This window comes from Rhodococcus ruber (assembly GCF_016804345.1).
GTDB lineage: Bacteria > Actinomycetota > Actinomycetes > Mycobacteriales > Mycobacteriaceae > Rhodococcus > Rhodococcus ruber.
This window is the reverse complement of record NZ_CP044211.1, coordinates 2,290,218-2,347,888: the sequence shown is the minus strand read 5'-3', so window position 1 is coordinate 2,347,888 and position 57,671 is coordinate 2,290,218. Positions and strand designations below refer to the sequence as shown.

Sequence of the window (57,671 nt, the reverse complement as noted above, 5' to 3'; positions counted from 1 at the left end):
AGATGGTGTCCGAACCTGCGGCCGAGGAGGTCCTCGGCGTTCAGTCCGTTCTCGATCATCGACGGCGTGGCCCACTCGGAGGTGATCACCGTGTCGTGCTTCAGGTGCCACCACACGTCGTACGCCAGGGACTGCTCGCCGTGCTCGGCCTCCCAGGCTCCGATGACGTCGAACGTGTCGTGGTCGAGCAGCGCGACACCACCCGGACCCTCGGCGCCGTCGGCGCCTCCCAGGGCGGACATGAAGATGCCACCCGGTCCACAATGCACCGTGTGCGGCCGCGAGTATCCCGCCTTCGTGGCGAGCTCGGCGGCCTCGATCGTGCGTGTCACCACCGGGTGCCGCGCATCGGGTTTGGTGTCGAGGACATACGTTCTCGACGAGCGGATGCCCGGCACCACCAGGTACCGCCGCTCGAGCGGCTGGCCGTGGTGATCGCCGTGCCCCTCGTGACCGTGCCCCTCGTGACCGTGCCCCTCGTGACACAGCGCGCTCGAGCAGGCGTTCCATCCGAAGTGGTGCAACTCGTTGCCCGCCGTCGGCAGCTCGGTCCAGCCGATCACACCACCGTATGTCGGCGAACCCGGCTCGCAATCGACCACTGCGATCGCGTCCTTCGCCCGGCCGGCCGGATCGAAGGCAGCCACATAGGCAAGCCGCTCGGGCGCGGCTGCCACGGCGTCACTCGGGCTGCGGTAGAACGTGGGATCTGTCGTCGCAGACATGAATCCTCCTCGACTCGGACCTGTCCGCCGGGCCACGCTCGGTGGTCCACGGTCGGTCGACGTCACAGGTAGGCATGCCTTCTCCCTGATTCTCCGCCGCGCAGGACCGCATGTCGACCCTCCACGGTCGGGCTGCCCGGCGGTCGGCACCCGACACGGGAAGACCCCCGGGATCGTCGATCCCGGGGGTCTCGTGCCAACCGCTACCGCAGGAGGCGGACCCGGCCTGCCTCACGCCGGGGCGCCGGATCAGGCGCGCGCGTTTCCGGCCTTCCACGTCGACCACGGAATGTTCCAGTCCCCGAGTCCCTCGGTGCCCGAGAGGATGCCGCCGACGGTGTTCTGCACGACGACGATGTCACCGCGCTTGGTGTTGTCGAAGATCCACTTGGCGTTGGCCGGGCTCAGGTTGAGGCAGCCGTGGCTGACGTTGCGCACGCCCTGGTCGCCGAGGGACCACGGCGCCGAATGGAAGAAGATCCCGCTGTAGGACATCCGCGTCGCCCAGTCCACCGGGGTCCGGTACCCCTCCGCGGAGTCGACGGCGACGCCGTAGGTCGACGAGTCCATCACCAGATGCTCGAACCGGTCGCCGATCGTGTACACGCCGTTGGGGGTGGGCGTGCCGTCCTTGCCCATGGACGTGGGCATCGTCATCACGTCGACCCCGTTGCGGTTGACGGTGACCTGCTTGGTGTTGTCGTCGGCGGTGATGACCACCGCATCGCCGATCGTGAAGCTCGAGTGCACGTCCGACTGGCCGAACAGACCGTCGCCCAGATCGCGACCGTAGACCTTCACGTCCACCGTCACCCTCGTGCCCGGCGCCCAGTAGTTCTCGGGCCGCCACCGCACCTCACGGTTGCTCAGCCAGTAGAACGCGCCGTCGACCGGCGGCTCGGTGACGACGGTGATGGCCTGCTCGGCAGCGAGACGATCGGGGATGTTCTCGTCGAACTGGATCGCGACGGGCTGGCCGATGCCGACGACCGCGCCCTCACCCGGCATCACGTACGGCTGGGTGAGATTTCCCGGGGCGCTGGTGGTGAACGAGACGACGGTCGTCGTCGCTCCACCGAGCCCGTACGCGACGGCCTCGAGCCGGTACTGCCGGCTGTAGCCGAGCGGCTCGGTGTTGGCCCACGTGGCTCCGTCCGGACCGAGTGCCCCGGCTACGGGTTCCCCGTCCGGGTTGAGCAGCGTGACGGACTCGAGCTTGCCGTTGACCACCGAGACGGTCACCGGCTCGATGGGCGAGAAGCCGACTCCCCCGTCGACCACGCTCGCCGAGACCGTGGGCTTGATGAGCGCGGCGAGGGGATTCGAATCGATCGGCACCTCCTCGGCCCCGCCGGCGCCGGACGCGCCGGAGCAGGCCGTGACGAAGGTCATGACGCCGACCAACACCGCCCCGAGCACCGCCGCGACGGCATGCCGATTCCGCCGGCGGCGCGGCGCCGCACTGTTCCCAACCACTCTCACCCTCCGATTCCGGGCCTCCCCCGGGCCGCAAAACTGCACGTCGATGCGCGTGCGTTCGATGATGCCAGCCCCGCTCGAGGCACAGCCGCCGCGACGTCGACGACGCGAATAACGTTCGAATACCAATCGCCGCCGGCCCCCTCGGCGTTACGTCCCGCTTCCACCGAAATGCGGCATGACCAGCCGATTTGGTGCGCTCCTGGAAGGTGTGTAGTCTTTCCTTCGTCGCCGGGACAACGCCCGGAGACGCACCGCCAAGCGCCATTAGCTCAATTGGCAGAGCAGCTGACTCTTAATCAGCGGGTTCGGGGTTCGAGTCCCTGATGGCGCACAGCACGAAGGAAGGCCGGCGATCTGCGAGATCGCCAGCCTTCCTTCTTCTTTCCGTCGTGTCCGCTGTCATCCCCGTCCAGCCCGACACGAACTCGTGCATCCCGCGAAGCAGGTCCCGCCGATCCGGCACTTCGCCGGCGGTGTCGTACACAGATTTCCCCTGTGCGGGATGACGGACTGCACAATTCGCCCGATGCGAGCGCTCGGCCGTCGCGAACAAACTGGGGCCATGTTCACGAAGAGCATTGTGCGAGACGCTGGGACGTCGGCGGACGACGGCCACGCGGGCCTGCGAGCATGGTACGAACGAGTGCTTCCGGACGGCTCGGGATACAGCCGCAGGGTGGAATCGGACTTGCCCACCCGAGTGCACGTCCTGGAGAAGGGCGCCGGACCGCCGATGATCCTGCTCCACGGCACCGGGGTCGCTGCCGGATTCTTTCTGCCGCTACTCGCCGAACTCGACGGCGTCCGCGCGATTGCCCCGGACCTGCCCGGCCGGGGCCTCAGCGACCCGATCGACCACCCCCGACGGCACTTCCGCACAGCGGCGGTCGGGTGGCTGGATCGCCTGCTCGACGTCCTCGGCCTCGGCCTCGAAGAGACCGTGCTGCTCGGGCACTCCGCGGGCGGTGTGTGGGCCACCTGGTACGCACTCGCGCACCCGGAGCGGGTCGGCCGGCTCGTACTAGTCGGGCCGCCCGCCTTTCCGGGGACGCGGTGCCCGCTGCCGCACCGGGTACTCGCCACTCCGGGGCTCGGCAGGCTGGCGGCCGGTCTCGTTCCGCCCGGCCGGGAGTCCGTGCTCCGGTTTGCCGCCGTCATGGGGGAACGCGCGACGCTGGTCCGGCATCCCGACCTGATCGATCTGCTCGTTGCCATGCGCAGAGACCCCGTCGCCGAGTCGGCCGCGCGCGACGAGATACACGCACTCGTGTCTCCCCTGGCATTGCTGACGCCGTCCGGGTTCCGCCGGCGGACGCGCGTACGTCCCGATGAACTCGGCCGCCTGACCATGCCCACGCTTCTCGTCTGGGGCCGCGACGAGCCGCTCGGCGACGTCACCGTCGCGCGGGGGGGTGACCGACCTGATCCCCTCGGCGAAGCTGGCAGTCCTCCCGGGCGGACACGCGCCCTGGCTGGGGCAGCCCGCGCAGACAGCTGTCGTGATCCTCGATTTCCTCCGTTGACGCCTCTCCTTCCAGAAGGAGATTCCCGGCTCAGACCGCAACCGCACCACCACCGGGAGGGAGGTGATCCGCTTGACTCACGTCGTCGACACCGGTGTGGCCACGCTCCGCCACAGCCAGAATCACTCTGGCAGCGTTCCGGTCCCGGCACGCGGTATGCCCGCACGCCCGGCACCGGAAGATACGTTCCTCGAGTCCGAGGCGTTGCTTGGCTCTCGCGAAACACCTCGAACACGTCATGGTCGTGTACGCGGGCCGCACCAGCACCACCTTCCGGCCGGCCCGCCTGCCCCGCTCGAGCAACTCCCGTTTCACCGTCGCGACCGCGGCATCGGCGGCCGTGCGCGCCATCGTCGACCTCGACAGGAACCGGGGTCGGAAATCCTCCACCGCGACCAGACGATGCGCCTCGACCACGGCCCGGGCCCAGATCCGGCCGTCGTGCCGGCTGCGCCGGGCCGCTTTCTTCTGCACCTTCGCGGCCCGGGTGCGGGCCCGGCGATAGCCCCTCGAGGGTGGGTGCCCCGTCCCCCGGCGGCGCCGCGCCATCGTCCGCTGCGCTCTCGCCACCTGCGCCGCACACCGTCTCCGGTGCCCGTGCTGCGGCAGGTCGAACCGCTCCTCGGTGGCCGTCGCGGTGCGGGCCACGCCCCAGTCGATCCCGACCGCGCTGTTCGGGTCGGCGGCCGGGATCGGCTCGGCCTCGCGGGTCACCACGAACGAGGCGTACCAGTGCCCCAGGCAATCGCGGGTGATGCGCACACTCGACGGCGCCGACGGCAGTGCCCGCGACCACACCACCGGCACACGCACGCCTTTGGGCAGCACCAACCGGCCGTGGCGGATCCGGAACCCGCGGCGGGTGTACTCGAGCGAGGGCAGGGTCTTCCTCCGCGCCTTGAACCGCGGCCGGCCCCGGCCCTCGACCGTGCACGACGCGTCCAACGCCTGCGCGTAGGTACGCAGCATCTGCTGCTGGGCGACCTGGGAGCCGTCCCGCAACCACGACGAGCGGGCCCGGGCGTCGGTCAACTGCTTGGCCAGCTTCCCGAACGTCGGCCGGCGACCGGCCTTGTGTTGGTGCACCGCCTCGTTCCACAGGAACCGGCAGCGATGCCACTCCTGCATCAGTGCATGTTCGGCGATGGTGCCCGGCCGCAACCGGTAGTTGTAGCGCACCACCTCGACCCCCATGCCCGGCACGCTAACCGACCCCACCGACAGGTTCGCCCGACACCACCACTCCCCCCGAAAGGAGGACGGCGCTTCCTCTCCCTCGTGAACGAGGCAGTATCCGCGCCGCACATCAGATGACGACGAGGCGTGCGTGTCCGGCTCGCACCGGCATGCCGCGACGACTGAGTGTGCCGAGCCGCCTTGCGATTTCGGTCCGATGCCCGTCGAACCCACCTACTGTGGGACGAACATCACACCGAATGCCGGAGGAGTACCACCATGGGTCAGCTCGAGGGCAAGGTCGCATTCATCACCGGTGCTGCACGCGGGCAGGGCCGCAGTCACGCGGTCCGGCTGGCCGAGGAGGGCGCCGACATCATCGCGGTCGACCTCTGTGCGCAGGTCGACTCCGTGGGCTATCCCCTCGCCACGCCGGACGACCTGGCCGAGACGGTTCGGCAGGTCGAGGCGCTGGACCGGCGGATCGTCGCCACCCAGGCCGACGTCCGCGACAGTGCCGCCCTGAAGTCGGCGGTCGACGAGGGCGTCGCCCAGCTCGGCCGGCTCGACATCGTCCTCGCGAACGCCGGCATCGCCACCTTCGCGCCCGTCGAGGACCTGACGGACGAGATGTGGGACGACATGATCGACATCAATCTCACGGGGGTGTTCAAGACGGTGCGGGCAGCCGTGCCGCACCTGAAGGCCAACGACGGCGGCGGCGCGATCGTGCTCACCAGTTCCACCGCCGGCATCAAGGGACTGGCGAACCTGGCGCACTACGTCGCGGCCAAGCACGGCGTGGTGGGATTGACGAAGACCCTCGCCAACGAGCTCGCCCCGCACATGATCCGGGTCAACTCGGTGCATCCCACGTCGGTGGACACCGACATGATCCACAACGAGCAGACCTACGCGGTCTTCAACCCGGACAAGAAGCCGTCGGAGATCACCCGGGAGGAAGCGGGCGAGTCGTTCAAGACCATGAACGCCCTGCCGATCGAATGGGTCGAACCGGTCGACATCAGCAACGCGATCCTGTTCCTGGTCAGCGACGCGGGTCGCTACGTCACCGGGGTGCAGCTGCCGATCGACGCGGGCGCAGTGATCAAGTAGCCGTCCCGGGTCCGGTGCGCCGGCGGGCGAAGCCCGCCGGTCAGCCCTCCACGATCACGGGATCGCCGATCTTCACCCGGTCGAAGTACCACTGCGCGTTCTCGGTGCTCAGGTTGATGCACCCGTGGCTGACGTTCGCATACCCCTGCGAGTCCACCGACCACGGCGCGGCATGCACGAAGATGCCGCCCCACGTGAGCCGCACGGCGTACTCGGTGTCGATGCGGTAGCCCTCCGGGGAGTCGATCGGGACGCCGTAGGTGGACGAGTCCATGACGAGGTCGCGGAACTTCTCGAGCACCGAGAACGTGCCGACCGGGGTCTCGTAGCCGGGCTTGCCCATCGACGCCGGCATCGTCCGTACCACCTCGCCGTTGAGGAGGACCGTGAACTGGTGCGTCGAGCGGTTCGCGACGGCGACGAACTCGTCGCCCACCTGGAACTGGGTGCGCGCTCCGGCGACGGCGACGGTCACGGTGGTGTGCCCCGGCCAGAGGTCGTCGGGAACCCACTGCACCCGGCGGTCGTCGAGCCACGCGAAGTGGCCGCTCACCGGCTTCGACGTGGTGATCTCGACGGCACGCTCGGCGACGGCGCGGTCGGCGACGGGGGCGCCGAACCGGATGGTCACCGGGTGCCCCACCCCCACCACCGCGCCGTTCGCCGGCTCGAGCGCCGACGTGGGCAGCCGTGTCGGCGAAGCACCGCCGAGCGTCCCAGCAGTGGCCGCAGCCCCGGAGCCGAGCAGGGCCACGGCGGTCAGGATCGAGACGAGAAGAAGTCGTGCAATCCGCTGTGCGTTCGGCATGGCCGTCAGCCCCCTCCGAGATGGCGCGGTGTGGCTCACTCTCAGTCAATCACGCCATGATCGAACTCGGAACGGTCCAAGGTCACCGATCGGCCCGCGCGCCGACGCCGCCCGGAGACGACGAAGGGCACCGCGGTCCGGTACGCCGGACGACGGTGCCCTTCGGGGCCGGAACTCGGCGCGACAGAACTCGGCGCGACAGAACTCGGCGCGACAGAACTCGGCGCGACAGAACTCGGCGCGACAGAACTCGGCGCGACAGAATTCAGCGCAACAGCTTGCGCAGCACCAGCGCACCGACGACGGCGCCCACCGCGACGAGCGCGTACTTGACGTTGGGCTGGTTCACCTTCTCCATCACGGTCTGCTTGGTGTGCGCCATCACGTTCTTCGGGCTGGCGCGCACACTCAATTCGTCGAGGGTGCTCGCAAGCTGGTTGCGGGCGTTCTCGATGTCCCGTTCGATGGCCTCGGTGTCCCTACCCACGTGATCCTCCAGTTGGTCGCTGCACTGTGCTGCGACCACGGTAGTGGACGCACAGGTCCGTTACCCTCTCGGAGGTGACGGAAAACAGCAGCAGGCTCGCTCCCGGCGACACGGCTCCCGAATTCACCCTCCCCGACGCGGACGGCAACGAGGTATCCCTGTCGGACTACCGCGGACGCAAGGTGATCGTGTACTTCTACCCCGCGGCAAGCACTCCCGGGTGCACCAAGCAAGCCTGCGATTTCCGCGACAGCCTCGCCGACCTGAACGGCGCCGGGCTCGCCGTCGTGGGCATCTCCCCCGACAAGCCGGCCAAGCTCGCGAAGTTCCGGGACGCCGAGCAGCTGACGTTCCCGCTGCTGTCGGATCCGGACAGGACCACGCTGACGGCATGGGGTGCGTTCGGTGAGAAGAAGATGTACGGCAAGACCGTCACGGGCGTGATCCGTTCGACGTTCGTCGTCGACGAGGACGGCCGGATCGAGGTCGCGCAGTACAACGTCCGCGCCACGGGGCACGTCGCGAAACTGCGCCGCGACCTGTCGGTCTGACCTCCGGTCACCGGCCGAGTGAGGCGAGGACCAGCGCCTCCGCGACGGCCATGTGCTCGAGTTCGGACGGGTCGACGCTCTCGTCGGGCGCGTGGATGCGGGCGCCGGGCTCCTCCACGCCGAGCAGCGCGATCTCCGCGTCCGGCAGCACCTGCTGCAGCACGGTGCACAGCGGGATCGAGCCGCCCTGCCCGACCGTGCCGACCTCGCGTCCGTAGACGGCGCCGAGCGCCCGTTGCAGCGCGGCGTATCCCGGCCCGCCGGTCGCCGCCCGGAACGGTTCGCTCACACCCTCCCGGTCGACCCGCACCCGCACGTTCCAGGGCGCGTGCGCATGCAGGTGCGCGACGAGGGCATCCTGCGCGGCGAGCGGGTCCGTCCCCGGTGGGACCCGCAGGTTCAGCCGCGCGGACGCGCGCGGCACGACCGCGGCCGCCGAGCCGACGACGGGTGGCGCGTCGATCCCGAGGATCGTCACCGCGGGCCGCGCCCACACGGCGTCGGCGACCGTCCCGGACGACAGCAACGAGACTCCCTCGAGCACACCGGCATCCGCGCGGAACGTGGTGTCCGGATAGGGTTCGCCCTCCCACGTGCCGTGGCTGTCGAGGCCGTCGATCACGGTGTCGCCGGCCTCGTCGCGCAGGCTCGACAGCAGGCGCACCAGCGCAGCGAGAGCATCGGGGGCCGCGCCGCCGAACTGCCCCGAGTGGATCTCCCCGGCCAGGGCGTCGACGTGCACGACGACGTTCGCCAGGCCGCGCAGCGACGTCGTGAGGGTCGGCCGTCCCGCCTCCGCGTTGCCGCAGTCCGCGACGAGCACCAGGTCGGCGGCGAACAGCTCGGGACGCGCCCGGGCGAGGTCCTCGAGACCACCGCCGCCGGTCTCCTCCGAGCCGTCGCCGACGATCCGGACCCCGACCGGCAGCGGCCCGAGTTCACGCAGCGCCCGCAGCGCGAGCAGATGCATCACCAGGTTGCCCTTGCAGTCCGCGGCACCGCGGCCGTACCACCGGCCGTCGCGTTCGGTGAGCTCGAACGGCGGGCTGTGCCACAGCGACTCGTCGCCCGGGGGCTGCACGTCGTAGTGGCTGTAGAGCAGCACGGTCGGCGCCCCCGGCGGTGCGGGGGTGTGCCCGAACACCGCGAGGGAGCCGTCGGAGGTCTCGATCAGCCCCGTGCCCTCGATGCCCACGGCGGTGAACGCGTCGCGCACCCATTCCGCGGCCGCGACACACTGTTCGGGCGGGAACAGACGCGGATCCGCCACCGACCGGAAGGCCACGAGTTCCGCGAGGTCCGCGCGCGCTGCCGGCAGGAGCCGGCGCACCCGCTCGCACATCTCCGCGACGTCCACGGCACCTCCCGATCGTTGTGTCTCGTTTTCGGTACGGGTACAGCCCGTCCCGATCGAAGCATGCCCGGCGCGCCGATATCCGGCGTACATTTCGCGATGTCGGGGTCGCCAACGGGCGGAACGGTCCACGGGAGGCGGGGGGCCGGCCGACCCTCGAACGGAAGGCACTGCGATGCCACCCAGTCCGCAGACCGCACTCACGCCCTTCTACCGGCAGGTCCAGTCCCACTACGACCTCTCGGACGAGTTCTTCACCCTGTTCCTCGACCCGTCCATGACCTACAGCTGCGCGTACTTCGAGCGGGACGACATGACGCTCGAGCAGGCCCAGGCCGCCAAGGTCGACCTGTCGCTCGGCAAGTGCGACCTGCACCCGGGCATGACACTGCTCGACGTCGGATGCGGCTGGGGCTCGACGATGCTGCGTGCGGCCACGCACTACGACGTGGACACCATCGGGCTCACCCTCAGCCGAAACCAGTACGAGCACGTCCGCGATCTCGCCGCGCGACTGCCCGGCCCCCGCACCGTGGACGTGCGTCTGCAGGGCTGGGAGGAGTTCGACGGGCGGGTGGACCGCATCGTGAGCATCGGCGCGTTCGAGCACTTCCGGAGCGAACGCTACGACCAGTTCTTCACCAAGTGCCACGACATGCTGCCGCCGGACGGCCGGATGCTGCTGCACACCATCGTGGGGCACCGGCTCACCACCCTGCGCGAGCGGGGAATCCCGGTGACCCGCGAGAACGCGCTGTTCCACATCTTCATCAAACGGGAGATCTTCCCCGGCGGGCAGTTGCCGCAGCCGGAGACGGTGGTCGACGGCGCGGAGCGGTCGGGGTTCCGGGTCGACCGCATCCAGGCCCTGGCTCCGCACTACGTCCGCACCCTCGAACACTGGGCCGCGGCCCTGTCGGCCCGCCGCGACGAGGCGGTCGCCCTGTCGTCGGAGGAGATGTACGAGCGGTTCATGAAGTACCTGAACGGTTCCGCCGAGCACTTCCGGACGGGACACATCGACGTCATGCAGTTCACCCTCGTCAAGTGAGCCGACGGCGGCTCCGCGGTGTTAGCTGGGACTCGCCCTCACAGCTAGAAGTTCGGAATTCGGACAACCTCCGGCTAGCCTGGGCGCGTGGAGTCTGCAACGAAGCGCGGCCGTACCCCACGCCGAATCGACCCGGCGCTGGAGGTCCAGGCGGCCCCCCAGGAGCTCGTGCCGCGCCGCCGCCCGACGCAGGAGCGCAGCCGGCGCAAGTTCGACGCGCTGCTCGCCGCGTCCCGCGAACTGCTCACCGAGGTCGGCTTCGAGTCGTTCACCTGCGAAGAGGTGGCCGCCCGGGCCGACGTCCCCATCGGCACCCTCTACCAGTTCTTCGCCAACAAGTACGTCATCGTCTGTGAACTGAACCGGCAGGACCTGGTGGGCGTGCAGGACGAACTCGCCAAGTTCGACGGCGTCGTCCCGTCCGTGGACTGGCTGCGGTTCCTCAACTCCTTCGTCGACCATCTCGCCGGGCTGTGGATGTCGGACCCGTCGCGGCGGGAGGTGTGGCTGGCGATGCAGTCCACCCCGTCGACGCGGGCGACCGGCGCGATCCACGAGAAGGAGTTCGCCGAGCAGATCGCGCGGATGCTGGCTCCGCTGATGCCCGACACCCCCCGCGAGCGCCGCACCCTGATGGCCGAGGTGCTCGTGCACGTCGTGTACTCGATGCTGAACTTCTCCGTGCAGGACGACCAGAGCCACGCCGACGCGGTCGTCGAACTCAAGCGGCTGATGGGCGCATACCTGATGGTGGCCGAGAAGGAGTCCCGGACGAGCGCCAAGCGACGCAAGCGCCGTGAGGAGGCCTCCCGGGCGGAGGAGTCCCGCCGGGCCGACGACCCCGAAACGCGGCAGGCGGAGGAAGTCCGCACTTCCTCCGCCTGAAACCCGGGCCGCTACCCCTGCGGGTCCTCCTCGAGCACGACGAACGCCCCCGCCATGTCTCCGTCGTGCGTGAGCGAGACGTGGATCCGCACCCCGGTCAGGTGCGCGGCGACGTCGCCGTGCAGCCGGATCCCGGGCCGCCCCCACGCGTCGGAGACCACCTCGATCTGCCGGTGCACGGTCTCCGGCAGCACCGGCGGGCTGCCGAACAGCGACGCCGACCACGCCTTGATCAGCGCCTCCTTCGCAGCCCACCGGGCGGCGAAGTGCCGGCCGGGACGGGAGCTGCGGGTGTTCGCGTCCCGACGCTCGCCCGGCGTGAAGTTCGAGAGCATCGCCGTACCTGCGCGGCCCAGCTGCTCCTCGAACTCCGACACCGTGACCAGGTCGAACCCGATCCCCGCAACTCCCATCCGTCCCGTGACCCGCTCTCTGTGACCGTGCGGCCGGCGGCTACTTGCAGCCGGGCAGACCCGAACGGTACACGTCGCCGTCGCCCAGTCGTGCCTGCGGCGAGAGCAGCACGTCGGCCTCGAGCTGGCGTGCCGCGTCCGCCGGCACCGAGTCCCCGCCGAAGCGGCGGTCGGCGGGCCGCTGGTACAGGGCCGCACCCCCGGTCATCGCCTCCGCGAGGCGGCGCTTACCGGCGACGGCGCGGGCCTGAGCCTGCTCGACGTAGGCCTGCCGGCGCTCCGCCGGGATCGCCTCGACGAACGCCTGCGGGTGGACCACCGCGATCAGCCCCGACACGTGGCCGAACCCGAGGCTGGTCAGCAGACCGGCCTTGAGCGCGTACCGCTCGCCGAAGCGGAGCGGGGTGCGCGGCCACACCAGGTGCTCGAACCCGGCCATCTTGTCGTCGACGCAGTCCAGGCTGCGGTTCGGCGGGACGACGCCCTGGCTGAGGACCTGGCACAGGCCGATCAGCTGGAACGCCGCCGCGCCACCCTTGGCGTGACCGGTCAGCGACTTCTGCGACACCACGAACATCGGCGCACCGTCGCTGCGGCCCAGCGACCCCGCCAGGCGCTCGTGCAGCTCCGCCTCGTTCGGGTCGTTGGCCGCTGTGGAGGTGTCGTGCTTGGAGATCACCGCGATGTCGTCGGCGGTGACGCCGAGCTTGCGCAGCTCCCGCGCCAGGCCCGACTCGAGCCCGCCGCGACCCGCGCCGAGGGCACCGATGCCCGGGGCCGGGATCGAGGTGTGCACGCCGTCGGCGAAGGAACCGGCCCAGGCGACCACACCGAGGACGGGCAGGCCCATCTCCAGCGCCAGGTCGCCGCGGGCGAGCAGGACCGTGCCGCCACCGGCGGACTCGACGAACCCGCCGCGCCGGCGATCGTTGGCCCGGGAGAACCGGCGATCGCTGATGCCCTTGGCCGTCATGTCGTCCGACTTCGCGGTGGCCGACATGTCACCGAACCCGACGATGCCCTCGATGCCGAGGTCGTCGAAACCGCCGGCGACGACGAGCTGCGCCTTGCCCAGCTTGATCTTGTCGACACCCTCCTCGACCGAGACCGCGGCCGTCGCGCACGCCGCCACCGGATGCACCATCGCGCCGTAGCCGCCGACGTACGACTGCACGACGTGCGCGGCGATGACGTTCGGCAGGGCCTCCTGCAGGATGTCGTTCGCGCGGGACTCACCGAGCAGCGTGTCGATGTACAGCGACCGCATCGAGGTCATGCCGCCCATGCCGGTGCCCTGGGTGTTCGCCACATACGAGGGGTGCACCCAGCGCATCAGCTCCGACGGGGTGAAACCGCTCGAGAGGAACGCGTCGACCGTGGTCACGATGTTCCACAGGCCCACCCGGTCCACGGACTCGGCCATGTCGGCGGGGATGCCCCACTTGGTGACGTCGAACCCGGTCGGGATCTGGCCACCGACCGTGCGGGTCAGGTTCATCTTGCGGGGCACCCGGATCTCGGTGCCGGCCTTGCGGGTGACGGTCCAGTCACCGCTGTCCGGAACCGAGTTTGCGACGGTGTTCTCCGGGTCGGCGTCGACGAACGCCCGGGCCTCGGCCTCGGACCCGACCACGAACGACAGGTCCTTGTCCAGGAACACCGAGGTCAGCAGCGGCGCCGCATTGTCGATCATCGCGCCGTCGTCGCCGTAGCGGCGGATGCCGCAGCGCTCGACCACCGCGTCGTGGTACCGGTCGGCGATCTCCGCCTCGGGCACCAGCTCGCCGGTCTCCGCGTCGTACCAGCCCGGGGTGGGATCGTTCTCCCATGCCACCAGGCCCGTGACCCAGGCCAGCTCGAGCACACCGGCGGCCGACAGTTCCTCGTCGACCTCCATCTCGAAGCGGGTGCGGGCCGAGCCGTACGGGCCGAGCTCGCCGGCGCCGACGATGACCACCAGATCGGCGGGATCGACGTCGAGCGCCTTCCATTCCGGCGCGGGCGTCGTCGCGTCCAGGCGCGGCGGCGCGGGCAGCGCCGCGATGGTGACCTCGTCGGACTCGGGCTCCGCGGCGGCGTTGGCCTCGGCCTCCTCCTGGGCCCGCTTGGCCAGAGCCGGCAGGTCGATGTCGGCCTCGGACAGGCCCCCGGTCAGATCCGCCACCAGCGGCGCGGCCGCGGCGGACTCCTTGGAGCCGGCGGTGACGAGCTTGAGCAGCTCGACGGCCATCTCGTCGGTCGACCAGGTGCGCACCCCGGCGGCCTCGGCGGCCTCGACCAGCGGATCGTTGCCGCCCATCAGGCCCGTGCCCCGGACCCAGCCGATGAGGGCGTGGGCGAGGGTGACCCGCTCGGCCCACGTGCGCTCGGCGTGCCAGCGGTTGACGATCGCGTCCAGCGCGGCCTTCGCCTCGCCGTACGCACCGTCGCCGCCGAACTTGCCGCGGTTCGGCGAACCCGGCAGCACGACGTGCAGGTGGGTGTCGACGTCGCGGTCGTAGCCGATGTCGGCCAGCCCCGCGATGAGCCGCTCCACCGACCACAGCAGGACCCGCATCTCCATCTCGGCGCGGGCACCGGCGTCGGCCATCGACCCGACCACGCGCGGCGCGGCGAACGGGAACAGCAGCGTCGGGGTCAGGGCCTCCTTGATCAGCTTCTTGGCGCCGCCCGCGGTCTCCACGGTCTCGGTGCCGAGCCACTGCACCAACGCGTCGACGTCGGAGTAGGACGCCATGTTGGCGGGGACCACCCACAGGGCCGCACCGGACCGCGCGTTGCCTGCGTACAGCTCCTTGTAGAAGCCCAGGCGGCTGTCGCTCAGGCTCGAGGTGGTGACCACGACCGTCGCGCCGCCGGCGAGCAGCTTCGCCGCGACCGCGGCCGCGATCCCGCCCTTGCTGGCGCCGGTGACGACGGCGACCTCGCCCGCGTACTCGGCGTCGCCGGTCTGCCGGGCAGCCGTCGCGATCGCCTCGAAGGTCGGCGCGAGCTCCGCGCGGCCGGCCTCGGTGGCCTTACCCGCCCAGAACGTGGCGTGCGCGGCCACCGTGGCGCCCGCACCGGCGAAGCGCTCCGCGGCGATCTCGGCACCGAGCCACACGCGGGCCAGGTCCTCACGGGCCGTCGCCCACCGGTCGTCGATCAGCACGGCCTTGCGGGCGTCGAACGCCGGGGCGACCAGCCGCGGCCAGTCGGAACCGAGCTCCGCCGAGACCAGGTCGACCAGCTCGGTGTCCGCCTTGTCCGCGAGGTCCGAGACCGCGTCGGCCAGGCCCAGCTCGGACAGGATCAGACGCGCGGTCTTGGCGAGCACACCGTTCGAGCCGGTGATGCCCTCGGCGAACTCGCCGAGCGCGGCGGCGTCGACGGTGGCGCCGCCACCGCCACCGGCGGACGGCATCGACACCGCGACGCCCCGGCGACCGGCGACCGACTGCACCGCCGCATCGATCAGCTTGTCGACGGCACCGCCGTCGGACAGCGCGCCGTCGGACAGGCCGCCGAGCGCACCGCCGCGGACGGACGAACCGTCCCGGCTGCCGAGCGCGACCTCCGCGGTCACATGCGACGCCCAGCCCTCGCCCAGACCCCACACCTTCGTGACGCGGTCGGCGACGTACGCGGGACGCTTGCCCGACGGGCCGAACACCTTGCGCAGGTGGTCGTTGATCGAATCCGACAGCACCGGGCCGAAGGGCCGGTAGGTGCGGGCCAGGCGATCGACCGTGCCGGCGAGCGCGCCCATGTCGGCGTCGGCCGCACCGTCGATGGCACCGAGCGACAGCTCCGAACCGAGGTCGACGAGCAGCTGGTTACGCCGCGAGGACACCCCGTCGCACAGCGCCTCGATCGTGTCGGCGGGACCGACCTGATCCGGGCGCAGCTTCGTCCACAGGGCGATGAGCACCTTCGTGGCGTCGGCGGCCTTGAACGCGATGTCGTCCGGGCGCGGTCCACCCGCCGGAGCGGCAGGTGCGGCGGCCGGAGCGGCAGCCGCGGCCGGGGCGGCAGCGGACGTCTCGGCCGAGGCCGGCTCGTCGTCCTCCACCGGCGCCGGATCGACGTCCGTGGAGTACACGACCGAGGCCTCACGCTCGATGTTGAGCACCTCGACCGGCTGCCCGAAGCGGCCCGGCAGCTTCAGCGTCTGCGACGCCAGGTTCGCGACCGTCGGGGCGGCACCGAGGCCGACCTCGACGAACCGCTCCACGCCCAGGCCACCGTCGGCCTCGTCGGCGAACAGCAGGTCCTGCGTCTCGATCCAGCGGACCGGGGACGCGAACTGCCACGCGAGCAGCTCGGCGAGCACCACGCGGCACAGCTTCGAGCGATCGGCCGCCCAGGTGTCGAAGTCCGCGAGGACCTCGGCCAGCGGCTCGGACGGCACCAGGTCGGCGATCTCCTGGACGAACTCCCGGCCCAGGTCGAACGGCTTGGGCACCAGGTTCGGGATGTAGCGGCCGATGAGGATGTCGGGATCGATCTGCTCCGGCAGCAGGTTCAGCAGACGCTCCCGGAAGTCGTCCACGCCGCCGCGCAGGACGGTCGAGTGGAACGGCACGTCGATACCCGGAACCAGGATGAACGCCCGCTTGCCACCGAACTCGGCGACCTTGCGCTCGATCACGGACTCGAGGACCTCGAGACCGGCGACCGTGCCGGCGATCGCGTACTGCGAGCCGCGCAGGTTCAGGTTGACGATCTGCAGGAACTCCCCGGTCTCCTCCGCGACCCCGGCGACGAACGCCTCGAGATCGGCATCGGCGACACCGAACTGCGACGGACGGATCGCGGCCATGCGGTAGTTCGAGCGGCCGTGCTCGTCGCGCGGCACGAGGGCGTGCATCGCCGAGCCACGGCTGAACACCACCTCGAGCACCGCCTCGAGCGGCAGCACCCCGGCCACCGCGGCGAGGGCGTTGTACTCGCCCACCGAGTGACCGGCCAGGAACGCGCCCTCGACGAAGGCGCCGGCCTCACGCAGTTCCGCGATCTGGGCGACACCCAGGGTCGCCATCGCGACCTGCGTGAACTGGGTCAGGTGCAGCACGCCGTCCGGGTGCTTGTGGGTGACACCGCGGGCCTTGAGCACGGTCGGGTTGTCGCGCACCACGGCCAGGATGGAGAAGCCCAGGGCCTTGCGGGTGTGCTTGTCGGCGCGATCCCAGATCTCCCGGGCGGCCTTGCTGCGGGCACGCGCGTCCAGGCCCATGCCGGGCCGCTGGATGCCCTGGCCGGGGAACGCGTACACCGTGCGCGGGGCAGCGGTGCGGCCGGTGGCGACCATCACCAGGTCGCCGTCCACGCGGCAGCCCACCTCGACGATCTCGGCGCCGCGGTCGGTCGCGATGCGGTCGACTCGCACGTCGATCTGCGCGCCGGGGCGCACCATGCCGAGGAACCGCGCGGTCCACGCCGTCAGGCGGCGGGCCGGCAGCTTGGCGTCGGCCTCGAGGGCGGTGACGACCTGCTGGGCGGCGGCCGAGAGCCACATGCCGTGCACGATCGGGGTGCCCAGGCCGGCCAGCAGGGCGGCATTGTCCGAGGTATGGATCGGGTTGTGGTCGCCCGAGACACGCGCGAAGGCGCTCATGTCGATCGGGGCGACGATCACGGCGTCGCGGCGACGACGACGCGGGGTCTCCACCGCGTCCTCGCTCACGGCACCGCCGGCGCGGACCGGATCGGCCAGCTCCGCCTTGCCGATGCGGCCACGGATCGCGAAGCGCTCGATCAGCGTCGCGACCGTGGCGTCGCCGGAACCGTTGCCGTTGTCGGCGGTGATCTCCACGTGCACCTCGACCACCCGGCCGAGGTCGGTGTCGACCACGTCCTGCACCTCGGCCTTGACACCCAGGATGGACGGATCGGTCGGCAGACCGTCCTTCACGTCCACGGCGTGGTCGAGGTGGACCAGGTCCAGCATGCCCTCGATCACCGACAGGCTGTCGTCGGTCTGCGCGGCGCCGAGCGCGGCGAACACCGCCGGCCAGCACGCGCCGACGAGGACGTCGGGGACACCGTGGGCACTGGGGGTCAGGGTCGACGGCAGTCCCGAACCCGTGACACCGGCATGGTCGGCGATCTTCTCCGGCAGCCAGCCGAGGGTGATGCGGGCCGCGCCCTTCTTCACGGCGGGCAGCTCCTGGCCCGCGGCGACACCGAGCAGCGCCGACATGGACGCCGACGCGTCCTCCGCGGTGACGACGGGAGCGCCACCGGTGTGCACGGCGGCCGGCACGGTCAGGCGGATCTCGACGGTCTTGTCCCCCGCGAGCGGCACCGTCAGGCCCACGTGCTCGGCGTCGAGGACGCTCAGGGTGGCGCCCGTCGCGGCGTGCACGGCGGCGGTGTCGGACTCGACGGACCACTCGTCCAGGTCGCCGAGGCGGTGCACCGGGTTCACGGTCTGCCGGCCGGCCCAGTTCACATCCGGAGCCGACAGCACGGCGTCGAGCAGACCGGACGCAAGGTCCTGGTGACGGCGAGCGGCGATCTGCACCGGCTCGACACCGGCCGCGACCAACTCGTCGACGGTGGCCTTCTCGAACCGGTCGAGCAGCTCACCGACGGGCTCGTCGGCGCGGGTGATGCCCGCGACGGCGACGGTGCCCGGGATGATGCAGACCTGATCGGCGCTGTAGCGCGGATCGTGGGCCTGCCACAGGGAATCGGACCGCCACCAGCGACGCACGTCCTGGTCGACCACCGGCACGAAGTTCACCGGCTTGCCCGGGGTGCGGCACAGCGCGACGAAGAACGGAACGTCGGCCGGGTGCAGGACCACCGACTCGGCATCCGGGAACTGCCCGGTCAGCGCCGCCAGCGCCGCGTACGGCCGGTCGAGGGCCGCATCGTCGGCGAACAGCGTCGGGATCGGGCCACGATCGGCCGGGTGCAGCCGGGACTCGGCGCGCTGCAGCATCTCGCGGAAACGCTCACGCCAGGTGACGTCGATCCACGGGTTCTCGGCCGCGTCGGCCACCTCCTGCGAGCCGACGGCGAGCTCGAGGTAGCGGGTGAGCCACTGCCCGTAGGTCATCTCCGCGACGTCGCCGAAGTACGGCTTCGCGGTGACGTCCAGCGCGGCGATGATCTCGTCGCGGCGTGCGGCCACGGCCTCGGCATCGCCCGCGACCTCGTCGAGCAGGCGGCCCGTGCGGGACGCCGCGTTGTCGATCTCGTGGATGTCCGCGCCCAGCTGGCTCCGGCCGGAGGCCATGCCGCCGGAGGCGGTGCCGGCGCCGACCCAGTCCGGAGTGCCGGGGGTCTCGACGAGCATCCGCTTGACCTCGGGCGACGTGGTCGCCTCGAGGGTCGCCATCGCCGCGGTGCCGACCAGGATGCCGTCGAGCGGCATCGCCGGGAAGCCGTGGGCGGTGGACCAGCGGCCGGTCAGGTAGTCGGCAGCCCGCTCGGGGGTACCGATGCCACCGCCGACGCACAGCACCAGGTTGGACCGGGTGCGCAGCTCGGCGTAGGTGGCGAGCAGCAGGTCGTCGAGGTCCTCCCACGAGTGGTGGCCACCGGCGCGGCCGCCCTCGATGTGGACGATGACCGGGTAGTTCGGCACCTCGTTCGCGATGCGGATCACCGAGCGGATCTGCGCGACGGTGCCCGGCTTGAACGCGACGTAGCTGATGCCGGCCTCGGTCAGCTCCTCGATGATCGAGACGGCTTCCTCGAGCTCGGGGATGCCGGCGGTGACGACCACACCGTCGAACGGTGCGCCCGCGGCGCGGGCCCGCGGCACGAGCCGCTTGCCGCCCACGTGCAGCTTCCACAGGTACGGGTCGAGGAACATCGAGTTGAACTGCACGGCGCGGCCCGGCTCGAGCAGCCCCTTCAGCTCCTCGACGTGGTCGGCGAAGATCTGCTCGGTGACCTGACCGCCACCGGCGAGCTCGGCCCAGTGGCCGGCGTTGGCCGCGGCGGCGACGATCTTCGGATCGACGGTGGTCGGCGTCATGCCGGCCAGCAGGATCGGCGAACGGCCGGTCAGGCGCGTGAACGCCGTCTCGACACCCTGACGGCCGTCGGGCAGGGTGACCGGCTTCGGCGCGAATGCGGACCACGGCTGCGGCACCTCGGGCTCCGCGCCCGGGGTCAGCAGGTTGCGCTGACCGCCGCGGGTCGCGGCGGCGATGATGCCCACACCCTGGCCCCGCAGGCCCGAGCTGGTCATCCGCGTCAGCAGCTCACCGGGACCCAGATCCAGGATCCACGAGGCACCGGCCGCGACGGCGTCGTCGACGAGGGCGACCCAGTCGACAGGGTCGACGAGCACTTCCTGCGCCAGCGAACGGGCGAGGTCGGCGTCCAGGCCGCAGCGCGACGCCCAGTCGGCGACCTGCTCGACAGCGTCGGCCAGCGCGGGGTGGTGGAAACCGATCTCGGCCGAGACCGGCTCGAAGGTCGGGGCGAACACGGCACCGCCGCGCTTCTTCGCCTCCCGCTCGCGGGTCTCCGCGGCGGCGATCTCCTCGCAGCGCTGCTGCACGCGCGCCAGTGCGGCCGGCGGACCGGACAGCACGACGCGGCGACGGGCGTTGCGGATGGCGACGACGGCGGACCGCTGCGGATCCTGGTCGGCGAAGACCTCGGCGACGACGGCGCGCAGGCGCTCGGGGTCGACGTTGGCGACGGCGAGCATCGGGAAGCGCTCGGCGCCGGAGATGATGCCGCGGCGACGGCCGACGAGGGTGGCAGCGGCACCGATGAGCTGGGCGATCGCGAGGATCTGCCCGTCCTTGGCGCCGGCGGCCTCGGTGGCCGCGACGGCGAGCACGCCCTGGGAGTGGCCGATCACGGCGGCCGGGGCCTGCGCGGTCACGTCGAGGCCCTGGTTCGCCAGCGCGCGCAGCGCGGCCACCTGGGTCAGGAACACGCCGGGCAGCGACACCGCGGCAGAGGTCAGTGTGGTCTCGGAGGGACCGGCGACGGGCGTCTCGTCCTCGTCGGCGACTTCCTGCTCGAGCATCCAAGCGATGGGGTCGAAGCCGCTCGGGCGCACCACGACGAGGTCGTGTGCGACGGGCGCGAGCAGCGCGTCGGCCTCGTTGACCAGTTCGGTCAGGACCGGCTCGAGTCCGTTGTCGCGGCTGAGTTCCTCGAGGGAGCTGAGCCACGGGGCACCCTGGCCGCCGAAGGCGAGGGCGTACGACTCCCCGGCGAGGAGCTTGTCGACCAGCGCGCCCTTTCGGGAGGCGGGGCCGATCCCCCGGTCGCCGGTGCGTCGTGATGCCTTCGAGTTCCGTCCGTTGTCGGCTGGTGTGGTCTCGTCGATCGTCACGCGTGTAGTTCCTCTCCTGAACACCTCGAGGGCGTGGTTCTCTCGTTGGCCGCCCGCGCCGCCGTTAGCGTTCTGATGGCTCTGATCTGCTCGTTCGGGCTACCCAAGAGTGACACAAAATCATGAGGGGTTCCTCATGTTTTGTTCCGTGCGGGTTACCGGGTACGGAAGGGCGCGTGAGATCACTCACAGCAGGTCGGAGAAGTGACTCACCGGTAGGGAGAGTCGGCGCAGGCTGCGCGGCTACGAGGACGTCCATCAACCTGAGGAATCCCTCACGTTTATCGTTACACAATCGTTACCATCTTGACGGGCCGCGAAACGCGTGCATGAGGGCGTTTTCCGCGGTTTGTCAGAACCGTCGGATACAGTCTTCGTATCGAACACACATTCGATCCAGGGGGGGCGATGGGGCGGTCGACGAAGTACACATTGGAAATCCTCGAGGAGGCGGTCCGAAACTCGACGAGCGTGGCGGGGGTCATGCGCTACCTCGGTCTCGTTCCGAGCGGGGGTTCGCACCACCACCTGAGCCGGCGGATCAAGAAGCTGGGCATCGACACGTCCCACTTCACTGGATCGGCGCACACCAGGGGTGGGCGTGCACTGAACCGTCTCGAATGGAAAGAAGTCCTGGTCCGCAAACCGATTGACGCTCCCCGACAGAAACCGCCTCTACTCCGCCGCGCCCTCGTCGAGTCCGGCCGCGCGTACAAGTGCGAGAGATGCGGCCTCGGGGATCAGTGGTGCGATTATCCGATCACGCTCCATGTCGATCACATCGATGGGAATCCGAACGACTCCCGTCCGGAGAACATCCGATTCCTGTGCCCCAACTGCCATAGTCAAACCCCGACGTGGGCCGCGAGAAAGCGCTTCGGAGCCCCCTAGGTCGAGCGAAGAAGCACCGATGTGATCGCGTAAAGTGACGCTGGTACGCGCGAGTGGCGGAACAGGCAGACGCGCGGCGCTTAGGACGCCGTGTCTTCGGACGTGGGGGTTCAAGTCCCCCCTCGCGCACCACGTGACCTCTCCCACGGCCCTCGACCGCTCTTGGCAGGTCGAGGGGCCGCTCGGGTACTTTTGATGACGTGTCCGAGAACCGTCCGCCGCGTCGCCTTGCCCTCGTCGTACTGGTGACGGTGGCCGCGGCCGGTTGTCTCGGTCTGGGCTTCTGGCAGTGGACCCGGTTCGAGGCCGTGGGCGGCACGTTCCAGAACCTCGGCTACGCACTCCAGTGGCCCGCGTTCGCCTTCTTCTGTGTCTACGCCTACCGCCGGTTCGTGAAGCTCGAGTCCGAGGACGCCGAGAGTCAGGCCACGGGGGCGCCGCGCGCGTCGGAACCGAAGGAACCCACCGAGATTCCCGAGGATCTCCTCCCCCAGCGGCCCCGCGTGCAGTTCGATCCGAACGCGGACGTCGATCCGGACGACCCGGAGGCCCGGCAGATGCTGGAGTACAACGATTACCTCGCGCAGCTGGCGCGCAGGTCCGATAGGAGCGCTCAGTGAGCACGACCCCCGAGCAGGCACCCGACCAGACGAGCGGTTCGACCACGCCGCAGTCCCGCCCGGAAGCCGACCAGAAGAAGATCGCCTCGGCCCTGACCCGGTATCGCGCGCTCGCGTGGATCACCGGCGTGTGGCTGCTCGTGCTCACCGGCGAGATGGTCGCGAAGTACATCCTGAAGGTCGAGAACGTTCCCGGCTGGATCGCCGTGGTCCACGGCTGGGTCTACGCGGTGTATCTCGTGCTCACGCTCGACCTGGCGATCAAGGTGCGCTGGCCCGCGGGCCGCACGATCGGCACCCTCCTCGCCGGGACGATCCCGTTCCTGTCGTTCTTCGTCGAGCACCAGCGCACGAAACAGGTCAAGGCCGATTTCGGCGTCTGACGCCGGCCCACATCCACGCGATCGACCGGAATCCGCCCACGCCACGGCGTGGGCGGATTCCGTTTATCCGCTCGAATCCCCAGCCCTCGAATCCCAGCCTTCGAATCCTCAGCGCTCGAATCCTCGGCTCGGTGCGGCGGTCTAGCGCGCGAGCGCGGCGAGGTCCGGCACGAGCTGTGCCAGCGCCCGCCCGCGGTGCGACGACGCGTCCTTCTCCTCGGCGCTGAGTTCGGCTGCGGTGCGGTCCTCGCCTTCCGGCCGGAACACCGGGTCGTAGCCGAACCCGTTGGCGCCTCGGGGGCTGTGGACGATGGCGCCGCGCCACTCCCCGCGCACGACGTGCACCGCGATCTCGCCGTCGTCACCGGGGACGGCGAGGGCGCAGGCGGAGACGAACGCCGCCCCGCGTCGCTCGTCGGGGACGTCCTGCAGCTGCCCGAGCAGCAGTTCGGTGTTGGCGTGGTCGTCGCCGTGCCGTCCCGACCAGCGCGCGGACAGCACCCCGGGCATCGCGTTGAGGGCATCGACTTCGAGACCGGAATCGTCTGCGACGCAAGCCATTCCGGTCGCGGCTGCGCCGTCGCGCGCCTTGGCGGCCGCGTTCTCCTCGAACGTCGCGCCGGTCTCGGGCGCCTCGTCGTAGGGCGGCACCGCGTCGAGGCCGACGAGGTCGATCCCGGCGATCCCGGCGGAGTCGAGGACGCGCTGCAGCTCGCGCAGCTTCTTCGCGTTGCGACTCGCCACGAGCACCCGCACCATCTCAGACACCGAACTTCTTCCGGGTGCGCTCGGGTGTCACGGGCTGCGGGAGCGTGCCCGGGTAGGGCGCTTCGAGCGCCTGCTTCTGGATCTCGCACAGTTCGGCGATGCCGGCGAGCGCGGAGTCGAGCATCTTGTCGAGGGTGGAGCGGGCGAACGTCGCACCTTCGCCGGTGCCCTGGACCTCGACGAGGGTGCCGGTGTCGGTGGCGATGACGTTCATGTCGACCTCGGCGCGCACGTCCTCCTCGTAGGGCAGGTCGAGACGGACGCGGCCGTCGACGACGCCGACGCTCACGGCGGCGATGGCGCACGAGATGGGCTGCGGGTCGGTGAGGCGGCCCGCAGCGCTGAGCCACGTGACGGCGTCGGCGAGCGCGACGTAGGCGCCGGTGATGGCGGCGGTGCGGGTGCCGCCGTCGGCCTGCAGGACGTCGCAGTCGATGGCGATGGTGTTCTCGCCGAGCGCGGCGAGGTCGATGCAGGCGCGCAGGGCGCGGCCGACGAGGCGGCTGATCTCCTGGGTGCGCCCGCCGAGCTTGCCTTTGACGGATTCGCGGCCGCTGCGGGTGTGTGTGGCGGCGGGGAGCATCGCGTATTCGGCGGTGAGCCAGCCGAGACCGGAACCCTTGCGCCAGCGTGGTACGCCTTCTTCGACGCTGGCCGTGCACATGACGCGGGTCTGGCCGAATTCCACGAGCACCGAGCCCGCGGGGTGGTTGGTGAATCCTCGGGTGATCCGGATGGGGCGGAGTTCGTCGTCCGCTCTGCCGTCTTCTCGTGTGGTCACCCGGACGAGCCTATTAGATGCGGTAGACGTCCCCGGCGGACACCGCGTGGACGGGCCCGGAATACTGCTCCTTGGCTTCGGCGATGACGTCCTCGCGCGAGGTCCACGGCGGGATGTGGGTGAGCAGCAACTCCCCCACCCCGGCACGCGCGGCGACCAGGCCGGCTTCGGTGCCGGAGAGGTGGATGCCGCCGGGCCGGTCGTCGGGCGCATGGGTCCAGGAGGCTTCGGACAGCAGGACGTCGGCACCGCGCGCGAGGTCGACGACCTCGTCGCACATGCCGGTGTCGCCGGTGTAGACGACGGTGCGTCCGGAGTCGCTGGTGATGCGGAATCCGTATGCCTCGGGCGGGTGGTCGACCCGGCCGGGGCGGATGGTGAGTGCGCCGAAGCGGAAGGCTTCTCCGTCGGCGAGGGGACGCACGTCCAGGGTGTCGCTGACGTCGTCCATCTCGCCGGCGATCTCGGCGGAGGCGGCTCCGATGCGGACGCTGGTGTCCGAGGGGCCGTAGACGAGGGTGCGTCCGGTGGGGCGGTTCGGGGAGTAGCGCCGCCAGACGAGCAGGCCCGGGATGTCGAGGCAGTGGTCGGCGTGCAGGTGCGAGAGCAACAGCGAGACCTCGCCGGGATCGGCGTACCGCTGCAATGCCCCGAGGACCCCGGGGCCGAAGTCGATCACCAGGGGCGGGGTGCCCGGGGCGGTGATCAGGTAGCCCGACGCGGCGGAATCCGGACCGGCCACGCTGCCGGAACACCCCAGGACGGTCATGCGCATGGGGCTCATGCTGCCACGTCCCTGTGGTTGCGACGAAGCCAACACGGGTATTGATCGAGAGATGTCACAGTCGCGCCGACGCTGTGATCCTACCGATCGGTCAGTTGCCGGGAGGGGGTGCGTCTCACCGGTACGGCGAGGTCGGCACGGCCGGCGAACGCCGCCGGCGACGCTCGTCGGCGGAGAGCAGCCACGCGGCCAGAACGCCGCCCACGGCGCCGAAGAGGTGCCCCTGCCAGGAGACACGCGGGTCGCTGGGCAGCACGCCCCACAGGATGCTGCCGTAGACGAACAGCACGATCACGCCGATGACGATCTGGTTCGCCTGCCGGGTGAAGATGCCGCGCGTGATCAGGTAGGTGAGCCAGCCGAAGACGAGGATCGACGCACCGATGTGCACGAAGCCGGCACCGGCGGTGAGCCAGGTACCGAGTCCCCCGACGATCCAGATGATCGCGGTGGCGGCCAGACCGCGGCCGATCCCGGAGACGAGCACGAGGAATCCGAGCACGAGCAGAGGAATGGTGTTGGCGCTCAAGTGCGCCCAGTCGGCGTGGAGCACGGGGGCGAACACCACTCCCCACAGTCCGTCGGCGCTTCTCGGTTCGATGCCCGCGGAGTCGAGTTCGGCGGGCGCGGCGGCGTCGACGGCCTCGATTGCGTAGAGCAGGGCGACGAATCCGGCGATCAGGAGCGCGGCGCGCTGCCAGACGGGCCGGAGCCCGGGACGGGAACCGTCGGGTACGGTCATGCGCTCGCCCTTCGCGTGTGTCCTGCGTGGTGTTCCTGGCCTTCGAGCCTACCGACGTGCGCCCCGCTCGGCACCGGGCGCGAGCCCCGGGAAAGCGCAGTATTCCGGCGGTGCGGTGGCTACCGTGGAACTCACCGTCCACCCGGGGAGGCAGTCGTGCCCAGAAGCGTCGGAGATCGCTACGCCTGCGAGAAGTGCGGTGCGCAGCTCGTCTACGAGAAGTCGTGCCCGTGCAACGAGGAGATGGCGCATTCGGAGATCTGTTGCGGTGACCAGATGAAGCGTGTGCCGGAGGGTGCGCCGGGCTGAGCCCGTCAGCGCGACGTGGCGCCCCCGGTCGTGAAGGCGGACGGGAACAGGTCGCGGTAGGCGGGGATGCCCGCGACCGCGGTCGCGTGCAGCACCGCGTCGACGACGGCATGCTGGACGACCTCGGCGGCCACCTCGCACACGGCGGCCAGCACGGGTAGTTCGGGGGCGAAGGCGTCGGGGATCGGGCGCGCCGGCGCGGGCACCGTCGCGGTCCCGGTGGCCAGGGCGAAGAGGGTGTCGCCGTCGAGCGGCGAGTGCGCGGGGCGGACGGCCCGCGCGAGTCCGTCGTGCCCGGCGACGGCGACGCGGCGGCAGGCGGCGGCGGTCAGGTCGGCATCGGTGGCGACGACGCCGATGGTGGTGTTGAGGGCGGTGCCCTTCGGTGTGAGGGCGTTGGCGGCGGCGATCTCGGTGGCGGCCGGGGCGACGAGTCCGAGCCGGGCGGCCCGGGTGGGCCCGAGGCCCCACGGCAGGCCCGTCTCGGGATCGAACACGGCCCCGACGGGGTTGGCGACGACGAGGGCGGCGACGGTGACGCCGGCGGCGGGGCCGTCGGTCAGGGTCAGGCTCGCGGTGCCGATGCCGCCCTTGAGGGTGCCGGCGCGTGCGCCGACCCCGGCGCCGACGGTGCCGCGCGCGACGGTCGCGGTGGCCGCCGCGGCGGCCCGGTATCCGCTGTCGGCGGTGGGGCGGGCGGTCCATGCCCCCACGGGCAGGTCGAAGACGACTGCGCCGGGCACGATGGGCACGACGGCGCCCGGCGGCCCCATCGCGATGCCGCGTCCCTGTTCCTCGAGCCACCGCATCACGCCGTCGGCGGCGGCGAGACCGTAGGCGCTGCCGCCGGTGAGGAGCACGGCGTCGACGCGCTGCACGGAGTGGCTGGGGTCGAGCAGGTCGGTTTCCCGGGTGCCGGGACCGCCGCCGCGGACGTCGACGGCGGCCGTGACGGCGCGGTCGGGGACGACGACGGTGCATCCGGTGGCCCGTCCCGTGCCGTAGGTGTCGTCGGAGCCGAGGGTGACCTCGGCGTCGAGGGCGTGCCAGTGCCCCACGCGGATGCCGGCGACGTCGGTGAGCGAGTCGGTGGGTCCGGGCGCGGCCGTCACGGCATCAGCGCCTGGACGAGGGAGTCCTGCATCCAGGTCAGCCAGTGGTAGACGTCGAGGTGGGGGGCACGCGGGTCGTCTTCGTCGAGCGCCTCGGGGGTGTCGTCGTCGATGCCGAGGGTGGTGCCGAGCGCGAGCCGCAGGTCGTTGAGCCCGTACAGCCAGGCATCGGCCTGTTCGGGGGTGAGCACCACCTTCCCGCCCGATTCGGGGACGGTGCGCAGGATGACGGCTCCGGCGGCGAGCTTGGCGTCGATGATGTCGGGTTCGTGCAGGCTGCGCAGGGCGCCGTTGAGGTCGGCCGATTCGTCGTCGGGATGCACGGTGGCGTCGGCGTCGGGCCGGTGGAAGTCGGGCAGCAACCGCCGCAGGGCGGGGACGTCCGGCGGGGCGGAGTTGCCGGTGCGCAGGCCGGTGAGCGCGGCGAGGTCGTCCTGGGGTGCGCCGTCGGCGCGTTCTTCGAGCATGCCGAGTACGGATGCGACGAGCGAACGCAGCACCGACGCCTCGTGTGCGTCCATCTCGGATCGCAGCTTCACGCCTCCGAGCGAGTTCTTCCTGCTCCACTGCCGCACGTCGGTCGGCTCCTCCTGGCTCCGCGGTCGGAATTGTCGGCGAACGGGCGGCCGGTCACTCGGCCCGCTGCATCGTCGCCCACAGCCCCGCGGCGTGCAGGCGTTGCACGTCGTGTTCCATCTTGTCACGCGAACCGCTCGAGACGACCGCCTTGCCTTCGTTGTGCACCTTGAGCATCAGTTCGGTGGCTTTGGCCTTGCTGTACCCGAACAGCTTCTGGAAGATGTACGCCACGTAGTGCATCAGGTTGACCGGGTCGTCCCACACGACGGTGACCCAGGGCCGGTCGACGGCTTCGATCTCCTCGACGGCTTCGGCTTCCGCCGGCATTGCCTGCCCTGCCGCCAGGGTGACCGTGGGGAACGAAGCCACGATGACTGCGTCGGACGGCTCCGTGGGGGCGGTGTCGAACGGGCTTGTCGAGGAACACATCGCCATGGCTCCAGGGTACGGCGTCCGCGCCTGCCGATACAGCGGCATCCCACCGTGCCCCTCTACAGTGATCGGGTGCCCGATTCCCTTCTCCGACCGACCGCGACGGCGAGCACCGCCCTGTTCACGGACGTCTACGAGCTGACGATGCTCGAGGCTGCCCTTGCGGACGGCACCGGTTCCCGCCCTTGCACGTTCGAGGTGTTCGCGAGGCGTCTGCCGCCCGGGCGCCGGTACGGCGTGGTCGGTGGGACCGGCCGGCTGATCGATGCGCTCGGGACGTTCCGCTTCGGCGAGGCGGAACTCGCGGTCGCGGGACGATTCCTCGACGCGTCGACCGTGGAGTGGCTGCGGGACTACCGGTTCTCCGGCGACATCGAGGGCTACCGCGAGGGCGACTTCTACTTTCCCGGTTCGCCGGTGCTCGCGGTGCGCGGCACGTTCGCCGAGTGCGTGCTGCTCGAGACGTTGATCCTGTCGATCCTCAACCACGACAGCGCGGTGGCCTCGGCGGCGGCCCGGATGGTCAGCGCCGCGGACGGCCGCACACTGATCGAGATGGGGTCGCGCCGCACCCACGAGGAGGCGGCGGTCGCGTGTGCGCGGGCCGCGTATCTGGCGGGCTTCGATGCGACGTCGAATCTCGAGGCGGTACGCCGGTACGGGGTGCCGGGCACGGGTACTGCGGCGCACGCGTTCACGTTGGTGCACACGACGGGTGCGGGTCGCGACGAGGCGGCGGCGTTCCGCAGTCAGGTCGAGACGCTCGGGGTGGGAACCACGCTGCTGGTGGACACGTACGACATCACCAACGGGGTGCGCACGGCCGTCGAGGTGGCCGGCACCGACCTCGGGGCCGTCCGGATCGATTCGGGTGATCTCGGCGTGCTGGCCCGGCAGGTGCGCGATCAGCTCGACGAGCTGGGCGCGACGAACACGAAGATCGTGTTGTCGGGTGACCTGGACGAGTACGCGATCGCGGGTCTGCGCGCCGAGCCGGTCGACGTGTACGGCGTGGGTACGTCGCTGGTGACCGGGTCGGGCGCGCCGACGGCCGGGATGGTCTACAAGCTGGTCGAGGTCGACGGCATTCCGGTGGAGAAGCGCAGTGCCCACAAGGAGTCCCGGGGCGGCGCCAAGCGGGCAGTGCGGTTCGCGCGCCCGACCGGCACGTTGGTGGAAGAGGTGATCTACCCGGCGGACGCCCCGGTCCCGGAGGGCGACGGCGAGGTGGTGCACGAGCTGATGGTTCCTCTGATCTGTGACGGCGAGCGCGTCGACGACGTGGCTACGCTGGAGGAGAGCCGGGCGTTGCTCGCCCACGGGCTGATCAGTCTTCCCTGGGAGGGTCTGACCCTGTCGGCGGGTGACGCGGCGGTGCCGACCCGATTCGTGAGGTGAGGACGATGTCGCGGGCGTTGATCGTCGTCGACGTACAGAACGACTTCTGCGAGGGCGGGTCGCTGGCCGTGGCCGGCGGTGCCGCGGTCGCCGCCGATATCAGCCGGTATCTGACGGCGCACGCGCGGGACTACGCGCACGTGGTCGCCACCCGGGATCACCACGTCGATCCGGGTGCGCACTTCTCCGACGAGCCGGACTTCGTCGACTCGTGGCCACCGCACTGCCGCGTGGGAACGCCGGGTGCGGAGTTCCATCCGGCGCTCGACACCGCCCGCGTGGAGGCGGTCTTCTCCAAGGGGAGGTTCGAGGCCGCGTACTCGGGCTTCGAGGGCAGTCACGACACGGGCGAGTCGCTCGACGAGTGGTTGCGCCGGCACGGCGTCACCGAGGTCGACATCGTGGGCATCGCGACCGATCACTGCGTGCGGGCGACCGCGCTCGATGCGGCGGCCGCGGGGTTCGAGACCCGGGTGCTGCTGCCGTACACCGCGGGGGTGAGCGCGACGACCGTCGAGTCGGCCCTCTCGTCGCTCCAGGCGGCGGGTGTGGACCTGGTCGGACAGGTCGGCCCGCGAAGCTGACGGTGGTGCCCAGTACCCTGGCGCGGTGCCCGAACTCCCGAATGTGCCCGACCTGCTGCGCACCGCGGTGCACGCGCTGGGCGGCAAGGAACGGCGCAACCAGCTGACGATGGCGTCGGCCGTGGCGCATTCGCTGGACACCGGTGAGCACCTGGCCGTCCAGGCCGGCACCGGCACCGGTAAGTCGCTGGCCTATCTCGTGCCGGCGGTGCGGTATGCGGTGCAGACGGGCCGGACCGTGGTGGTCTCCACCGCGACGATCGCGCTGCAGCGTCAGCTGGTGGACCGGGACCTGCCGCGATTGGCCGACGCGCTGGCGACGGCGCTGGGTCGGCGTCCCCGGTTCGCGATTCTCAAGGGCCGCGGTAACTACCTGTGCCTGAACAAGATTCACACCGGTCTGGCGGAGGAGCCCCCGGCCGACGACCAGTTGTTCGATGCGTTCGCGCTGTCGCGGATCGGCCGGGAGGTGCGGCGGGTCACGGAGTGGTCGTCGACGACCGACACCGGCGACCGCGACGACCTCGTGCCGGGCGTGTCGGACCAGGCGTGGCGTCAGGTGAGTGTGAGCGCACGCGAGTGCCTGGGCAAGTCGCGGTGCCCGGTCGGTGAGGACTGCTTCGCGGAGATCGCCCGGGCCGAGGCCGGGCAGGTCGACGTTGTCGTCACCAACCACGCCCTGCTGGCGATCGACGCGATCAGCGGGCTGTCGATCCTCCCCGAGCACGACGTGGTGGTGGTCGACGAGGCGCACGAACTCGTGGACCGCGTCACCGGCGTCGCGACGGCCGAATTGTCCGGCGGCACCGTCTCGGCAGCTGCGCGGCGCTGCGTGAAATTGGTCGAGGACGCGGACGTGGACCGTCTCGAGGGGGCCGCGGAGAACTGGGAGGCGCTGCTCGAGGAGCTGCCGCCGGGACGGTGGGACGAGTTGCCCGACGGTGCGGGCGCGGCGCTGGCCGCGATCCGGGACGCGGCGTGGGCCGTGCGCACCGCACTGGGTCCGCCCAAGCCGGGGCTCGACGCCGAGGCCGCCGCCGCCCGCAACCAGGCGCTCGCGGACGTCGACGAGGTGCACGACTGCGCGGTGCGGGTGCTGACCGCCTTCGAGGAGACCGATCCCGCCGCGCGTCGGGACGTCGTCTGGCATGCCGCCGACGAGTTCCGCGGCAACACTCGGCACACGGTGCGGATGGCGCCGCTGTCCGTCGGCGGACTGCTGCGCTCCCGGCTGTTCGCCGAGGCGACGGTCGTGCTGACCTCGGCGACGTTGACGGTCGGCGGTTCGTTCGACGCGCTCGCCGTCAACTGGGGGCTGCCCCCGGAGTCTCCGGCCCGCAGCGACACGGGCGCAGCGTCGGGGACCGAACCGCCGTCCGACGACGGGGACCTGCGGTGGAACTCCCTGGATGTGGGATCACCGTTCGACCACGCCAAGTCCGGCATCCTGTACGTCGCCAGGCACCTGCCGCCGCCGGGCCGCGACGGGCTCTCCCCCGCGTACCTGGACGAGATCGCGGAGCTGGTCGCCGCGGCCGGCGGGCGCACGCTCGGACTCTTCTCGTCGATGCGCGCCGCGAAGGCGGCCGCGGAGGCGATGCGGGAGCGTCTGGACACACCCGTCCTGTGCCAGGGCGAGGACGCAACCGGCGCCTTGGTGGACAAGTTCGCGGCCGACGAACCGACGTCCCTGTTCGGGACTCTGTCGCTGTGGCAGGGCGTAGACGTCCCGGGGCCGTCGCTCTCGCTCGTGATCCTGGACCGGATTCCGTTCCCTCGGCCGGACGACCCGCTGCTGGTGGCGCGGCAACGGGCCGTGGAGGCGCGCGGGGGCAACGGCTTCCTGTCGGTGGCGGCCACCCATGCGGCGTTGCTGCTCGCGCAGGGCGTCGGGCGGCTGCTGCGCAGCACGGATGACCGGGGGGTCGTGGCGGTGCTCGATCCCCGCCTGGCGACCGCCCGGTACGGCGGATACCTGCGCGCGTCGCTGCCACCGTTCTGGGAGACCGCCGACCCCGAGGTGGTGCGCAAGGCGCTCACCCGGCTGCGCGGCTGACCGAGCCGCGACGCGTCGGTTCCCCGATTCGTTCCCGGGATTCCCGGAATTTCCGGCTGTTTCGCGGCAGCATCGAAGCAGGCGCAGCGGCCGGATTCGAAGGCCGCAGGGACAGGGAGCTTTCGGATATGCCACAGGGCGTCGTCAAGTGGTTCGACGAGGAGAAGGGGTTCGGGTTCATCGCCCAGGACGGAGGTGGTCCCGACATCTTCGTCCACTACTCGGAGATCGCCGGCACGGGCTTCCGCTCGCTGACGGAGGGCCAGCGCGTGGAGTTCGAGGTCGGGCTGGGCGTGAAGGGACCTCAGGCGGAGAACGTCCGCCCGGTGTGAGAACCGGCGCCGCCGCCGCGGCGCGGCATTCAGACCCGCAGACCTACGTCGACGATGGCTTTGGCGACCGACCGCACGGGCGCCTGATTCCTGCGGGCGTGGCCGCGGATCAGCCGGAACGCCTCGTCCGGGGTGATTTTCCGGGCCTGCGCGATGACGCCCTTCGCCTGTTCGATGACGATGCGCGAATCGAGAGCGGTCTGCAGTTGCGCGTTCAACTGCTCGTGCTGCCGAAGCTTGTTGGCGTTGACGATGTAACCGGTGGCCATGTCGGCACACACCTGCGCCGCCGCGATCTCACGATCCGCCCAGTCGCGTGGTTCGCACGCGTACATGTCGAGGGCGCCGATCTTCTCGTCCGCGAGCTGCATCGGGATCCCGGCCACCGCCGCGATCCCGTACTCGCGCGCCTTCTCTGCGAACTCCGGCCACAGGTCCTGGCGTTGCCGCACGTCGGCGACCGCGATGGGTTCGCCACGATCGAACGCGTACCGGCACGGTCCCACGCCGGTGTCCTCCTGGCAGCGTTCCATCTTCCCTACCACCTCCGCGGCCGCGGTGACGAACTGCAGCCGGCCCTCGCACTGCAGGCTCACCCCGCAACCGAGGAGGCCCAGAACGCCGGTCACTCCGTCGACGAGTTCGTCGAGCGCTGCCCCGACGTCGTAGGAGGTGGGCAGCCGGCGCGCGAATCGAGACAGTACCGCCATGAATTCGTCCTGGTCGAACACGCTGCGGTCCCTTCATCAGTACCCACAAATAGTGACATACATCACAGTGATCGGCTGGCGCCGTTCGGGTCACATGACATATCCTGATACACAGAGCGTCCGCCCCAGATCCCGGCGACGCTCTAATCGGAGCCGCCCCGACCCCCGGTGCTCCCCCTCTCGCTCTCCACGAATCGTGTGGACAAGTTCTCGGGAGAACACCGCGACACGTCGGCTGCTCGTCGTTCCACGTCGGTGTACCTCCTGGACACGATCCGCGAAGAAGGAACACCCATGGTTCACGTCGCCCCTTCCGCCACCCCCGCCGATGGCTCGCCGCTGCTCTCGGTGCCGGCGATCGTCGCCGGCGCGGGCACCCTCTCGTGCGGGCTCGTCGTCGCAATCAGTCATTCTCTCGCCCTCGGCGCCCTGGCGGCACTCCTCACGGTCGCGACGGTCGCGGGCGCGGCCCTGATGATCCGCCCCTGACCACCCGATCCGACCGGCTCTGCCGAGCCCACCCGAGCAAGGAACCGATGAACCACCCCGATCACCTCGCCCACCGGAGCACCGTCCCGGGTTCGGCGATGAGCACGGCCGAGATCAAGGCTCGTATCGACGCGATGTTCGCGGACGACCACACACGCGTCGACCGCACACCCGCCGCGACCCGGCGGCGCCCGGGATGGGCGTCGAGCCGGCGCGGCCCCAGAAGCTGACCACCGACGTTCTCCCGGCGTCGGTGGTCTCCGACCGGATCACCGGCTTCCGGACAGCGCCGCAGGGGGGCGCTTCCGGAAGCCGGTGATCCGTCACTGTCGGGTCACGGTGCCGCGCACTCTCGGGTCACGGTGCCGCGCACTCTCGGGTCACGGTGCCGCGACGAGCGCGGGGTGATCCGCCACGTCCCACCTCATCGAGACCGAGGTGCCGTCGGGGACGGAGACGACATCGGTGTGCGACGTCAGAGTCCGGATCAGCGCGAGCCCATGGCCGCGGCAACTGTCGCCGGACGCCGGGGTCCGCCATCGGCCGTGATCGGTGACGACCACCTCGACGGAGTGCTCGTCGGGTCGGTACACGGCCTCCAGGTCGACCGCACCGCGGTGATCTCCGGGTCCGTCGGCGTACGCGTGCTCGACGACGTTGGCCAGCGCTTCGTAGCTGGCGAGCAGCACGTCCTGTCCGAGTTCGGCCTCGAGGTGGAGGCGGTCCAGCCACCGGTCCAGGGCCTGCCGGAGCATCGTCACCTGGCCCGGCTCGGCGCGGACCCCACGGTAGAACATCCCGGTCGATGTGAACGCCTGAGAGGCGTGTCGCGAGTGCATCCTCCTCCTCGAATTTCGATGCGTCCTCGGTCGGACGCATCCGGTGTATACCCACGGCGGCGCGGTCCCATACCTCGAAGCGAGCATGTGCGCACAGCGACGGCGACCGTCCCGGTCAGGCGGCAGGGGCGACCCGCGCCGGATAGACGAATCCGGGCAGTACCCGCCCGGCCACGGTCGCGACGCCGAGGACGACGAGGAGCGCCGGGACCAGCGTGGTTCCCACGTAGCCGATCCCCGGGTCAGTGAGCCCGATCGCGCCGGCACACACGGCGGCGGGCACGTGCGGCGCCCGCAGCAGCGCCATGGCGACGACCGCGAGGCCCGCCGAGACGGCGGCTCCGGCCTGCGACGGACCGGCAACGGCCGCGACGACGAGCGCCGCGGCCGCGGCCGCGGGGTAGGCGCGCACGATCGCTCCGGGCCGGGCGGCCGGGGTGCCGGGTGCGAGAGCGATGAGGGCTGCGGACGCAACGTACGGCAGCCCGAACACCGCCCAGTGTGCGAAATTCTCGAGGGCGGCGAGCGCGCCGGCCGCGCCGATCGCGACCGCCCCCGGCGCGAGGGCGGCCGCCAGAGCACGGCCGGACCCGTCCGGTGCATCATCGAGCAGCGCGGGCATCCGACCAGGCTCCTTCCGCCTCGGGGGTGCGTCCGGGCAGAGTGCGTCCCAGGAATCCGCGGACGAGGTTCGCGATCTCCGGCCCGTGCGTCTCAAGGGCGAAGTGGCCTGCGTCGAGCAGGTGGATCTCCGCATCGGGGAGGTCGCGGGCGAATGCTTCCGCACCCGCGGGACCGAAGATTTCGTCGCCCCGACCCCACGTCACCAGGGTCGGCGGCCGCCAGGCGCGGAAGTACTCCTGGAACGCCGGGTACGCGTCGAGGTTGAACTGGTAGTCCCAGAACAACTGGAGCTGGATCTCCTTGTTGCCGGGTCGATCGAGGCCCATCTGGTCGAGCAGCCAGGCTTCCGGGGCGACCCGGTCGAGGCGGTCCTCGGGCACGCCGTGGACGTACTGCCACCGGGTCGCCTCCGGCTCGAGGAGGGCACGGACGGCGGGTTCGTGGGCGGTGCGGTCCTGCGCATGGGCGAAGAGGGGCTCCCAGAACGGGGTGAACCCTTCGCGGTAGGCGTTGCCGCTCTGGGTGATCAGCGCGGTGACGCGCTCGGGGTTCCCGGCCGCGATCCGCAGGCCGATCGGGGCGCCGTAGTCGTGGAGGTAGAGGGCGAAGCGGGTCAGCCCGATCCGGTCGAGCAGCGCGGCGGTGACCTGCGCGAGACGGTCGAAGCTGTAGTCGAACTCGTGGACAGGGGGCATCGCCGATCGCCCGAAGCCGATGTGGTCGGGGGCGACGAGGTGATACTCGTCGGCGAGCTCGCCGAGCAGATGCCGGAACATGTGCGAGCTGGACGGGAAGCCGTGCAGCAGAACGAGTGCGGGGGCGCCCGGGTCCCCGGCCTCGCGGTAGGAGACGTCGAGCCCGTCGATGGTTTCGGTGCGGTGACGGACGGCGGAAGCGGACATGAGTCCTCCTCGGATCGGTCGGAGAACGATCGTTCTCCAGTACGGGGTGTAGCGTAGAGAACGATGGTTCTCTACGCAAGAGGAGGGGCTCGATGGACGCGGACACCGCGCAGACCCGGCTGCTCGATGCCGCCGAGGAACTGTTCAACGAGCACGGCATCCAGGCCGTCGGCATGGACACGATCCGGTCCCGCTCCGGGGTGTCGCTCAAGCGGCTCTATCAGCTCTACCCCGCCAAGGACCGGCTCGTGGCGGCCGTACTGACCCGGCGTGATCACACCGTGCTGACGGATCTGCGCCGGTATGTCGACGCCCGCGCCGATCCGCGCGAGCGGGTTCTCGCGGTGTTCGACTTTCTCGAGGAATGGTTCGCCTGCAGCGACTTCCGCGGCTGCACGTTCATCAACACGTTCGGCGAACTCGGCGGCATCTCCGGCGACGTCGCCGAGATCGCCCGCGCGCACAAGGACGCGTTCCGGCGCTACCTGCGCGGACTCGTCGCGGACGCGGGTAGCCCCCCGGCACTGGGCGACCAGCTGGCGATCCTGGCCAACGGGGCCATGGCGACGGCGGCGATCTCCGGTTCCCCCGCCGTCGCCCGGCAGGCCCGCGACGCCGCACGCGTCCTGCTCGACGCGAGCGGCCCCCGAACCCCGAGCTGAGGACCAGCTAGGCGAGCACGACCTTGCCGAGTTCGACGTCCGACGCGAGCAGCTCGTGGTGCGGAAGCACCCGCACCGTGTAGCCGACCGACCCGGCCATCGGCAGCGCGACCTCGACCTCGAAGACCTCGCCCAGCGGATCCGTGCCCGTGTGCCGCATCGGCACCGTCACCACGTCGGACAGGGTGTCGTCGGGTCCGACCCGGCCGACGACCGCCTGCACGACCACGTCGCCGGCACGGAGACCACCGAGGTACACGTGGGCGGTCAGGGCCAGCTTGGACCCGATCTCCGGGATGTCCGGCAGTCCGGCGCTGTCGACCTGGGCCACCCGCACGGCCGGCCATGCGGCCTCGGCGCGGCGCCGGTAGTGGGCGAGCTGCCGCGCCCCGGCGAAGCCGTCGGCGACCGCCTCGCGTGCGGCGGCAGCGGCCGGCGCGTAGTACTGCACGGTGTAGTCCCGGACCATGCGGGAGGCGAGCACCTTCGGACCGAGGTTCTGGAGCGTGTGCCGCACCATTTCGATCCATCGCCTGGGTACACCGCTGCCGTCCCGGTCGTAGAACCGCGGCAGGACCGACCGCTCGAGCAACTCGTACAGGGCGCTGGCCTCGAGATCGTCCCGGCGATGTTCGTCCATCACCCCGTCCGCGGTGGGGATGGCCCAGCCGTTCTCACCGTCGTACATCTCGTCCCACCAGCCGTCGCGGATGGAGAGGTTGAGCCCGCCGTTGAGAGCCGACTTCATCCCGGACGTCCCGCATGCCTCGAGCGGACGCAGCGGATTGTTCAGCCACACGTCGCAGCCCCAGTAGAGATACCGGGCCATGGACATGTCGTAGTCCGGCAGGAAGACGATGCGGTGACGCACGTCGGCCGCATCGGCGAACCGCACCACCTGCTGGATCAGTGCCTTCCCGCCGTCGTCGGCGGGGTGACTCTTGCCGGCGACGACGAGTTGCACGGGACGGTCCTCGTCGAGCAGCAGGGCCCGCAGTCGTTCCGGGTCGCGCAGCATCAGGGTGAGCCGCTTGTAGGTCGGCACCCGGCGCGCGAACCCGACGGTGAGAACGTGCGGGTCGAACACCCCGTCCACCCAGCCGAGTTCGGCCTCGGTGGCGCCGCGCTGGAGCCAGGACCGGCGCAGCCGCCGGCGGATCTCCTCCACCAGTTGCGCACGCAACGTGTTACGGGTGACCCACAGCTCGCGCGGTTCGACCGTCTGCAGCAGTTCCCAACCCTTGGCTTCCTCCACCCGGTCGGGACCGGCGAGGCGGTTGGCGAACTCGAGCCACTCCCGGGCGGCCCACGTGTGCGCGTGCACGCCGTTGGTCACCGACCCGATCGGGACTTCGCCTGCGTCGAAGCCGGGCCACAGGTCGACGAACATCTCGCGGCTGACCCGGCCGTGCAGCTTCGACACGCCGTTGCAGCGCTGGCCGAGCCGCAGACCGAGATGAGCCATGTTGAACACCCGCGAGTCCGATTCCCGGCCGAGGGCGAGGATGCGGTCCACTCCCAGGCCGGGCAGCAGCGCCGACTCGTTCTCGCCGTTCGGCCCGGAGAAGTAGTGCCGGACGAGTTCCGCCGGGAACCGGTCGATGCCCGCGGGCACCGGGGTGTGGGTGGTGAAGACGGTGCCGGCGCGTACGGCGGCGAGCGCCTCGTCGAAGTCCAGACCGGCGCCCGTGACCAGTTCGCGAATGCGTTCGGCACCCAGGAACCCGGCGTGTCCCTCGTTCATGTGGAACACCTCGGGATCGGGCAGTCCCGCGATGCGGGTGTAGGCCCGGACGGCGCGTACTCCGCCGACCCCGGCCAGGATCTCCTGCTTGATGCGATGGTCCTGGTCGCCGCCGTAGAGACGGTCGGTAACCCCGCGCAGTTCCTCGTCGTTCTCGGCGATGTCCGAGTCGAGCAGCAGCAACGGAACGCGACCGACCTGGGCGATCCACACTCGGGCGGTGAGGGTGCGATGGCCGGGCATCGCGGCCTGGATCAGCGCGGGGGTGCCGTCCGCCTCAGTCAGCAGCCGCAACGGCAGCCCCTGCGGGTCGTAGTTCGGGTAGTGCTCGCTCTGCCATCCGTCGGCGGTCAGGGACTGCCGGAAGTAGCCGGAACGGTAGAGCAGGCCGACACCGATGAGCGGCAGTCCGAGGTCCGAGGCCGCCTTGAGGTGGTCACCGGCCAGGATGCCGAGTCCGCCGGAGTAGTTCGGCAGGACCTCGGAAACACCGAACTCCATGGAGAAGTAGGCGATGCCGGACGGCAGCCGGGTGCCCTCGTTCTGTTCGTGCTGGTACCAGCGCGGTCTCGCGAGATAGTCGTCGAGATCGGCCGACTCGGCGTCGAGCCGTGCGAGGAACTCCTCGTCCGCGGCGAGCGCGTCGAGACGGGCCGGCGGCACTTCGCCGAGCATCCGCACCGGGTCCTGCTCGACGCGACGCCACAGGCCGGGATCGATCGAGGCGAACAGGTCCTGCGTGGGTGTGTGCCACGACCAGCGCAGGTTGACGGCGAGCGGGCCCAGGCCGGCCAGCCGCTGGGGAAGGTGGGCTCGTACGGTGAACCGACGCAAGGCTCTCACCCCGGGAAGACTACCGACAATCCGCCGTCCGCGAAGACCGGCAAATGCGGCAGACGTCCGGGGGCCGGGCCGGGTGGCCGGCGAACAGGCCGGGGACGTTTCCGTGCCGCGCCTCGACGGGGCGGTTCGTGTCGGCGGCAGGACTCGGACGAGGGCGCCGATGCCCCTCCCGTTTAGTCGCGTCGGCGCCGGGTAACAGCTGTCTGGGAGCTCCGGCGACGTTACGCGTCGCACGAGGGGACGGCGGTGCGCCCCTCCATTACGGTTGGAGACGGGCCGCGTCCGACGGGCTCGTCAGCAGTCCGTGCAAGGGAACGGAGCCAGCGTGACAGACGGAACGGAGCGAGCGTGACAGGTCGAATCGGAGCCAGCGCAACAGGACGGCTCGGCATCGACGATGTCCGTCCCGACATCTCGGGCGGGCGACATCCGGTCAAGGCCGTCGTCGGGGAGGTGCTTCCCGTGTCGGCGGTCGTGTGGCGCGAGGGTCACGACGCCGTCGCCGCCACCCTGGCCGTGCGCGGGCCGGGCTCGGACCCGGAAAGCGAGGGAAAGCTGATCCGGATTCCGATGGTTCCCGGCGAAGCACCCGACACCTTCCACGCCGTATTCACCCCCACCAGTCCGGGACTGTGGACCTACCGCGTCGAGGCCTGGAGCGACCCGGTCACCACGTGGCGGCACGCGGTGGACGCGAAGGTCGCCGCCGGGCAGGGCCCGGAAGACCTGGCGAACGACATCGAGATCGGCGCCCGGCTGTTCGAGAAGGCCGCCAAGACCGCGCCGCGCCCCAACCGGCCGGCCCTGCTCGCCGTCGCCGCGGCGCTGCGTTCGGAGCGGCCGCTGGCCGACCGGATCGCGCCCGCCTTCGCCGCCGACATCACCGAGATCCTGCGGGCCAATCCCCTGCGCGAGCTGGTCACCCGCGGGAAGGCATACACCGCCGTCGTCGACCGGGAACGGGCACTGTTCGGTTCCTGGTACGAATTCTTTCCCCGCTCGACGGGCGGCTGGAACGAGGACGGCACACCCCGGCACGGCACCTTCGCCACCGCCGCGGCGGAGCTGCCGCGGGTCGCCGCGATGGGATTCGACGTGGTGTATCTGCCGCCCATCCATCCCATCGGCAAGATCAACCGGAAGGGACCGAACAACACCCTCACCGCCGGCCCGGACGACGTGGGCTCGCCCTGGGCCATCGGTTCCGACGAGGGCGGCCACGACGCGATCCACCCCCAGCTCGGCACGGAGGACGACTTCCGCGCCTTCGTCGCCCGTGCGCGCGAACTGGATCTCGAGGTCGCTCTCGACCTGGCGTTGCAGTGCGCCCCGGACCACCCGTGGGCGAAGGAGCACCCCGAGTGGTTCACGGTCCTGCCGGACGGCACGATCGCCTATGCGGAGAACCCGCCCAAGAAGTACCAGGACATCTATCCGGTCAACTTCGACAACGATCCGGACGGCATCTACGCCGAGGTACTGCGCGTGGTGCGGCACTGGATCAGCTTCGGCGTCAAGATCTTCCGCGTCGACAACCCGCACACCAAGCCACCGAACTTCTGGGAGTGGCTGATCGCCGAGGTCAAGCGCACCGACCCCGACGTGCTGTTCCTGTCCGAGGCGTTCACCCGGCCCGCCCGCATGTACGGGCTCGCCCGACGCGGGTTCACGCAGTCCTACACGTACTTCACGTGGCGCGTCGCCAAGTGGGAGCTGACCGAGTTCGGCCAGGAGATCGCGGCGAAGGCGGACGAGGCGCGTCCGAACCTGTTCGTCAACACCCCCGACATCCTCCACGAGACCCTGCAGCACGGCGGCCCCGGGATGTTCGCGCTGCGCGCGGCACTGGCCGCCACGCTCGCACCGTCGTGGGGGGTGTACTCCGGTTACGAACTCTACGAGCACATCCCGCTGCGACCGGGCAGCGAGGAGTATCTCGACTCGGAGAAGTACCAGCTACGTCCGCGACGGTTCGACGAGGCCCGCCGTCGCGGTGAATCGCTCGAGCCGTGGATCGCCACGCTCAACCGCATCCGGCGGGCCCACCCGGCTCTGCAGCAGCTGCGCAACATCCACTTCCACCACATCGACAACGACGCCCTGATCGCGTATTCGAAATTCGATCCCCGGACCGGGGATTCGGTCCTCGCCGTGATCAACCTCAATCCCTTCGGGGCCGAGCAGGGCACCATCTGGCTGGACATGCCGGCGCTCGGTCACGAATGGCACGACCAGCTCACGGTGTTCGACGAGGTGTCCGGCGCGCAGTACTCGTGGGGTCAGGCCAACTTCGTCCGGCTCGAACCCTGGCGCGCCGTCGCGCACATTCTGGCGTTGCCGCCGATCGGGGTGCCGACGCGAACCACCCTCGCCTACAGGAGGAACTCGTGACCGTGCCCCCGATTCGTCGCCACTCCCCCAGCCCGCACGACCTGGCCCGGCTGACGGCCGGCGAGCACCACGATCCGCACTCGGTGCTCGGCGCCCATCCACACCCCGAAGGCACGATCATCCGGGCTCTGCGCCCGCAGGCGGAGAAGGTGGCGGTGCGCATCGGCGGCATCGATCATCCCCTCGAGCCCCTCGGTCACGATGTCTTCAGCGCGCTCGTCCCGGTGCACGACCTGTCGGACTACCGCCTCGTGGTGACCTACCCGTTCGAGCACACCGTCGTCGTCGCGGACCCGTACCGCTTCCTGCCCACGCTCGGGGAGTTGGACCTGCACCTGTTCGCCGAGGGCCGGCACGAGCGGCTGTGGGAGATCCTCGGGGCGCATCAGCGTTCGTACGAGACCCCCGACGGCCCGGTCCGGGGCACGTCGTTCGCGGTGTGGGCGCCCGGCGCGCGGGGCGTCACGGTCGTCGGCGACTTCGACGGCTGGGGCGGCCGGCTCGCGCCGATGCGGGTCCTCGGTTCCAGCGGCGTGTGGGAACTGTTCCTGCCCGACGTGGAGCCGGGTGCGCTGTACAAGTTCCGGATCCACGGCCGCGACGGCTCGGTCCAGGACAAGGCCGACCCGATGGCGTTCGCCACCGAGGTACCCCCGGCGACGGCCTCGGTGGTGCACCGGAGCAGCTACGAGTGGGGCGACGACGCCTGGCTCGCCGCCCGGGCCGAATCCCGCCCGTGGCAGGAGCCGATGAGCGTCTACGAGGTGCACCTCGGCTCGTGGCGGCCCGGTCTCGGGTACCGCGAGCTGGCCGACCAGCTCGCCGAGTACGTCGCGGCGGCCGGTTTCACCCATGTCGAGCTGCTGCCGGTCGCCGAGCACCCCTTCGGCGGCTCGTGGGGCTACCAGGTCACGTCGTACTACGCACCCACTGCGCGATTCGGCACGCCCGACGAGTTCCGTGCGTTCGTCGACCGGCTGCACGCCGCCGGCATCGGCGTGATCGTGGACTGGGTGCCCGCCCACTTCCCGAAGGACGAGTGGGCGCTGGCCCGGTTCGACGGCAGCGCCCTCTACGAACATCCGGATCCGCACCGCGGCGAACAGCTGGACTGGGGCACGTACGTGTTCGACTTCGGTCGCCGGGAGGTGCGCAACTTCCTCGTCGCCAACGCGCTGTACTGGATCGACGAGTTCCACATCGACGGCCTGCGCGTCGACGCGGTCGCCTCGATGCTCTACCTCGACTACTCGCGGCCCGAGGGCGGCTGGACCCCCAACGTGTACGGCGGCCGGGAGAATCTCGAAGCGGTGGCCTTCCTGCAGGAGATGAACGCGACCGTGCACAAGCTCCACCCCGGCGTCGTCACGGTCGCCGAGGAGTCCACGGCCTGGCCCGGCGTCACCCGGCCGACCCATGCGGGCGGTCTCGGGTTCTCCATGAAATGGAACATGGGCTGGATGCACGACACTCTCGGATACATCGGCCGGGACCCGGTGCATCGCACGTACCACCACCACGAGATCACCTTCTCCCTGGTGTACGCCTGGAGTGAGAACTTCGTCCTGCCCATCAGCCACGACGAGGTCGTGCACGGCAAGGGCACGCTCTGGACCCGGATGCCGGGCGGCGACCGGGAACAGGCCGCCGGCCTGCGCGGACTGCTCGCGTACATGTGGGCGCACCCCGGCAAGCAACTGCTGTTCATGGGACAGGAGTTCGGCCAGACCGCGGAGTGGTCCGAGGAACGGGGCCTGGACTGGTGGCAGCTCGACGATCCGCACAACGGGCCGCTGCACCAGGGCGTCCACCAGCTCGTCACCGACCTCAACCGGATCTACCGGGAACACCCCGCCCTCTGGACGCTGGACACCTCACCGAGCGGGTACTCGTGGATCGACGCCAACGACTCGGCGAACAACGTGCTGAGTTTCCTCCGGCACGGGAGCGACGGTTCGGTCGTGGCGTGCTTGTTCAACTTCTCCGGATCGACCCATTCGGACTATCGTGTCGGACTACCCGAAACAGGACAGTGGTCGGAGATCCTCAACACGGATTCGACGGCTTACCAGGGCAACGGCATCGGCAACCTCGGTGCCGTGACGGCCACGGCACGCTCCTGGCACGGGCGCCCGGCGTCGGCGGAGGTGACGCTGCCTGCTTACGGTGCGATCTGGCTGACGCTGCAGCGGTGACCGCCGTCCTCGGACGACAGGAGAAGACCAGGTGACTCGGACGCGGCTGCCGTTCCGCCTCGCGGTACCGGCGCTGGCCGTGATGGTGCTCGCCGGATGTGCCGCTCGTATCGAGGGCACCGCCGTCTCCATCTACGACAACCCGTTCTCCGTGGCCGGTCTGCCGGTCTCCTCGGGCCCCAGTGGTCCGCGGCCCGGCGCCACGGATGCGCCGGTGACGATCGAGAACTCGGACGGCGGGGACGTCGACGTGCTCGCCGGCAACGCCGTCGCCGACATCGAGGCCTACTGGACCGAGGAGTTCCCCCGCATCGCGCGAGGAGCGTTCGAGCCCGTCGGCACGATCGTCTCGTGGGATCCCGACGAGCGCGGCCCGAGATTCTGCGGGGAATCCACGTTCGAATTCGTCAACGCCGCATACTGCAACCGCGACGACGTCATCGGCTGGGACCGCACCTACCTGATGCCGCAGCTCATCGAGACGTTCGGTCCCATGGCGGCCGTGACGGTGCTCGCCCACGAGTACGGTCACGCCGTGCAGTTCAAGGCCGGAACGGTTGCCGAGGACGATCCGGGCATCGTGTTCGAACAGCAGGCGGACTGCTTCGCGGGCGCCTTCATGCGGCACGTCGCCGCCGGCAACTCGGAGCACTTCCGGCTCAACACCTCGGACGGGCTGAACTCGGTGCTGGCGTCGATGGTGTCCTTCCGCGACAGCGATCCCAACGACCCGGGTGCGATCCACGGGTCGGCATTCGAACGTGTCACCGCGTTCCAGATCGGCTTCACCGACGGTGCGGGATCGTGCACCCGCATCGACGCCGCCGAGATCGAGTCCCGGCGCGCCGATCTACCGCAGTTCTTCGACAGCTCCGACGACGGCGAACTCCCCGTGACCGAGGAGTCGGTGGAGGCGCTGATGGCGTCGTTCCGCCGGGTGTTCGATCTGCCGCGGCAACCGGAACTGGACCTGACCGGGGCCGACCTCGGCTGCCCGGATGCGAAGCCCACGTCCCCGGTGTCGTACTGTCCCGCCACCAACACCATCGGCGTCGACGTCGAGGAACTTGCGGACCGCGGCACTCCGCTGCAGACCGGCGCCGGGGGCATCACGACCGACGTGCGAGGCGACTACGCCGCGTACGTCCTGCTCGCATCGCGCTATGCGCTGGCCGTGCAGAACGCCGCCGGTCAGGCGCTCGTCGAGCCTCGGACGGCGCTGCAGGCGGCCTGTCTCGCCGGTGTGATCAGCGCCGAACTGAGCCCCGACAGCACCGGCTCGCAACCGGCCGAGGACATGGTGTGGCTGTCACCGGGGGACCTGGACGAGGCCGTCTCCGGTCTGCTGGCCGACGGTCTCGCCGCCAGCGATGTCAACGGCAACACCGTGCCGAGCGGGTTCTCCCGGGTCGACGCGTTCCGGACGGGGGTTCTCGGCGGGGAGGCCGCCTGTTCCGGGCGCTACCACTGAGCCGCCACCGCCGAGCCGCCACCGCCGAGCCGCCGCCACCGAGCCGCCGCCACCGAACAGTGTGCGGTGGGCGATCCGGAAAGCCGGAGCGCCCACCGCACGGGGGAGAATTCAGTACAGCGCCGACGCCAGCTTGCGCCGCGCCGCGACAACGAACGGCTCTGCCGGGTCGAACAGCTCGAACAATTCGAGCAGCCGCGCACGGGCCGCGTTCCTCTCGTCACCCGCGCTGCGGGCCACGAACCCGATCAGCCGCGCGAACGCAGCCTCGGGCTGCTGCGCGAACAGTTCCGCGTCGGCCGCAGCGAGCTGTGCATCGAGATCGGCCGGGGCGGCATCCGCCCGGGCGATCGCGTCGGCCGGCACAGTCTGCGCCCGGGCGAGGAACCGGACCTGCCGCAACGCGGCCAGAGCGTCGGCATTGGCGGGCTCGGAATTGAGGATCAGCTCGTACGCCGCTTCGGCACCCGCCAGGTCCCCCGCATCGAGGGCCTGCTCGGCCGCGACGAATCGCGGGTCCTCCGCCGGTTCCTCCGCGACCTCCCCTCCGGGCGGGCCGGACAGCTTGCCGGCGACCGCGTCCTGGATGGCGGCAAGCCATTGCCGGAGCTGCGGTTCGGGCTGGACGCCCTGGAAGTCGGCGAGGGGTTGTCCCGCGGCGATGGCGACGACGGTCGGCACGGACTGCACGCCGAACGCCTGAGCGATCCGCGGGTTGGCGTCCACGTCGACCTTCGCGAGAACCCAGTTGCCGCCGCCCTCGTGCGCCAGCTTCTCGAGAACCGGTGAGAGCTGCTTGCACGGGCCACACCAGGTGGCCCACAGGTCCACGATGACCGGGACCTGCATCGAGCGCTGCAGCACCTCGGCCTCGAACGTGGCCTCGGTGACGTCGACGACGGGCGCGAGGCCGGTCGCGACGGCGGCGCCGGAGTCGGACTGCGGCGGAGGTGGGGGGGCGGCGGCCCGCTCCTTGAGGGGCGCGAGATCCACCGCGCCGGACATTGCCGCGGCGGTCGCGGCGGAACGTGCTGACGGACGGGAACCTGGTCGAGTCACGGTGTCCAGTCTGTCACGTTCCGCGCGACAGGTGACAGCAGGTCAGGCGAGTGCGGGCGCGTCGGCCGGACGCGCCTGCGTGGACAACTCCGCGAGACGGCCGGTGCGCGCAGCCCACCACTCGAAGACGATCGTGCCGAACGGCGGGATGGAGGAGATCAGGGCCAGGCCGGTGGTGACCAGGTTCCACTTCAGCGCCCGTGCGGTGAGGAGAGCGACGAGGACGAAGGCGACGAACACGCCGCCGTGCAGCGGCCCGAAGATTTTCACGCCGATCTCGTTGCCGTTCTCCGGCAGGTACTTGAACGCCATACCGACGAGCAGGCCGGCCCAGGTGAAGGCCTCGAGGATTGCGACGAAGCGGAACCGCTTGGCCGGGGTGCTGAGATCGAAGAAGTTCGCCATGCACACCATTGTGCCGATCGCCTACGACGACCCGTCGTTGCTGTGAGAGACGTCACGGCCCCGACGCACTGCGTCGAGGCCGTGACAGGAGTAAGGAGCGGCGGGTTACGCCTTGGGGACGCGGACGATGAGGGCGTCGCCCTGGCCGCCGCCGCCGCACAGGGCCGCGGCCCCGACCCCGCCGCCGCGGCGGGCCAGCTCGAGGGCCAGGTGCAGCACGATCCGGGCCCCGGACATCCCCAGCGGGTGCCCCAGCGCGATCGCCCCGCCGTTGACGTTGACCCGCTCCGGGTCCAGGCCCAGCTCGCGGGTCGAGGCGATCCCCACCGCGGCGAACGCCTCGTTGATCTCCACCAGGTCCAGATCCTTCGGGTCGATGCCCTCCCGCTCACAGGCACGCGCGATCGCCCGCGCCGGCTGGGACTGCAGCGTCGAGTCCGGACCGGCGACCACCCCGTGCCGGCCGATCTCGGCGAGCCAGGACAGGCCGAGCTGCTCGGCCTTGGCCTTGGACATCACCACCACCGCGGCCGCGCCGTCGGAGATCTGCGAGGCCGAGCCGGCGGTGACGGTGCCGTCGGGGGCGAACGCCGGCCGCAGCTTCGCCAGGGACTCGGCGGTGGTGTCCGGGCGGATGCCCTCGTCGGCGGTGACCACGACCGGGTCGCCCTTGCGCTGCGGGATCGACACCGGCACGATCTCGTCGTCGAACAGCCCGTCCTTCTGCGCGCGGGCCGCCCGCTGGTGGCTGGCGGCGGCGAACGCGTCCTGCTCGGCGCGGGAGACGGCCGCCGCGCCGGTGTTGGCGGCCTCGGTGAGGGCACCCATGGCCTGGTCGGTGAAGATGTCGTGCAGCCCGTCGAAGGCCAGGTGGTCGCGCAGGGTCACATCGCCGTACTTGAACCCGGCGCGGGACTTCTCGAGCAGGTGCGGGGCCCGGCTCATCGACTCCTGGCCGCCGGCGACGACGACGTCGAACTCGCCGGCGCGGATGAGCTGGTCGGCCAGCGCGATGGCGTCGATGCCGGACAGGCACACCTTGTTCACGGTCAGGGCGGGCACATCCATCGGGATGCCGGCGGCGACGGCGGCCTGGCGGGCCGGGATCTGCCCGGCCCCGGCGGTGAGCACCTGCCCCATGATCACGTACTCGACCTGCTCGGGGGCGACCCCGGCCTTGGCCAGGGCCCCGGCGATGGCGACCCCGCCGAGGTCCGAGCCGGAGAAGTCCTTCAGGGCGCCCTGCAGACGCCCCATCGGGGTCCGGGCTCCGGCAACGATGACAGAACTGGTCACGAGGGTTCCTCCGGTGGTGGGGTCACGGCTCCTGCGCGGGGCTGCGGGCGGACGAGCCCCATCCCGGCGCATACTGATCTAACGTTAGCGCTAACGTCTTTATTCATGACTGAGACCTCCCCCACTTCGACTCCGCTCGCGGCTCTGAGCTCCGGGCTCGTGACTGCCATCGACCACGTCGGTATCGCCGTTCCCGACCTCGACGCCGCCCTCACCTGGTACGCCGAGAACCTCGGACTCGTCTCGACCCACGAGGAGGTCAACGAGGAGCAGGGCGTGCGCGAGGCGATGCTGTCGGTTCCCGGCTCGCCCGAGGGCGCGACCGCGATCCAGCTGCTCGCCCCGCTGAACGAGAACTCGACGATCGCGAAATTCATCGACCGCAGCGGCCCGGGCCTGCAGCAGCTCGCCTACCGCGTCAGCGACATCGATGCCGTGTCCACCGAGCTCCGTGCCCGGGGCGTGCGCCTGCTGTACGACGCCCCGCGACGTGGCACCGCCGATTCGCGCATCAACTTCCTCCACCCCAAGGACGCCGGCGGCGTGCTCGTCGAACTCGTCGAACCCGCCGCACACGGATCGCACTGACAACCCGCGTCCCGCCCGGTCGACCCGCCCGGTGTGCGCTGCCGCAGCATTAGCACAGGGAGGCGGCACGCGCAGCTCCGGCTGCCGCGAGCAGGTAGATTGGCGCCATGGTCTTCGATCGCGATCGCACCCCCAGCCACCTGCCCTTCTCGATCGTGCGCAAGGGATTCGACCGCGACGAGGTGACCAACTACTTCGCCAGATTCGAAGCCGAGCTGCGCGTGACCGCGACGGACCGGGATGCGGCCGCCGCCCAGGCGCGCGACCTGGCGAGACAGTTGGAGAACGCTCGCAACGAGATCGACGAGTTGCGCAAGGATGTCGATCGTCTCTCGGTGCCGCCCACCACGGCCGAGGGTATGAGCGACCGAATCTCCCGCATGCTGCGCCTCGCCTCCGACGAGGCGTCCGAGCTGCGGGCCCGGGCCGAGGCCGATGCCGCCGAGATGATCTCCCTGGCCGAACAGGAAGGCATCCGGCTGCGCGGCGACTACGAGGCGATGATCGCCGAACTCGCCGAGCGGCGTAAGGCGTTCGAAGCCGAGCACGCCCGGACGATGTCCGAGGCACGTGCCCAGGCCGCCCGGATCGTCGCCGCCGCCGAAGCCGAGCGCGATCGTCTCGCGGCGGAGGCGGAGGCCAAGCGGGACCAGGTTCAGCAGGATTTCGAGATCGCCATGAGCGAGCGCCGCAGCAAGGTCCTCGGCGCTCTCGACGAACTCGAACGATCCAGCAAGGCCGAGGCCGAAGAGCGTCTCGAGATCGCATCACGCGAGGCGGCACGCCGGCTCGAGATCGCCACCGAACAGTCCGAACGGAAGATCGCCAACGCCCGCGATCTGACCGAGGAACTGCGGGTGCTGCGTGGCCGCATCCTCAGCCAGCTGGACGGTGTGCGCGGTCAGCTCGAGGCGGTGCCCTCGATGCTGGCTGCCGTGACGCGCGAAGGTGAGCTGCTCGACCGCGACCGGGACGCGTCCACCACCGACGGCGACACCGATGCGACCACGGAGATCGCCACCGAAGAATCCGAGAAGGAACCGGCCACCAAGGAACTGCCGGCGACGGCCGGCACGTCCGAGGACAGCGACCGGAAGAGCGGGCCGGGCGAACAGGGGAAGCGGTCCGGCAACGAAGCACCTGCGACCGACCGGCTCGGCCGGTCACCCGCGGTGGCCAGCAAGGTCCGCAACTGAGCCGACGTCAGGACCACGACGGCGAGCCGTCAGGACCACGACGGCGAGCCGTCAGGACCACCGTCGGGTCGGTCCGCGGGTGCCGCGGCCGGACCAGCAGCCGTTGTGCCAGTGCCGGCGTTCGTCTGCTCCCCCTATGTCGTCGGCGGGCCAGGCAACCACGTGCGGCGTTCCCGGCGCGATCTCGTGATCGCATCCGGGGCACCGGTACGCCTTCGTTGCTCGCGAGCCGGGGACGGTGCGCACGGTGTAACGCTCGGATTCCGCACCCCACGGGCCCGATTCGGTGCGGGACGTCGCCCCGGAGAACGCCGACGCGCCGGTCTCGGGCCGGCGCCTGCGCTGTGATCGGGGGGTATTGCGGCGCGGCATCTCAGAACAGCCGGAACTCGTTGCTCTCGGTGCCGCGCAGCGCCTCGTAGTCGAGCACGAGGCAGCGGATACCGCGGTCGGTGGCCAGGGTCTTGGCCTGCGGCTTGATCTGTTGTGCCGCGAAGACACCGCTGACCGGCGCGAGCAGCGGGTCCCGGTTGAGCAGCTCGAGATACCGCGTGAGCTGTTCGACGCCGTCGATCTCGCCTCGCCTCTTGATCTCGACGGCCACCGTGCCGCCGTCCGCGTCCCGGCACAGCAGGTCCACCGGACCGATGGCCGTCGGGTACTCACGCCGGACGAGGGTGTAGCCGCGCCCGAGGGTTTGGACGTGCTCGGCGAGCAGTTCCTGCAAGTGCGCCTCCACACCGTCCTTGATCAGGCCGGGATCCACGCCCAGCTCGTGGCTGGAATCGTGCTCGATCTCCTCGATGGTGATGCGCAGCTGCTCACCCGCCTTGTTGGTCACCACCCACAGAGCGTTCGCATCTTCCGCGGACTCCTCGACCAGCCAACACGGCGGACTCATCCAGTTCAGGGGCTTGTAGGCGCGGTCGTCGGCGTGCACACTGACCGATCCGTCGGCTTTGACCAGGAGCAGCCGACGCGCCATCGGCAGGTGTGCCGTCAGACGTCCGATGTAGTCGACTCGACAGCGGGCAATCACAAGGCGCACGTTGCCACCCTAGAGGATCGCCCCGGACTACTCTCGAACGACCATGCCTCGCACTCGTCGCATCTCGCCACTCGGCTCACCGCTGCTCGGCGCACCCGCGGAATCCGTCCAGCGCCAACGTGTTCGCGTGCAGACGTTGCTCACCCTGCTGTTGCTGGGCACGAACATCGCGGGTGCTGCGATCACGGCGGTACTGATCAATGTCGTCATCCCGGGTCCCTCGGTGCTGCGCCCGGAGTTCGTCGTCGTCACCGGTGTCGTCGCGCCGGTGTACGTCGTGGGGGCGATCGTCCTTGGAACGATCGTCGGGACGCGACGCGGGCTCGCACAACTGCGCTGGATCCTCGAGGACCGGGATCCCTCGCCGGAGGAACGTCGCGCCACGATGCGGTTACCGATGCGGCTCACCGCCCAGCAGGGCGCGTTCTGGGCCCTGGGACTGGTGCTGTTCGCGACCGCCTTCGGGGTGCTCGATCCGCGCACCATCCCGAAGGTCGCGTTCACCATTGCTCTCGCGGGACTGACGGTCTGTGGCTTCGTCTTCCTCTTCAGCGAGTTCGCACTGCGACCGATCGCCGCCCGGGCCCTCGAGGCCGGCGCGACCCCGCGGCGCCGTCTCACCGGCACCAGCGGACGCATCATGGTGGCGTGGGTGCTGGGCAGCGCCGTTCCCGTCATCGGGTTGATGCTCGTCGCGGTCTTCAGCTTCGTCCGTCCCGTGTCGCCCGTCCGCTTCGCGGTGACGATCCTGACGATCGGCGGACTGGCGTTGGTGTTGGGATCGCTGCTGATGTTCCTCACCGCCCGGCGAAGCATCGCGCCGATCGAGTCCGTGCGGGCGGGCATGGCCCGCATCGAGGGGGGCGACCTCGATGCGGAGGTCGTCGTCTACGACGGGACGGAACTGGGCGAATTGCAGGCCGGATTCAATCGCATGGCCGACGGCCTGCGTGAGCGCGAACGGATCCGCGACGTCTTCGGCCGGCACGTCGGGCAGGACGTCGCCCGGGCGGCGCTGGCCTCGTCACCGCGGCTCGGCGGCGAAGAACGTGATGTCGCGGTGCTGTTCATCGACATCATCGGTTCGACGGCAATGGCTGCAGATCGTCCGCCGACCGAGGTCGTACAGTTGCTCAACCGCTTCTTCGAAGTCGTGGTCGAGGAGGTCCACCGCGTCGGCGGTTTCGTCAACAAGTTCGAGGGCGACGCGGCACTGGCCATTTTCGGCGCCCCGGTGGCAATGGACGATCCGCCGGGCAACGCCCTGGTGGCCGCCCGGACGATGGCACATCGACTGCGCACCGACGTCCCCGAGTGCGAGGCGGGGATCGGGGTCGCAGCCGGACTCGCAGTGGCCGGAAACGTAGGGGCTCACGAGAGGTTCGAGTACACGGTCATCGGCGATCCGGTGAACGAAGCTGCGCGACTCTCGGATCTGGCCAAGACGATCCCCGGCCACGTCGTCGCCTCGTCCCGGGCAGTAGAGGCGGCCGCCGATCACGAGCGCACGAGATGGGCGCCGAAAGGTGAAGTGACCCTGCGCGGGCGGTCGGAAGTGACCCGACTGGCGGTGCCGTCGGCGGACTGACCCCGCCGGCATTTCCAGGGCTTTCGGTGGTCCCGGCGGACCCGGAAATGCCGGAAGCCCCCCGACGAGGTCGGGGGGCTTCCGGTAACGGGTGTTCGGCGGTGTCCTACTCTCCCACACCCTGTCGGGTGCAGTACCATCGGCGCAGACAGGCTTAGCTTCCGGGTTCGGAATGGGACCGGGCGTTTCCCTCCTGAGTTAGGACGTTTCGCTTAGTACCCCGCTTCGAACCCGAGGCGAGACAGAATTTCCTGGTCGGCGGCCGGGATCTGCGGCGGAAAGTCCTGGACGGCGGCGTTGATCGCGATCGTCGAGGTCCGCAGCGGCCGCAGTTGCTTGACCACTCGTGCGATCGCGACACCGGTCCGGTCCTGAACACAGCGCGCGACTGCCAATGCCGCGAACACGATGGTCAGGTGTGCGTCGATCACGTCGCGGGTGCGGTGGAAGATCGGCCGTGCCCGCAGATCGGTCTTCGACATGCGAAACGACTGCTCGACATGCCAGAGATCGTGGTACTTGCCGATCACCTCACCCGGTTCCATCAGCGTGACCGGAATGTTGGTCACGTATCCCTTCAGGCCGACGAGGGACCGGGCCCTGCCCAGGGCGGCACCATCGAGTTGCTGACCGGCCGTGGTGGTCTTGACGAACCGAGTGGCCTTGGCTTTCTTCGTGCCGCCTGAGTTAGGACATTTGGCTTAGTGTCCCGATTCGAACCCGAGACGGGTGAGAATCTCCAGCTCGGCAGCAGGGATCTGCGGCGGAAAGTCCTGGACGGCACCGTTGATGGCGATGGTCGAGGTCCGCAGCGGCCGCAGTTGCTTGACCAGCCTCGCGACCGCGACACCGGTGTGGTCCTGGGCGCAGCGGGCGACGGCCAGAGCGGCGAACACGATGGTCAGGTGCGCCTCGATGGCGTCGCGGGTGCGGTGGAACATCGGCCGTGCCCGCAGATCGGTCTTCGACATGCGAAACGACTGCTCGACATGCCACAGGTCGTGGTACTTGCCGATCACCTCGCCCGGTTCCATGAGCGTGACCGGGATGTTGGTGACGTATCCCTTCAAGCCGACCAGCGATCGAGCTCGTGCCAGCGCGGCATCATCGAGTCGCTGACCTGCGCTGGTGGTCTTGACGAAGCGCGTCGCCTTCGACTTCTGGGTGCCCTCGACCACCGCCCGCGCCCTCGCCTCCTGGGCATTGAGAGTCTGGTTGTCGCGCACGGCACGTTTGCGGGTGTACTGCCAGATCGCCCGCCACGAGGTGGGATGCCGAACCGGATCCCAGACCGGTTCGGCCCGCCTTTTCACGGTGTTGACCACGCTGCGGGCGTGCCGGGGGGTGACGGTGTCGATGATCTGCCCATCGGTGAACACATCACCGTGCCAATGGAAATGGGACGTCAGATCAGCGGGCGCCTTCGTCACCCGGGAGCCGACGATGAACTTCAGGCCGGCCTCGTCGAGAGCGGTGAGATTCGCCGCCGACAGCATGCCGGCGTCGGCGGCGATGACCATCTCCACGCCCTCGAGGTCGTGCCGGGCCTGGAACTGACGCACCATGGGGACCAGGGTGTGGGTTTCGGCCTTGTTGCCTTCGAAACAGGCGATCTCCAGTGGGAACCCGGTGCGGTCGACGAGCAACCCGACCACGATTTGTGGATCGACCCGGCGCTCTTTGGAGTAGCCGACCTTGCGCAGGTCGTCTTCCTTCTCGGCCTCGAAGTACAAGGTGGTCACATCGAACAGCAGCAATCCCAACCCGCCGGTGCTGGCCGCGTACTCGAAGCAGCGGCGGGCGATCCGGTCGCGGTAGTCGCCGGTGATGATCTGCGCGAGGTGGCGTTGAATCGTTTTGTACGACACCGGATCAGCGCCGAGATCGCCGAGGACGCGCAGGGCATCGATCTTCGAGGTCGGTTCGACGATCCGGGCGATGACCAGGTCTTTGAACACCGCGTCGTCGATGATGTCGAAGCCGAGCCCGTCGTAGACGAAGGTGAGCACGTCGTAGAGCAACCGGGCGCTGGTGCGCACGGTTCGTCCCGCCCCGGCGAGCTCGCCACCCTTGCTCGTCGTCGGGCCGGGCAGTTGGCCGGTCCGCCAGTCGGCAACATCGGCGATCTGCTCGACGGGCGTCGGCACATCCAGCTCCAGCACGCCTTGATCGCCGTGCAGCAGGTGTCGGGCTCGTTCGAGCAGAATGCCCAGCTCGACGTCGGTATGCGCGGACCCGACGTGAGCGAGGATCTCGTGCCGGCCGCGGTGTTTGCGCACGACCTGCACCGCGACCGCTCCGGATGCGGTGCGCACTTTCCGCACGAATGCCACGGCCCGAACCTACCTGCTTAGTGTCCCGATCCGCTTCGTCGACGTCGTGAATGCGCAGGTGGAAGCCTCGACAGGTGTTCTACCCGCCAGTAATGTCCTAACTCAGGACTGACCCCGCCGGCATTTCCAGGGCTTTCGGTGGTCCCGGCGGACCCGGAAATGCCGGAAGCCCCCCGACGAGGTCGGGGGGCTTCCGGTAACGGGTGTTCGGCGGTGTCCTACTCTCCCACACCCTGTCGGGTGCAGTACCATCGGCGCAGACAGGCTTAGCTTCCGGGTTCGGAATGGGACCGGGCGTTTCCCTGTCGCTATGGCCGCCGTAACTCTGCGAAACGTCACGCATCAGAGTTCTCGAATACCCTTGTCGGGCTTCGGTATCTGATGTGTGTGCTGTTTCAGATACCGCACAGTGGACGCGTAGCTTCTTCGTGGTAAGTCCTCGGCCTATTAGTACCGGTCACCTGCATGCGTTGCCGCACTTCCAGTTCCGGCCTATCAACCCGGTGGTCTGCCGGGGCCTTACCCCCTCGAGGGGTGAGAAACCTCATCTTGGAACAGGCTTCCCGCTTAGATGCTTTCAGCGGTTATCCCTTCCGAACGTAGCCAACCAGCCGTGCCCCTGGCGGGACAACTGGCACACCAGAGGTTCGTCCGTCCCGGTCCTCTCGTACTAGGGACAGCCTTCCTCAAGTTTCTAACGCGCGCGGCGGATAGAGACCGAACTGTCTCACGACGTTCTAAACCCAGCTCGCGTGCCGCTTTAATGGGCGAACAGCCCAACCCTTGGGACCTACTCCAGCCCCAGGATGCGACGAGCCGACATCGAGGTGCCAAACCATCCCGTCGATATGGACTCTTGGGGAAGATCAGCCTGTTATCCCCGGGGTACCTTTTATCCGTTGAGCGACACCGCTTCCACATGCCGGTGCCGGATCACTAGTCCCGACTTTCGTCCCTGCTCGACCTGTCGGTCTCACAGTCAAGCTCCCTTGTGCACTTGCACTCGACACCTGATTGCCAACCAGGCTGAGGGAACCTTTGGGCGCCTCCGTTACATTTTGGGAGGCAACCGCCCCAGTTAAACTACCCACCAGGCACTGTCCCTGAACCCGATCAGGGTCCGAGGTTAGAGGTCCAATACGATCAGAGTGGTATTTCAACAACGACTCCACGGTAACTGGCGTCACCGCTTCACAGTCTCCCACCTATCCTACACAAACCGAACCGAACACCAATACCAAGCTGTAGTGAAGGTCCCGGGGTCTTTTCGTCCTGCCGCGCGTAACGAGCATCTTTACTCGTAATGCAATTTCGCCGAGTCTGTGGTTGAGACAGCAGAGAAGTCGTTACGCCATTCGTGCAGGTCGGAACTTACCCGACAAGGAATTTCGCTACCTTAGGATGGTTATAGTTACCACCGCCGTTTACTGGGGCTTAAATTCTCAGCTTCGCGGATCGCTCCGCTGACCGGTCCTCTTAACCTTCCAGCACCGGGCAGGCGTCAGTCCGTATACCTCGTCTTACGACTTCGCACGGACCTGTGTTTTTAGTAAACAGTCGCTTCTCTCTGGTCTCTGCGACCACCCCCAGCTCCGACCGCGAAGGTCTTCACCAGGGCTGGTCCCCCTTCTCCCGAAGTTACGGGGCATTTTGCCGAGTTCCTTAACCACAGTTCTCTCGATCGCCTCGGTATTCTCTACCTGACCACCTGTGTCGGTTTGGGGTACGGGCCGTGTGAAAGCTCGCTAGAGGCTTTTCTCGGCAGCATAGGATCATGGAATTCGCCTCATTCGGCTACGCATCACCTCTCAGGCTCGTGCGACACGGATTTGCCTATGTCACGCCCTACAGGCTTACACCGGTACAACCACTGACCGGCCCCACTACCTTCCTGCGTCACCCCATCGCTTGGCTACTACCAGATCGGGTCCCGTGCATCCACACGACCGATTCCCGAAGGAACCGGCCGGCTTCAGGACGGTTAGCATCACTGATTCACCAGGGGCGCGTTCACACGGGTACGGGAATATCAACCCGTTGTCCATCGACTACGCCTGTCGGCCTCGCCTTAGGTCCCGACTCACCCTGGGCGGATTAACCTGGCCCAGGAACCCTTGGTCATTCGGCGGACGAGTTTCTCACTCGTCTTTCGCTACTCATGCCTGCATTCTCACTCGCGCCGCCTCCACACCTGGATCACTCCGGCGCTTCCCCGGCGGCACGACGCTCCCCTACCCACCCACACCACTGCACCCGTCTCCGCAGAAACGAGTGGGTGTTGTGTGAGTGCCGCGGCTTCGGCGGTGTACTTGAGCCCCGCTACATTGTCGGCGCAGAACCACTTGACCAGTGAGCTATTACGCACTCTTTCAAGGGTGGCTGCTTCTAAGCCAACCTCCTGGTTGTCTCAGCGATCCCACATCCTTTTCCACTTAGTACACGCTTAGGGGCCTTAGCCGGCGATCTGGGCTGTTTCCCTCTCGACTACGAAGCTTATCCCCCGCAGTCTCACTGCCGCGCTCTCACTCACCGGCATTCGGAGTTTGGCTGATTTCGGTAAGCTTGTGGGCCCCCTAGACCATCCAGTAGCTCTACCTCCGGTGAGAAACACGCGACGCTGCACCTAAATGCATTTCGGGGAGAACCAGCTA

Annotated in this window: 47 protein-coding genes, 2 tRNA genes, 3 rRNA genes and 2 pseudogenes (2 of these 54 cut by a window edge); 24 read left to right on the top strand and 30 right to left on the bottom strand. The window is 69.8% G+C overall.

Features of this window, described 5'->3' with window-relative positions:
• On the bottom strand, positions 1-725 hold the 5' portion of the coding sequence (locus tag F1734_RS10995; RefSeq protein WP_059174804.1) for a selenium-binding protein SBP56-related protein. Its footprint begins 724 nt before the window's first position; the window shows 725 of its 1,449 coding nt (coding positions 1-725); its start codon is at positions 723-725; its stop codon lies off the left edge, out of view.
• A 249-nt stretch (positions 726-974) separates the two neighbouring features.
• A complete protein-coding gene (locus F1734_RS10990) occupies positions 975-2,117 on the bottom strand; it encodes a L,D-transpeptidase (RefSeq protein ID WP_225223300.1) in 1,143 nt (380 codons plus the stop codon).
• Positions 2,118-2,465: 348 nt separating this feature from the next.
• Here F1734_RS10990 and F1734_RS10985 point away from each other — a divergent pair.
• A tRNA-Lys gene (locus F1734_RS10985) sits at positions 2,466-2,538 on the top strand.
• 171 nt (positions 2,539-2,709) lie between these two features.
• Positions 2,710-3,546 (top strand): annotated as a pseudogene (locus tag F1734_RS10980) (alpha/beta hydrolase); the annotation flags it as partial.
• Between the two features lie 214 nt (positions 3,547-3,760).
• On the opposite strand, the gene F1734_RS10975 reads toward F1734_RS10980, so the two are convergent.
• Complete coding sequence (locus F1734_RS10975; RefSeq protein ID WP_203011646.1) at positions 3,761-4,924, bottom strand: RNA-guided endonuclease InsQ/TnpB family protein; 1,164 nt, start codon at positions 4,922-4,924, stop codon at positions 3,761-3,763.
• A 261-nt stretch (positions 4,925-5,185) separates the two neighbouring features.
• Between F1734_RS10975 and F1734_RS10970 the strand changes: the two genes are divergently transcribed.
• The gene (locus F1734_RS10970) at positions 5,186-6,022 is read left to right on the top strand and encodes a mycofactocin-coupled SDR family oxidoreductase (protein WP_102030794.1); all 837 of its coding nucleotides are present in this window, start codon (positions 5,186-5,188) and stop codon (positions 6,020-6,022) included.
• A gap of 40 nt (positions 6,023-6,062) precedes the next feature.
• Here F1734_RS10970 and F1734_RS10965 read toward each other — a convergent pair whose 3' ends face one another.
• Positions 6,063-6,830 carry a L,D-transpeptidase gene (locus tag F1734_RS10965; protein WP_010596775.1) on the bottom strand — a complete coding sequence of 256 codons (768 nt, stop codon included), beginning with the start codon at positions 6,828-6,830 and terminating at the stop codon, positions 6,063-6,065.
• Positions 6,831-7,095: 265 nt separating this feature from the next.
• A complete protein-coding gene (locus F1734_RS10960; RefSeq protein ID WP_003938940.1) occupies positions 7,096-7,317 on the bottom strand; it encodes a DUF3618 domain-containing protein in 222 nt (73 codons plus the stop codon).
• Positions 7,318-7,391: 74 nt separating this feature from the next.
• Between F1734_RS10960 and bcp the strand changes: the two genes are divergently transcribed.
• Positions 7,392-7,868 (top strand): thioredoxin-dependent thiol peroxidase, encoded by a 477-nt coding sequence (gene bcp / locus F1734_RS10955; protein WP_010596774.1) that lies wholly within the window; start codon positions 7,392-7,394, stop codon positions 7,866-7,868.
• Positions 7,869-7,875: 7 nt separating this feature from the next.
• Here the strand turns inward: bcp and F1734_RS10950 are convergent, their stop codons facing one another.
• The gene (locus F1734_RS10950; protein WP_040271734.1) at positions 7,876-9,210 is read right to left on the bottom strand and encodes a dipeptidase; all 1,335 of its coding nucleotides are present in this window, start codon (positions 9,208-9,210) and stop codon (positions 7,876-7,878) included.
• Between the two features lie 187 nt (positions 9,211-9,397).
• Here F1734_RS10950 and F1734_RS10945 point away from each other — a divergent pair, with 187 nt between their 5' ends.
• Together F1734_RS10945 and F1734_RS10940 are read left to right on the top strand one after the other, a co-directional pair.
• Positions 9,398-10,273: a cyclopropane mycolic acid synthase family methyltransferase gene (locus F1734_RS10945; RefSeq protein WP_010596772.1), complete on the top strand. Its 876-nt coding sequence runs from the start codon at positions 9,398-9,400 to the stop codon at positions 10,271-10,273.
• An 87-nt stretch (positions 10,274-10,360) separates the two neighbouring features.
• On the top strand, positions 10,361-11,158 hold the full coding sequence (locus F1734_RS10940) for a TetR family transcriptional regulator (RefSeq protein WP_026137844.1): 798 nt from the start codon (positions 10,361-10,363) through the stop codon (positions 11,156-11,158).
• Positions 11,159-11,169: 11 nt separating this feature from the next.
• Here the strand turns inward: F1734_RS10940 and acpS are convergent, their stop codons facing one another.
• Together acpS and F1734_RS10930 are read right to left on the bottom strand one after the other, a co-directional pair.
• Positions 11,170-11,571: a holo-ACP synthase AcpS gene (acpS, locus tag F1734_RS10935; RefSeq protein WP_010596770.1), complete on the bottom strand. Its 402-nt coding sequence runs from the start codon at positions 11,569-11,571 to the stop codon at positions 11,170-11,172.
• Positions 11,572-11,611: 40 nt separating this feature from the next.
• Positions 11,612-20,866, bottom strand: coding sequence for a type I polyketide synthase (locus F1734_RS10930; protein ID WP_203011645.1), 9,255 nt, complete (start codon positions 20,864-20,866; stop codon positions 11,612-11,614).
• 408 nt (positions 20,867-21,274) lie between these two features.
• Here F1734_RS10930 and F1734_RS10925 point away from each other — a divergent pair, with 408 nt between their 5' ends.
• The 4 genes from F1734_RS10925 to F1734_RS10910 all read left to right on the top strand — a co-directional run bounded on the left by F1734_RS10925 (position 21,275) and on the right by F1734_RS10910 (position 22,760).
• On the top strand, positions 21,275-21,757 hold the full coding sequence (locus F1734_RS10925; protein WP_072786585.1) for an HNH endonuclease: 483 nt from the start codon (positions 21,275-21,277) through the stop codon (positions 21,755-21,757).
• Between the two features lie 47 nt (positions 21,758-21,804).
• A tRNA-Leu gene (locus tag F1734_RS10920) sits at positions 21,805-21,889 on the top strand.
• Positions 21,890-21,957: 68 nt separating this feature from the next.
• Positions 21,958-22,377, top strand: coding sequence for a hypothetical protein (locus tag F1734_RS10915; protein ID WP_064066572.1), 420 nt, complete (start codon positions 21,958-21,960; stop codon positions 22,375-22,377).
• Positions 22,374-22,760: a DUF3817 domain-containing protein gene (locus tag F1734_RS10910; RefSeq protein ID WP_064066571.1), complete on the top strand. Its 387-nt coding sequence runs from the start codon at positions 22,374-22,376 to the stop codon at positions 22,758-22,760. Before F1734_RS10915 ends, F1734_RS10910 begins: the two co-directional genes overlap by 4 nt.
• 141 nt (positions 22,761-22,901) lie before the next feature.
• Here F1734_RS10910 and rdgB read toward each other — a convergent pair whose 3' ends face one another.
• The 4 genes from rdgB to F1734_RS10890 form a co-directional block, all read right to left on the bottom strand.
• A complete protein-coding gene (gene rdgB, locus F1734_RS10905) occupies positions 22,902-23,519 on the bottom strand; it encodes an RdgB/HAM1 family non-canonical purine NTP pyrophosphatase (RefSeq protein ID WP_010596764.1) in 618 nt (205 codons plus the stop codon).
• Between the two features lies 1 nt (position 23,520).
• Complete coding sequence (gene rph, locus F1734_RS10900) at positions 23,521-24,309, bottom strand: ribonuclease PH (RefSeq protein WP_010596763.1); 789 nt, start codon at positions 24,307-24,309, stop codon at positions 23,521-23,523.
• A 13-nt stretch (positions 24,310-24,322) separates the two neighbouring features.
• Entirely contained in the window at positions 24,323-25,084 is a 762-nt protein-coding gene (locus F1734_RS10895; protein WP_010596762.1) for a cyclic nucleotide-degrading phosphodiesterase, read from the bottom strand.
• Positions 25,085-25,208: 124 nt separating this feature from the next.
• A complete protein-coding gene (locus F1734_RS10890; protein ID WP_010596761.1) occupies positions 25,209-25,835 on the bottom strand; it encodes a rhomboid family intramembrane serine protease in 627 nt (208 codons plus the stop codon).
• Positions 25,836-25,991: 156 nt separating this feature from the next.
• Here F1734_RS10890 and F1734_RS10885 point away from each other — a divergent pair, with 156 nt between their 5' ends.
• Positions 25,992-26,144: a hypothetical protein gene (locus F1734_RS10885; protein ID WP_010596760.1), complete on the top strand. Its 153-nt coding sequence runs from the start codon at positions 25,992-25,994 to the stop codon at positions 26,142-26,144.
• Between the two features lie 5 nt (positions 26,145-26,149).
• On the opposite strand, the gene F1734_RS10880 is transcribed toward F1734_RS10885, so the two are convergent.
• The 3 genes from F1734_RS10880 to clpS are packed head-to-tail and all read right to left on the bottom strand — an operon-like array spanning position 26,150 to position 28,270.
• Positions 26,150-27,256 carry a P1 family peptidase gene (locus F1734_RS10880; protein WP_059174778.1) on the bottom strand — a complete coding sequence of 369 codons (1,107 nt, stop codon included), beginning with the start codon at positions 27,254-27,256 and terminating at the stop codon, positions 26,150-26,152.
• On the bottom strand, positions 27,253-27,831 hold the full coding sequence (aosR, locus tag F1734_RS10875) for an oxidative stress transcriptional regulator AosR (protein WP_203011637.1): 579 nt from the start codon (positions 27,829-27,831) through the stop codon (positions 27,253-27,255). The genes F1734_RS10880 and aosR overlap by 4 nt, the downstream gene beginning before the upstream one ends.
• Before the next feature lie 55 nt (positions 27,832-27,886).
• Entirely contained in the window at positions 27,887-28,270 is a 384-nt protein-coding gene (gene clpS, locus F1734_RS10870) for an ATP-dependent Clp protease adapter ClpS (RefSeq protein WP_010596756.1), read from the bottom strand.
• Between the two features lie 48 nt (positions 28,271-28,318).
• Here clpS and F1734_RS10865 point away from each other — a divergent pair, with 48 nt between their 5' ends.
• The 4 genes from F1734_RS10865 (at position 28,319) to F1734_RS10850 (ending at position 32,637) form a co-directional block, all read left to right on the top strand.
• On the top strand, positions 28,319-29,665 hold the full coding sequence (locus tag F1734_RS10865; RefSeq protein WP_203011635.1) for a nicotinate phosphoribosyltransferase: 1,347 nt from the start codon (positions 28,319-28,321) through the stop codon (positions 29,663-29,665).
• Positions 29,666-29,670: 5 nt separating this feature from the next.
• Positions 29,671-30,249, top strand: coding sequence for an isochorismatase family protein (locus F1734_RS10860; protein ID WP_017681063.1), 579 nt, complete (start codon positions 29,671-29,673; stop codon positions 30,247-30,249).
• 25 nt (positions 30,250-30,274) lie between these two features.
• On the top strand, positions 30,275-32,305 hold the full coding sequence (locus tag F1734_RS10855; protein WP_040271612.1) for an ATP-dependent DNA helicase: 2,031 nt from the start codon (positions 30,275-30,277) through the stop codon (positions 32,303-32,305).
• Between the two features lie 128 nt (positions 32,306-32,433).
• Complete coding sequence (locus F1734_RS10850) at positions 32,434-32,637, top strand: cold-shock protein (protein ID WP_040271610.1); 204 nt, start codon at positions 32,434-32,436, stop codon at positions 32,635-32,637.
• 29 nt (positions 32,638-32,666) lie between these two features.
• Here the strand turns inward: F1734_RS10850 and F1734_RS10845 are convergent, their stop codons facing one another.
• Positions 32,667-33,368, bottom strand: coding sequence for a GAF and ANTAR domain-containing protein (locus F1734_RS10845; RefSeq protein WP_010596751.1), 702 nt, complete (start codon positions 33,366-33,368; stop codon positions 32,667-32,669).
• A 273-nt stretch (positions 33,369-33,641) separates the two neighbouring features.
• Here F1734_RS10845 and F1734_RS10840 point away from each other — a divergent pair, with 273 nt between their 5' ends.
• Both F1734_RS10840 and F1734_RS10835 read left to right on the top strand, forming a co-directional pair.
• Entirely contained in the window at positions 33,642-33,836 is a 195-nt protein-coding gene (locus tag F1734_RS10840; protein WP_225223441.1) for a hypothetical protein, read from the top strand.
• Positions 33,837-33,883: 47 nt separating this feature from the next.
• The gene (locus F1734_RS10835) at positions 33,884-34,066 is read left to right on the top strand and encodes a hypothetical protein (RefSeq protein WP_010596749.1); all 183 of its coding nucleotides are present in this window, start codon (positions 33,884-33,886) and stop codon (positions 34,064-34,066) included.
• Positions 34,067-34,216: 150 nt separating this feature from the next.
• Here F1734_RS10835 and F1734_RS10830 read toward each other — a convergent pair whose 3' ends face one another.
• The 3 genes from F1734_RS10830 to F1734_RS10820 form a co-directional block, all read right to left on the bottom strand.
• A complete protein-coding gene (locus F1734_RS10830; RefSeq protein ID WP_010596748.1) occupies positions 34,217-34,675 on the bottom strand; it encodes an ATP-binding protein in 459 nt (152 codons plus the stop codon).
• 115 nt (positions 34,676-34,790) lie between these two features.
• Positions 34,791-35,297, bottom strand: coding sequence for an HPP family protein (locus F1734_RS10825; protein WP_203011633.1), 507 nt, complete (start codon positions 35,295-35,297; stop codon positions 34,791-34,793).
• Entirely contained in the window at positions 35,278-36,201 is a 924-nt protein-coding gene (locus F1734_RS10820; RefSeq protein WP_040271604.1) for an alpha/beta fold hydrolase, read from the bottom strand. The genes F1734_RS10825 and F1734_RS10820 overlap by 20 nt, the downstream gene beginning before the upstream one ends.
• A gap of 92 nt (positions 36,202-36,293) precedes the next feature.
• Here F1734_RS10820 and F1734_RS10815 point away from each other — a divergent pair, with 92 nt between their 5' ends.
• Positions 36,294-36,863, top strand: coding sequence for a TetR/AcrR family transcriptional regulator (locus tag F1734_RS10815; RefSeq protein WP_010596745.1), 570 nt, complete (start codon positions 36,294-36,296; stop codon positions 36,861-36,863).
• A 7-nt stretch (positions 36,864-36,870) separates the two neighbouring features.
• Here the strand turns inward: F1734_RS10815 and glgP are convergent, their stop codons facing one another.
• Entirely contained in the window at positions 36,871-39,450 is a 2,580-nt protein-coding gene (gene glgP, locus F1734_RS10810) for an alpha-glucan family phosphorylase (protein WP_026137841.1), read from the bottom strand.
• Positions 39,451-39,798: 348 nt separating this feature from the next.
• Here glgP and F1734_RS10805 point away from each other — a divergent pair, with 348 nt between their 5' ends.
• The 3 genes from F1734_RS10805 to F1734_RS10795 are packed head-to-tail and all read left to right on the top strand — an operon-like array spanning position 39,799 to position 45,507.
• The gene (locus F1734_RS10805; protein WP_010596742.1) at positions 39,799-41,841 is read left to right on the top strand and encodes an alpha-1,4-glucan--maltose-1-phosphate maltosyltransferase; all 2,043 of its coding nucleotides are present in this window, start codon (positions 39,799-39,801) and stop codon (positions 41,839-41,841) included.
• Entirely contained in the window at positions 41,838-44,036 is a 2,199-nt protein-coding gene (gene glgB / locus F1734_RS10800) for a 1,4-alpha-glucan branching protein GlgB (protein ID WP_010596741.1), read from the top strand. Before F1734_RS10805 ends, glgB begins: the two co-directional genes overlap by 4 nt.
• A gap of 31 nt (positions 44,037-44,067) precedes the next feature.
• A complete protein-coding gene (locus F1734_RS10795; RefSeq protein WP_010596740.1) occupies positions 44,068-45,507 on the top strand; it encodes a neutral zinc metallopeptidase in 1,440 nt (479 codons plus the stop codon).
• A gap of 111 nt (positions 45,508-45,618) precedes the next feature.
• On the opposite strand, the gene F1734_RS10790 is transcribed toward F1734_RS10795, so the two are convergent.
• The 3 genes from F1734_RS10790 to F1734_RS10780 all read right to left on the bottom strand — a co-directional run bounded on the left by F1734_RS10790 (position 45,619) and on the right by F1734_RS10780 (position 48,267).
• On the bottom strand, positions 45,619-46,512 hold the full coding sequence (locus tag F1734_RS10790) for a tetratricopeptide repeat protein (RefSeq protein WP_010596739.1): 894 nt from the start codon (positions 46,510-46,512) through the stop codon (positions 45,619-45,621).
• A gap of 96 nt (positions 46,513-46,608) precedes the next feature.
• Complete coding sequence (locus tag F1734_RS10785; protein ID WP_017681051.1) at positions 46,609-46,980, bottom strand: DUF3817 domain-containing protein; 372 nt, start codon at positions 46,978-46,980, stop codon at positions 46,609-46,611.
• A gap of 96 nt (positions 46,981-47,076) precedes the next feature.
• Positions 47,077-48,267 carry an acetyl-CoA C-acetyltransferase gene (locus tag F1734_RS10780; RefSeq protein ID WP_061064912.1) on the bottom strand — a complete coding sequence of 397 codons (1,191 nt, stop codon included), beginning with the start codon at positions 48,265-48,267 and terminating at the stop codon, positions 47,077-47,079.
• Between the two features lie 105 nt (positions 48,268-48,372).
• Between F1734_RS10780 and mce the strand changes: the two genes are divergently transcribed.
• Both mce and F1734_RS10770 read left to right on the top strand, forming a co-directional pair.
• The gene (gene mce, locus F1734_RS10775; protein ID WP_026138156.1) at positions 48,373-48,855 is read left to right on the top strand and encodes a methylmalonyl-CoA epimerase; all 483 of its coding nucleotides are present in this window, start codon (positions 48,373-48,375) and stop codon (positions 48,853-48,855) included.
• 107 nt (positions 48,856-48,962) lie between these two features.
• Entirely contained in the window at positions 48,963-50,051 is a 1,089-nt protein-coding gene (locus F1734_RS10770; RefSeq protein ID WP_203011632.1) for a coiled-coil domain-containing protein, read from the top strand.
• 51 nt (positions 50,052-50,102) lie between these two features.
• On the opposite strand, the gene F1734_RS26255 is transcribed toward F1734_RS10770, so the two are convergent.
• Both F1734_RS26255 and nucS read right to left on the bottom strand, forming a co-directional pair.
• Positions 50,103-50,423 (bottom strand): ATP/GTP-binding protein, encoded by a 321-nt coding sequence (locus tag F1734_RS26255; RefSeq protein WP_072786587.1) that lies wholly within the window; start codon positions 50,421-50,423, stop codon positions 50,103-50,105.
• 1 nt (position 50,424) lies between these two features.
• Positions 50,425-51,099 (bottom strand): endonuclease NucS, encoded by a 675-nt coding sequence (nucS, locus tag F1734_RS10765; RefSeq protein WP_203011630.1) that lies wholly within the window; start codon positions 51,097-51,099, stop codon positions 50,425-50,427.
• Positions 51,100-51,142: 43 nt separating this feature from the next.
• On the opposite strand from nucS, the gene F1734_RS10760 reads away from it, so the two are divergent.
• Complete coding sequence (locus F1734_RS10760; protein ID WP_026138157.1) at positions 51,143-52,687, top strand: adenylate/guanylate cyclase domain-containing protein; 1,545 nt, start codon at positions 51,143-51,145, stop codon at positions 52,685-52,687.
• A gap of 97 nt (positions 52,688-52,784) precedes the next feature.
• Here the strand turns inward: F1734_RS10760 and rrf (F1734_RS10755) are convergent.
• The 5 genes and pseudogenes from rrf (F1734_RS10755) to F1734_RS10735 all read right to left on the bottom strand — a co-directional run.
• Positions 52,785-52,899 (bottom strand): 5S ribosomal RNA (gene rrf / locus F1734_RS10755).
• Positions 52,900-53,367, bottom strand: a pseudogene (locus F1734_RS10750) (IS1634 family transposase); the annotation flags it as partial.
• 21 nt (positions 53,368-53,388) lie between these two features.
• On the bottom strand, positions 53,389-55,020 hold the full coding sequence (locus F1734_RS10745) for an IS1634 family transposase (RefSeq protein ID WP_203011628.1): 1,632 nt from the start codon (positions 55,018-55,020) through the stop codon (positions 53,389-53,391).
• 205 nt (positions 55,021-55,225) lie between these two features.
• Positions 55,226-55,342 (bottom strand): 5S ribosomal RNA (gene rrf / locus F1734_RS10740).
• 105 nt (positions 55,343-55,447) lie between these two features.
• Positions 55,448-57,671 (bottom strand): 23S ribosomal RNA (locus F1734_RS10735); it runs 907 nt beyond the window's last position.

Bases quoted from the DNA above. Each gene is read 5' to 3' on its own strand.
- F1734_RS10990 (WP_225223300.1), bottom strand. From the start codon at position 2,117: ATGACCTTCGTCACGGCCTGCTCCGGCGCGTCCGGCGCCGGCGGGGCC.
- F1734_RS10975 (WP_203011646.1), bottom strand. From the start codon at position 4,924: ATGGGGGTCGAGGTGGTGCGCTACAACTACCGGTTGCGGCCGGGCACC.
- F1734_RS10970 (WP_102030794.1), top strand. From the start codon at position 5,186: ATGGGTCAGCTCGAGGGCAAGGTCGCATTCATCACCGGTGCTGCACGC.
- F1734_RS10965 (WP_010596775.1), bottom strand. From the start codon at position 6,830: ATGCCGAACGCACAGCGGATTGCACGACTTCTTCTCGTCTCGATCCTG.
- F1734_RS10950 (WP_040271734.1), bottom strand. From the start codon at position 9,210: ATGTGCGAGCGGGTGCGCCGGCTCCTGCCGGCAGCGCGCGCGGACCTC.
- F1734_RS10945 (WP_010596772.1), top strand. From the start codon at position 9,398: ATGCCACCCAGTCCGCAGACCGCACTCACGCCCTTCTACCGGCAGGTC.
- acpS (WP_010596770.1), bottom strand. From the start codon at position 11,571: ATGGGAGTTGCGGGGATCGGGTTCGACCTGGTCACGGTGTCGGAGTTC.
- F1734_RS10925 (WP_072786585.1), top strand. From the start codon at position 21,275: ATGGGGCGGTCGACGAAGTACACATTGGAAATCCTCGAGGAGGCGGTC.
- rdgB (WP_010596764.1), bottom strand. From the start codon at position 23,519: ATGGTGCGGGTGCTCGTGGCGAGTCGCAACGCGAAGAAGCTGCGCGAG.
- F1734_RS10895 (WP_010596762.1), bottom strand. From the start codon at position 25,084: ATGCGCATGACCGTCCTGGGGTGTTCCGGCAGCGTGGCCGGTCCGGAT.
- F1734_RS10890 (WP_010596761.1), bottom strand. From the start codon at position 25,835: ATGACCGTACCCGACGGTTCCCGTCCCGGGCTCCGGCCCGTCTGGCAG.
- clpS (WP_010596756.1), bottom strand. From the start codon at position 28,270: ATGGCGATGTGTTCCTCGACAAGCCCGTTCGACACCGCCCCCACGGAG.
- F1734_RS10860 (WP_017681063.1), top strand. From the start codon at position 29,671: ATGTCGCGGGCGTTGATCGTCGTCGACGTACAGAACGACTTCTGCGAG.
- F1734_RS10850 (WP_040271610.1), top strand. From the start codon at position 32,434: ATGCCACAGGGCGTCGTCAAGTGGTTCGACGAGGAGAAGGGGTTCGGG.
- F1734_RS10840 (WP_225223441.1), top strand. From the start codon at position 33,642: ATGGTTCACGTCGCCCCTTCCGCCACCCCCGCCGATGGCTCGCCGCTG.
- F1734_RS10835 (WP_010596749.1), top strand. From the start codon at position 33,884: ATGAACCACCCCGATCACCTCGCCCACCGGAGCACCGTCCCGGGTTCG.
- F1734_RS10830 (WP_010596748.1), bottom strand. From the start codon at position 34,675: ATGCACTCGCGACACGCCTCTCAGGCGTTCACATCGACCGGGATGTTC.
- F1734_RS10825 (WP_203011633.1), bottom strand. From the start codon at position 35,297: ATGCCCGCGCTGCTCGATGATGCACCGGACGGGTCCGGCCGTGCTCTG.
- F1734_RS10820 (WP_040271604.1), bottom strand. From the start codon at position 36,201: ATGTCCGCTTCCGCCGTCCGTCACCGCACCGAAACCATCGACGGGCTC.
- F1734_RS10815 (WP_010596745.1), top strand. From the start codon at position 36,294: ATGGACGCGGACACCGCGCAGACCCGGCTGCTCGATGCCGCCGAGGAA.
- F1734_RS10790 (WP_010596739.1), bottom strand. From the start codon at position 46,512: ATGTCCGGCGCGGTGGATCTCGCGCCCCTCAAGGAGCGGGCCGCCGCC.
- F1734_RS10785 (WP_017681051.1), bottom strand. From the start codon at position 46,980: ATGGTGTGCATGGCGAACTTCTTCGATCTCAGCACCCCGGCCAAGCGG.
- mce (WP_026138156.1), top strand. From the start codon at position 48,373: ATGACTGAGACCTCCCCCACTTCGACTCCGCTCGCGGCTCTGAGCTCC.
- F1734_RS10770 (WP_203011632.1), top strand. From the start codon at position 48,963: ATGGTCTTCGATCGCGATCGCACCCCCAGCCACCTGCCCTTCTCGATC.
- F1734_RS26255 (WP_072786587.1), bottom strand. From the start codon at position 50,423: ATGCCGCGCCGCAATACCCCCCGATCACAGCGCAGGCGCCGGCCCGAG.
- F1734_RS10760 (WP_026138157.1), top strand. From the start codon at position 51,143: ATGCCTCGCACTCGTCGCATCTCGCCACTCGGCTCACCGCTGCTCGGC.